43 protein-coding genes and 10 pseudogenes (1 of these 53 only partly in view) are annotated in these 57671 nt (G+C 64.0%); 14 read left to right on the top strand and 39 right to left on the bottom strand.

Going from position 1 to position 57671, the window contains the following annotated elements:
• Positions 1 to 46 precede the first annotated feature (46 nt).
• Positions 47 to 313, bottom strand: a pseudogene (locus tag QE360_RS19105) (IS3 family transposase); the annotation flags it as partial.
• Between the two features lie 154 nt (positions 314 to 467).
• Here QE360_RS19105 and QE360_RS19100 point away from each other — a divergent pair.
• Positions 468 to 1728 (top strand): annotated as a pseudogene (locus tag QE360_RS19100) (IS110 family transposase).
• A 310-nt stretch (positions 1729 to 2038) separates the two neighbouring features.
• Here QE360_RS19100 and QE360_RS19095 read toward each other — a convergent pair.
• Positions 2039 to 2570, bottom strand: a pseudogene (locus QE360_RS19095) (IS481 family transposase); the annotation flags it as partial.
• 131 nt (positions 2571 to 2701) lie between these two features.
• On the opposite strand from QE360_RS19095, the pseudogene QE360_RS19090 reads away from it, so the two are divergent.
• Positions 2702 to 3464, top strand: a pseudogene (locus QE360_RS19090) (IS5 family transposase).
• 9 nt (positions 3465 to 3473) lie between these two features.
• Here the strand turns inward: QE360_RS19090 and QE360_RS19180 are convergent.
• From QE360_RS19180 to QE360_RS19005, 18 genes and pseudogenes are all read right to left on the bottom strand, one after another.
• Positions 3474 to 3695: pseudogene (locus QE360_RS19180) on the bottom strand (3-keto-5-aminohexanoate cleavage protein); the annotation flags it as partial.
• Positions 3696 to 3777: 82 nt separating this feature from the next.
• On the bottom strand, positions 3778 to 4128 hold the full coding sequence (locus QE360_RS19085) for a hypothetical protein (RefSeq protein WP_309704430.1): 351 nt from the start codon (positions 4126 to 4128) through the stop codon (positions 3778 to 3780).
• Positions 4129 to 4198: 70 nt separating this feature from the next.
• A complete protein-coding gene (locus tag QE360_RS19080) occupies positions 4199 to 5152 on the bottom strand; it encodes a GDP-L-fucose synthase (RefSeq protein WP_309704440.1) in 954 nt (317 codons plus the stop codon).
• A 10-nt stretch (positions 5153 to 5162) separates the two neighbouring features.
• A complete protein-coding gene (gmd, locus tag QE360_RS19075; RefSeq protein ID WP_279333266.1) occupies positions 5163 to 6290 on the bottom strand; it encodes a GDP-mannose 4,6-dehydratase in 1128 nt (375 codons plus the stop codon).
• 160 nt (positions 6291 to 6450) lie between these two features.
• On the bottom strand, positions 6451 to 7671 hold the full coding sequence (locus QE360_RS19070) for a hypothetical protein (RefSeq protein ID WP_309704428.1): 1221 nt from the start codon (positions 7669 to 7671) through the stop codon (positions 6451 to 6453).
• Positions 7671 to 9881: a polysaccharide biosynthesis tyrosine autokinase gene (locus tag QE360_RS19065; protein WP_279333270.1), complete on the bottom strand. Its 2211-nt coding sequence runs from the start codon at positions 9879 to 9881 to the stop codon at positions 7671 to 7673. The genes QE360_RS19070 and QE360_RS19065 overlap by 1 nt, the downstream gene beginning before the upstream one ends.
• Before the next feature lie 10 nt (positions 9882 to 9891).
• Entirely contained in the window at positions 9892 to 10602 is a 711-nt protein-coding gene (locus tag QE360_RS19060) for a polysaccharide biosynthesis/export family protein (RefSeq protein ID WP_279333272.1), read from the bottom strand.
• Positions 10603 to 10656: 54 nt separating this feature from the next.
• Complete coding sequence (locus QE360_RS19055) at positions 10657 to 12030, bottom strand: O-antigen ligase (RefSeq protein ID WP_279333274.1); 1374 nt, start codon at positions 12028 to 12030, stop codon at positions 10657 to 10659.
• Positions 12031 to 12065: 35 nt separating this feature from the next.
• Positions 12066 to 13145: a glycosyltransferase gene (locus QE360_RS19050; protein ID WP_279333276.1), complete on the bottom strand. Its 1080-nt coding sequence runs from the start codon at positions 13143 to 13145 to the stop codon at positions 12066 to 12068.
• Positions 13142 to 14281: a glycosyltransferase gene (locus QE360_RS19045; RefSeq protein WP_279333278.1), complete on the bottom strand. Its 1140-nt coding sequence runs from the start codon at positions 14279 to 14281 to the stop codon at positions 13142 to 13144. The genes QE360_RS19050 and QE360_RS19045 overlap by 4 nt, the downstream gene beginning before the upstream one ends.
• Positions 14281 to 15471 (bottom strand): glycosyltransferase, encoded by a 1191-nt coding sequence (locus QE360_RS19040; RefSeq protein WP_279333280.1) that lies wholly within the window; start codon positions 15469 to 15471, stop codon positions 14281 to 14283. The genes QE360_RS19045 and QE360_RS19040 overlap by 1 nt, the downstream gene beginning before the upstream one ends.
• A gap of 3 nt (positions 15472 to 15474) precedes the next feature.
• Positions 15475 to 15942 (bottom strand): DapH/DapD/GlmU-related protein, encoded by a 468-nt coding sequence (locus tag QE360_RS19035; RefSeq protein ID WP_309704424.1) that lies wholly within the window; start codon positions 15940 to 15942, stop codon positions 15475 to 15477.
• A 41-nt stretch (positions 15943 to 15983) separates the two neighbouring features.
• On the bottom strand, positions 15984 to 17327 hold the full coding sequence (locus tag QE360_RS19030; RefSeq protein WP_309704422.1) for a hypothetical protein: 1344 nt from the start codon (positions 17325 to 17327) through the stop codon (positions 15984 to 15986).
• A 5-nt stretch (positions 17328 to 17332) separates the two neighbouring features.
• Positions 17333 to 18304 (bottom strand): hypothetical protein, encoded by a 972-nt coding sequence (locus QE360_RS19025; protein WP_309704420.1) that lies wholly within the window; start codon positions 18302 to 18304, stop codon positions 17333 to 17335.
• A gap of 98 nt (positions 18305 to 18402) precedes the next feature.
• Positions 18403 to 19671 (bottom strand): flippase, encoded by a 1269-nt coding sequence (locus tag QE360_RS19020; RefSeq protein WP_279333288.1) that lies wholly within the window; start codon positions 19669 to 19671, stop codon positions 18403 to 18405.
• Positions 19672 to 19742: 71 nt separating this feature from the next.
• Positions 19743 to 21035, bottom strand: coding sequence for a hypothetical protein (locus QE360_RS19015; protein WP_309704418.1), 1293 nt, complete (start codon positions 21033 to 21035; stop codon positions 19743 to 19745).
• Positions 21032 to 22261 carry a glycosyltransferase family 4 protein gene (locus tag QE360_RS19010; RefSeq protein ID WP_309704415.1) on the bottom strand — a complete coding sequence of 410 codons (1230 nt, stop codon included), beginning with the start codon at positions 22259 to 22261 and terminating at the stop codon, positions 21032 to 21034. Before QE360_RS19010 ends, QE360_RS19015 begins: the two co-directional genes overlap by 4 nt.
• Before the next feature lie 21 nt (positions 22262 to 22282).
• The gene (locus QE360_RS19005) at positions 22283 to 23140 is read right to left on the bottom strand and encodes an NAD(P)-dependent oxidoreductase (protein ID WP_279333293.1); all 858 of its coding nucleotides are present in this window, start codon (positions 23138 to 23140) and stop codon (positions 22283 to 22285) included.
• Positions 23141 to 23237: 97 nt separating this feature from the next.
• Here QE360_RS19005 and QE360_RS19000 point away from each other — a divergent pair, with 97 nt between their 5' ends.
• Positions 23238 to 23798: a sugar transferase gene (locus QE360_RS19000; RefSeq protein ID WP_279333295.1), complete on the top strand. Its 561-nt coding sequence runs from the start codon at positions 23238 to 23240 to the stop codon at positions 23796 to 23798.
• A gap of 48 nt (positions 23799 to 23846) precedes the next feature.
• Positions 23847 to 25808, top strand: coding sequence for a nucleoside-diphosphate sugar epimerase/dehydratase (locus tag QE360_RS18995; protein WP_309704412.1), 1962 nt, complete (start codon positions 23847 to 23849; stop codon positions 25806 to 25808).
• Between the two features lie 154 nt (positions 25809 to 25962).
• On the opposite strand, the gene QE360_RS18990 is transcribed toward QE360_RS18995, so the two are convergent.
• Positions 25963 to 30018: a calcium-binding protein gene (locus QE360_RS18990; protein ID WP_309704410.1), complete on the bottom strand. Its 4056-nt coding sequence runs from the start codon at positions 30016 to 30018 to the stop codon at positions 25963 to 25965.
• A 230-nt stretch (positions 30019 to 30248) separates the two neighbouring features.
• Here QE360_RS18990 and QE360_RS18985 point away from each other — a divergent pair.
• Positions 30249 to 30365, top strand: a pseudogene (locus QE360_RS18985) (transposase); the annotation flags it as partial.
• Positions 30366 to 30378: 13 nt separating this feature from the next.
• Here the strand turns inward: QE360_RS18985 and QE360_RS18980 are convergent.
• From QE360_RS18980 to QE360_RS18960, 5 genes and pseudogenes are all read right to left on the bottom strand, one after another.
• A pseudogene (locus QE360_RS18980) lies at positions 30379 to 31295 on the bottom strand (IS481 family transposase); the annotation flags it as partial.
• A 123-nt stretch (positions 31296 to 31418) separates the two neighbouring features.
• Positions 31419 to 31757 carry a hypothetical protein gene (locus tag QE360_RS18975; protein ID WP_279333301.1) on the bottom strand — a complete coding sequence of 113 codons (339 nt, stop codon included), beginning with the start codon at positions 31755 to 31757 and terminating at the stop codon, positions 31419 to 31421.
• Positions 31754 to 32857 carry an IS5 family transposase gene (locus QE360_RS18970; RefSeq protein ID WP_279333303.1) on the bottom strand — a complete coding sequence of 368 codons (1104 nt, stop codon included), beginning with the start codon at positions 32855 to 32857 and terminating at the stop codon, positions 31754 to 31756. Before QE360_RS18970 ends, QE360_RS18975 begins: the two co-directional genes overlap by 4 nt.
• Positions 32858 to 32927: 70 nt before the next feature.
• On the bottom strand, positions 32928 to 33128 hold the full coding sequence (locus QE360_RS18965) for a hypothetical protein (protein ID WP_309704408.1): 201 nt from the start codon (positions 33126 to 33128) through the stop codon (positions 32928 to 32930).
• A 181-nt stretch (positions 33129 to 33309) separates the two neighbouring features.
• Entirely contained in the window at positions 33310 to 34725 is a 1416-nt protein-coding gene (locus QE360_RS18960) for an ISNCY family transposase (protein ID WP_309704406.1), read from the bottom strand.
• 803 nt (positions 34726 to 35528) lie between these two features.
• On the opposite strand from QE360_RS18960, the gene QE360_RS19175 reads away from it, so the two are divergent.
• Complete coding sequence (locus QE360_RS19175; protein WP_405052696.1) at positions 35529 to 35771, top strand: plasmid mobilization protein; 243 nt, start codon at positions 35529 to 35531, stop codon at positions 35769 to 35771.
• Here QE360_RS19175 and QE360_RS18955 read toward each other — a convergent pair.
• The 3 genes and pseudogenes from QE360_RS18955 to QE360_RS18945 form a co-directional block, all read right to left on the bottom strand.
• Positions 35768 to 36052: pseudogene (locus QE360_RS18955) on the bottom strand (IS3 family transposase); the annotation flags it as partial. The gene QE360_RS19175 and the pseudogene QE360_RS18955 overlap by 4 nt on opposite strands.
• Positions 36051 to 37460: an IS30 family transposase gene (locus tag QE360_RS18950; RefSeq protein ID WP_309698497.1), complete on the bottom strand. Its 1410-nt coding sequence runs from the start codon at positions 37458 to 37460 to the stop codon at positions 36051 to 36053. The pseudogene QE360_RS18955 and the gene QE360_RS18950, both read right to left, overlap by 2 nt.
• A 47-nt stretch (positions 37461 to 37507) precedes the next feature.
• Positions 37508 to 38382: pseudogene (locus QE360_RS18945) on the bottom strand (IS3 family transposase); the annotation flags it as partial.
• A 72-nt stretch (positions 38383 to 38454) separates the two neighbouring features.
• Between QE360_RS18945 and QE360_RS18940 the strand changes: the two are divergent.
• A pseudogene (locus QE360_RS18940) lies at positions 38455 to 38892 on the top strand (integrase core domain-containing protein); the annotation flags it as partial.
• 417 nt (positions 38893 to 39309) lie between these two features.
• On the opposite strand, the gene QE360_RS18935 reads toward QE360_RS18940, so the two are convergent.
• From QE360_RS18935 to QE360_RS18920, 4 genes are all read right to left on the bottom strand, one after another.
• Complete coding sequence (locus QE360_RS18935) at positions 39310 to 39615, bottom strand: hypothetical protein (protein ID WP_309704404.1); 306 nt, start codon at positions 39613 to 39615, stop codon at positions 39310 to 39312.
• A 35-nt stretch (positions 39616 to 39650) separates the two neighbouring features.
• Positions 39651 to 41183 carry a family 43 glycosylhydrolase gene (locus tag QE360_RS18930; protein ID WP_309704402.1) on the bottom strand — a complete coding sequence of 511 codons (1533 nt, stop codon included), beginning with the start codon at positions 41181 to 41183 and terminating at the stop codon, positions 39651 to 39653.
• Between the two features lie 68 nt (positions 41184 to 41251).
• Positions 41252 to 42760, bottom strand: coding sequence for a hypothetical protein (locus QE360_RS18925; RefSeq protein ID WP_309704400.1), 1509 nt, complete (start codon positions 42758 to 42760; stop codon positions 41252 to 41254).
• 331 nt (positions 42761 to 43091) lie between these two features.
• The gene (locus QE360_RS18920) at positions 43092 to 43550 is read right to left on the bottom strand and encodes an RES family NAD+ phosphorylase (protein ID WP_309704438.1); all 459 of its coding nucleotides are present in this window, start codon (positions 43548 to 43550) and stop codon (positions 43092 to 43094) included.
• A gap of 219 nt (positions 43551 to 43769) precedes the next feature.
• On the opposite strand from QE360_RS18920, the gene QE360_RS18915 reads away from it, so the two are divergent.
• A complete protein-coding gene (locus tag QE360_RS18915; protein ID WP_309704398.1) occupies positions 43770 to 43949 on the top strand; it encodes a DUF5808 domain-containing protein in 180 nt (59 codons plus the stop codon).
• Positions 43950 to 44066: 117 nt separating this feature from the next.
• On the opposite strand, the gene QE360_RS18910 is transcribed toward QE360_RS18915, so the two are convergent.
• On the bottom strand, positions 44067 to 44738 hold the full coding sequence (locus QE360_RS18910; RefSeq protein ID WP_309704396.1) for a hypothetical protein: 672 nt from the start codon (positions 44736 to 44738) through the stop codon (positions 44067 to 44069).
• Between the two features lie 279 nt (positions 44739 to 45017).
• Between QE360_RS18910 and QE360_RS18905 the strand changes: the two genes are divergently transcribed.
• Complete coding sequence (locus QE360_RS18905) at positions 45018 to 45557, top strand: TonB family protein (protein WP_309704394.1); 540 nt, start codon at positions 45018 to 45020, stop codon at positions 45555 to 45557.
• Between the two features lie 228 nt (positions 45558 to 45785).
• On the opposite strand, the gene QE360_RS18900 is transcribed toward QE360_RS18905, so the two are convergent.
• The gene (locus QE360_RS18900) at positions 45786 to 46514 is read right to left on the bottom strand and encodes a ZIP family metal transporter (RefSeq protein ID WP_309704392.1); all 729 of its coding nucleotides are present in this window, start codon (positions 46512 to 46514) and stop codon (positions 45786 to 45788) included.
• Between the two features lie 204 nt (positions 46515 to 46718).
• Between QE360_RS18900 and QE360_RS18895 the strand changes: the two genes are divergently transcribed.
• The 5 genes from QE360_RS18895 to QE360_RS18875 all read left to right on the top strand — a co-directional run bounded on the left by QE360_RS18895 (position 46719) and on the right by QE360_RS18875 (position 52045).
• Entirely contained in the window at positions 46719 to 47891 is a 1173-nt protein-coding gene (locus QE360_RS18895) for a glycosyltransferase (RefSeq protein ID WP_309704390.1), read from the top strand.
• Between the two features lie 142 nt (positions 47892 to 48033).
• Positions 48034 to 50607, top strand: a complete 2574-nt coding sequence (locus tag QE360_RS18890; protein WP_309704388.1) for a TonB-dependent receptor domain-containing protein — start codon at positions 48034 to 48036, stop codon at positions 50605 to 50607.
• A gap of 69 nt (positions 50608 to 50676) precedes the next feature.
• Positions 50677 to 50847: a hypothetical protein gene (locus tag QE360_RS18885; RefSeq protein WP_161797748.1), complete on the top strand. Its 171-nt coding sequence runs from the start codon at positions 50677 to 50679 to the stop codon at positions 50845 to 50847.
• 5 nt (positions 50848 to 50852) lie between these two features.
• The gene (locus QE360_RS18880; protein WP_309704385.1) at positions 50853 to 51626 is read left to right on the top strand and encodes a hypothetical protein; all 774 of its coding nucleotides are present in this window, start codon (positions 50853 to 50855) and stop codon (positions 51624 to 51626) included.
• A 122-nt stretch (positions 51627 to 51748) separates the two neighbouring features.
• Positions 51749 to 52045 carry a hypothetical protein gene (locus tag QE360_RS18875; protein ID WP_309704383.1) on the top strand — a complete coding sequence of 99 codons (297 nt, stop codon included), beginning with the start codon at positions 51749 to 51751 and terminating at the stop codon, positions 52043 to 52045.
• A gap of 137 nt (positions 52046 to 52182) precedes the next feature.
• Here the strand turns inward: QE360_RS18875 and QE360_RS18870 are convergent, their stop codons facing one another.
• From QE360_RS18870 to QE360_RS18855, 4 genes are all read right to left on the bottom strand, one after another.
• A complete protein-coding gene (locus tag QE360_RS18870; RefSeq protein ID WP_309704381.1) occupies positions 52183 to 53349 on the bottom strand; it encodes a nucleotide sugar dehydrogenase in 1167 nt (388 codons plus the stop codon).
• A 238-nt stretch (positions 53350 to 53587) separates the two neighbouring features.
• On the bottom strand, positions 53588 to 54604 hold the full coding sequence (locus QE360_RS18865; protein ID WP_309704379.1) for a phytase: 1017 nt from the start codon (positions 54602 to 54604) through the stop codon (positions 53588 to 53590).
• Entirely contained in the window at positions 54601 to 57408 is a 2808-nt protein-coding gene (locus QE360_RS18860; RefSeq protein WP_309704377.1) for a TonB-dependent receptor, read from the bottom strand. The genes QE360_RS18865 and QE360_RS18860 overlap by 4 nt, the downstream gene beginning before the upstream one ends.
• 211 nt (positions 57409 to 57619) lie before the next feature.
• Positions 57620 to 57671, bottom strand: partial view of a glycosyltransferase family 1 protein gene (locus tag QE360_RS18855; RefSeq protein WP_309704374.1) — the end only. 1049 nt of this gene lie beyond the right edge of the window; only the last 52 of its 1101 coding nucleotides appear in the window; the start codon falls outside the window, past its right edge; the stop codon is at positions 57620 to 57622.

Here is a 57671-nt window from a genome sequence, read left to right as displayed (position 1 = left end):
GAGGGCGGGCGACTGGAGATCGATCTGGCGGCCTCCCGATCCAGCTGTTTGGTCCCGGCGATTGATGGTGCGGGTTTGAGATGAACCGGCTTGCGTCATCTATCCATGCTTTGCAGATGGCTTCGTATGGCGTGAGCCCGCGGAGGGTCTTGCGGCGTCGCGCCAAGTTGTAGGCAGCGACGAAGTCTGTGAGGTGCTGCCGCAACTGGTAATGCGCTTTGTAATGGCAGCGGAACGGCAGCTTCTGCGCCCACATCTCCCTGATGTCTTCGGGCGTCCGGCCATCGCCGGTCGGATCGGTGAAGTGCATACCGTAGCACATTGGGAAGCGCTGGAACGGGAGCCACTGTGGCCCTGATGAAGACAAGGCCGCGAAGCGGCTGCAGGCTTCATCAGGGCAAGCCATGGCCGGCCAGCAGGTATCTAAAGTGAGGTTGTCGAGACAACACTTTGGAGGCCGACCGACCATGACCAAGCTCACCTCTACGCCTGCCGGCGCCGTGCTGGTAGCCATCGATATGTCCAAGAACCGGCAGGAGGTCCTCATAGAGCGACCGGAAGGCGGCCGGCGCCGGCGGATGACCGTCATGGCGACCAGGCAGGACTATGACGGCTTTGCCGAGCAACTCGCTGCCATCGGGCGCCCCATCATCGTCGGGTTCGAGGCGACGGGTAATTACCATCGCACGCTGGCGCACCGGCTGCTGACGGCGGGGTTTGAGCTGCGGCTCATCTCATCGGTCGCGCTCGCCCGAACGCGCGAGGCGCTGCACAACGGATGGGACAAGAACGACCCCAAGGACGCACAGGTCATCCTGCATATGCTGCGGATCGGCGCGACGCAGCGTTACGTCGACCCGCTGGTGGCTGGGATCAACGACCTGCAGGAGCTGTCGAAAACCCACGAGACGATCTCCAGGATGAAGACGCAGACCTGGCACCGGATCCTGACCCACTACCTGCCTCTATACTTCCCCGAGATCGCCCGCTTCGCAGGCAATAGCCGGTCCGACTGGTTCCTCGCGCTCATCGAGCGGTTTCCGACACCGGCCATGATCACGGCGCTGGACCGTAAGGCATTCTCGGCTGCGGCATGGCCGCTCATCGGCCGCAAGGTTTCCAAGGCACGCCTCATCAACGACATCTACGAGACGGCGGCCGCCTCGACGGCGCTGCCAGTCCCGGAGGACTCGGCCGCCATCACCATGTTCCGCATGGTCATCGCGCAGGGGCGCAGCCTCATCCACCAGCGTGACGAGATCGAGCGGCTGGCCCATGCGCGGCTCGCCGATGACGTCGACTACCAGCTGCTGCGCAACATTCCGGGCATTGGTCCGATCAACGCGCTGACCATCCTGGCCGAGGCCGGTGATCTGCGGCGTTTCAATCATCATCGTCAGTTCCTGAAGTTCTGCGGTCTCGATCTCGCAACGTGTCAGTCAGGCACGTTCCGTGGCCGCACCAAGCTGTCCAAGTACGGTAACGCGCGCCTACGCCGGACCTTCTGGATGGCTACCCAGGTCGCCGCGCGTCAGCGCGACAACAGCTTCCGCGACAAGCTCGGACGATATGTCGCCGGGCACGCGGACGATGCCGACCGTCGCCGCAAGGCGATGACGGCGCTCACCGCCAAGATGGCGCGCGTGGCTCACGCCGTCGTCAAGACGGGGACAGAGTACCGGCCGTTCCTCGAACGGTCGGATGCCAGGTGGAAGGCCCCCTCTCTAGCCAAGTGCCGTGAGGGCGCTCGTCGAGCGACCCTGTAGATAATGTTCGGGCCTTCCACCTGGGTGCGTATCTCGTTTTAAGGACAGTGAGGACCACGGCCGCCCCGGTGCCGCTGGATCCTGTGATTGCTATGGCAGGGAGCGATCCCGTTGACGGTGGGAGCCATCTGGCTCAGAATGCATGCCGTGCCGATGGTTGTCGGTGCTTGGATATCTGCTGGCAAAAACCCGCCGCTGCTTCCCGATATAGGGCGTTGCCGGTCAGCACGGTGCGCATACGCTATGGCACGGTCGCGGCGAAAGGTATCACAGAAGTCGCCAGCGACGCGCCCAGTGGCCTTCTCGTGCAACTCGCCGAAGGCGAACTTGGAGGTCCGATCGATCGCCACCAGCAGGTAAAGCTTGCCCTGCTCGGTCCGCACCTCTGCCAGATCGACGTGGAAGTAGCCGATCGGTTACGCCTTGAACTTCGCCCGAACCGGCTTGTCGCCATCGATCTCGGGCAACCGGCTGATGCCGTGACGCTGCAGGCAGCGGTGCAGCGAGAACCTCGTCAGATGCGTGATCGTCGCCTGTAGCGCGTAGAGGCAATCATCCAGCGGCAGCAGCGTGTGGCGCCAGAACGCCACGACCGCAGCTTCCTCCTCGATCATCAGCGTCGTGAGCCTGACCTCCTTGGGTCCGGTTCGCAGATCGGCCGTCGAGCTTCGCTTACGCCATTTGGCGACCGGCTTCTGGTTGACGCCGTGGCTTCGCCAGCACCCTTAGGCTCTCTTTGCTATTCTGTATCGCTCGACGGACGACCTCTGTCGTCGTGGCGCTCCCACGTAGAACCTGCCCCATAGCGCTTCCTTCCGCTCGCTCGTGGTTGTTGCATCATCAATCGTGGGGACTAAACAACTAGGCTCCAGGACCTATTAAATAACTTGCGAGAGCGGAGACGGGTTGATTCATTGTCGGTGGAGGTGCCGCCGATGAGTGACCTGTTCTGGCTGACGGACAAGCAGATGCAGCGGATTGAGCCGTATTTTCCGTTGTCGCATGGCGTGCCGCGCGTGGATGACCGGCGGATCGTCAGCGCGGCATCATCTTCGTGATCCGCAACGGCCTGCGCTGGCGGGATGCGCCAGCGGCTTATGGTCCGCCCAAGACGATCTACAACCGGTTTATCCGCTGGAGCCGGATGGGGGTGTTCAACCGCATCTTTGCCGGACTGGCAGCCGAGGGCGGACCACCGGATCAGCTGATGATCGACGCCACGCATCTGAAGGCGCACCGGACGGCAGCCAGCCTGCTCAAAAAGGGGCTCTTTCCCGATGTATCGGGCGCACCAGGGGCGGCCTGAACTCCAAGCTGCACGCCGTCTGCGACGATCGTGGACGCCCGCGTGTCATGCTGCTCACCGAAGGGCAGGTGAGCGACTACAAGGGCGCTGCCCTCATGTTCGACGCGATGCCGCCCGCTCCCATTCTGCTCGCCGATCGCGGCTACGACGCCGACTGGTTCCGCCAAGCGCTCACCGCCCGTGGAACTGTTGCCTGCATCCCGTCACGCAAGGGCCGCAAGGCGCCGATCCCGCATGATGCTGCACTCTACCGCCGTCGTCATAGGATCGAGAACATGTTCGGCCGCCTCAAAGACTGGCGACGCATCCATACCCGCTACGACCGATGTGCTCACGCCTTCATGTCCGCCATCGCACTCCCTGCCACCGTCATCTTCTGGATCAATCAATGAGGCCTGAGCCTAATCAGCGATTACGAGATCGGGCAGTACATTCCATTCCCGAACCATCGCCAGCCGTCGCGAGGGGGCGGAAACGATGCTCGCCGATGTTGTCAGCGATCTGAGTATGTCGGGGCGGCGCATAGGGATCGCTTCAACAACGGTATCACATTCCGCAGGGTTCACGGTTTGCCGCCCTACTGCATCATAAGCGTGGACATGCACGGGTCGCACGCCTGCCCTGACCGCCGCCTGACGGACTTCGAGACATCATGGCTGCGCGTCGGTGCTTCAGGCCCTTCCCATTGCCAGCCCGTTCAAGCCATCATCGACGCGATCGTCCGGCACCGGCCGCCTGCTCGCTCGCGACCGCAAACGGCGAAGTCGCATTGGCCTGCGGGGAATAATAGCGATCGATGCGGTTGCGGATGCGCGACTGCACCCGGTTTTGAATACGCCTGTTGATCCGGCCCATGGGTTCTATGCCGGTGTCCACCGCCACCTGTTCACGGCTTTGGCGTTGTCCGGCCTGCCCGACCGCCGACCGCGCCGTTTCCCCCTGGCCGGTCATGGGCAGCGGAGACGCCGAACGCATCGGCGCCTCCTGCTCCTGTCCGCGATCCTGGCGATTCTGGGCCGTGACGGGCAAGGCGGACAGCAGGAGAGCAAGCGGCATGATCCAACGCATGGTCCGGATCATAGAGCGTTTACCGCCATCCGCCTAGCCTATCGACACGCCGAGCGGTTCAACGGCCGGCCGTCGCCACATGCGCCAGAAACCATTGATAGGTTTCGCGAACCCCATCGGCCAGCGCGACCGAAGGCTTCCATCCCATGGCTTCGAGACGGCTCGAATCCATCAGCTTGCGCATCGTGCCATCGGGCTTGGTGGTATCGAACACGATCTCTCCGGCAAAGCCGGTTACCTGCGCGACCAACCGTGCGAGGTCGGCAATGGTCACATCCTCGCCATAGCCGACATTGATGTGACTCAACATCGGTTCTGTATTGGCACGGTAGCGTTCCACGGGCAGTTCGAATACGAACAGCGACGCTTCCGCCATATCATCGACATGCAGGAATTCGCGCCGCGGCGTACCCGTGCCCCAGATCGTGACCTTGTCGGCCCGTGCCTCGACGGCTTCGTGAAACCGACGGATCAATGCCGGCATCACATGACTGTTCTCGGGGTGGAAATTGTCGCCGGGACCATAGAGATTGGTCGGCATGACGCTGCGGAAATCGGTGCCGTGCTGTCGGTTATAGCTTTCGCACAGCTTGATCCCGGCGATCTTGGCGACCGCATAGGGCTCGTTCGTCGGCTCGAGAACGCCCGCCAGCAGGGCATCCTCGCGCATCGGTTGTGCGACGGCGCGCGGATAAATGCATGACGAACCCAGAAACAGCAGCCGGCGGACGCCGCTTGCGAATGCCTGGTGAATGACATTGCACTCGATCATCAGGTTTTCGTAAATGAAATCGGCTGGATAGGTGTTGTTGGCATAGATGCCACCGACCTTGGCCGCCGCCAATACGACCCCGTCCAGCGCCTCGGTCGCGAAGAAATCGCGGACCGCGTGCTGGTTCGTCAGGTCGAGTTCGGCACGGTTGCGGGTCACCACTTCAGCCCCGCGCTCGGTCAGCTTGCGTGCAATGGCACCACCGACCATGCCACGGTGACCGGCTACGAAAATCCGCATCTGTACTTCCTCAGGACTCGAGCGATACGGGCAGCTGGTAACCATGCTGCTTGAGCAGGGCATGCCGCTTTGCGGCCTTCAGATCCTCGGCCACCATCTCGGCGCACATGTCCTGCACGCTGGTTTCCGGCACCCAGCCCAGCTTTTCCTTGGCGCGGGTCGGATCGCCCAGCAGCGTGTCGACCTCGGCCGGACGGAAATATCGCGGATCGATCCGCACGATGACGTCGCCCGCCTTGACCGCCGGAGCATCGTCGCCCTCGACCGCCTCGACGATGCCGACTTCCGCTTCACCTTCGCCTTCGAAGCGAAGCGTGATGCCGAGATGCTGGGCCGACCAGGTGATGAACTCGCGCACCGAATATTGCACGCCTGTCGCGATGACGAAGTCTTCGGCGGTTTCCTGCTGAAGCATCAGCCACTGCATGTGAACATAGTCACGGGCATGGCCCCAGTCGCGCAGCGAATCGATGTTGCCCATGTACAGGCAGGATTCGAGGCCCTGCGCGATATTGGCGAGGCCGCGCGTGATCTTGCGGGTCACGAACGTCTCACCGCGTCGCGGGCTCTCGTGGTTGAACAGCACGCCGTTGCAGGCATACATGCCATATGCCTCACGATAATTGACCGTGATCCAGTACGCATACAGCTTGGCGACGGCGTAAGGCGAACGTGGATAGAATGGCGTCGTTTCGCGCTGGGGAATTTCCTGGACCAGGCCATAAAGTTCCGACGTCGACGCCTGATAGAAGCGCGTCTTCTTTTCGAGCCCGAGGAAGCGGATCGCCTCCAATAGGCGAAGCGTGCCCAGACCGTCGACATCGGCGGTATATTCCGGCGCCTCGAAACTGACCGCGACGTGGCTCTGCGCGCCGAGGTTATAGACCTCGTCAGGCTGAATTTCCTGGATGATGCGCGTTAGATTGGACGTGTCGGACAGGTCGCCATAATGCAGCTTCAGGTCGGGCGACGCCGCATGGGGATCCTGATAGATGTGGTCGATACGCTGGGTATTGAACAGCGACGCGCGCCGCTTGATGCCATGAACCTCATAGCCCTTTTCCAACAGCAGCTCGGCCAGATACGAACCGTCCTGGCCCGTGATGCCGGTGATGAGTGCGACCTTCTTCCCGCTCAACGTTCTTCCCTTCGTATCTCGTGCGATCAGAGGCGCTTTCCTCGATCGGTCTCTCATCAAGGATGGCAACATATCATTCGCCCATCCCGCTCGAATAGCGGCAGCGATGCGATTAGCAACAATGGCGTGATCGGTCACATGACCGCGACATTGCCGCTTCCTATGGACGGCGCAAGAGCTGTACCTCGGAAACCTGTCCCGAAACATCGCTCGACTGGTTGCCTGCCTGTACCGTCAGCTCGAGATATTGGGCCGGACAGGTGGCGGGAATGTCGACGCGACCTTCAAAGCGGCCTTCAGCGACCGATCCGGGCAGGGGGACGCGGGCAAGCTCGGCTCCGCGGATGCAACGCACGACCCAATATCCCCGCGCGCCCGACGCAGGATCGATGCCTGTGGCGCGTCCCGACAGGGTGTAGGTTCCGGGCGGCAGAACCTGCGCTTGTTGCAGCACCACGCCGCCCGCCATGGGTGAGACGACATATTCAAAATCGCCAGGCTGCAATGTCGCGGTCACGCCCGCATCGTCGAGTACCGGCTTCCAGTCGAACAGGGATATCGATGTCCGAGCGGCGGTGAAGTGCGGGTCACGCGATTGCTGCCGGTTGGCGCCCGTCATTGCGGCATAATGCGCCCAGGCCAGATCATATTGCTGCTGATGGCTCAAGGCATCGATGACCATCGTATCGGCCGAGAGGGGCACCGCGACGTGTGCGCGGCGGGCCTTGCTCAACAGAGCGGCAGTGGCGACCGGATCGCCGTCCAGTGCCGCCTGGTTTAGGAAATCTTGCCCCCAGGGCGGCCGCTTCGCCAACAAGGCGAGCAACCCATCGGCGACTTTATCGTCGGCGATCGCTGCATTAAGGACCGGGTACAACAACGCGGGCGCAAAGCGCGATGTTCGGAGCGCGATGTCGTAGTTTTTCAGCACCCCCGGAATGTCGTTCCGGCTGACGGCATCCTCGATCGCCCATAATTGCGAGCGAAGATCGCGACGAGACAGCCGATTGGCATAGGCAAAGATCCGACGGGCCGCGCCGGTATCTCCGCGGAGCTGGGCGTTGATACCCAGCGTGGCAACAGCCGCCACCGCCGTCGGATCCTGAACCAGGGCCTGTCGGGCGATCCGGTCGGAACGCGCACGCGTTGCCTTGTCCACCTCCGCGCCGGAAAGCGCTTCCGACAATAAAGCCCCGATCCGTCCGTCATGCGACGAGAGCGAATAGGCCAGTTCGGGGCTGCTGCTCCGCAGCGTATAGCCCAGCGAATGCGTGACCGCCGCCCAGCCCAGGAAAAGCGCGCCGACGGCAATGCCACCCCGAATGCCCCAGTTGACAGGCGTCCGACGGGGCGCGGTACGATGGATCGGACGCATTTTCATCAGCTTGCGGCGTGATCTTCCTGGTTACGGCCATAGCCATAGCCATAGTCATAGCCACGGCCGTAATCCGCCTTGCTCGCCTCGAACTTCGTCAGAATGCCGCCGATGACATGAACGTTCGCGGTGGCCAGGCGACCAAGCGCGGTGCGGACCATGCTGGAACGGATACCGTGCGATTCCACCGCATAGACCGTGCCCTCGACACGGCTTGCGATCAGGGGCGCATCGGCCAAGCCCATTACCGGCGGAGAGTCGATGACGACGTGATCATATATCTCAAGCAGTCGTTCGAGTAGCATAGGCAATCGGTTGCCCGTCAGCAGTTCGGCCGCGTTGGGCGGGATCGGCCCGGCGGTCATCACATCGAACCCCAGTTCCGGCATCGGGAAAAGGAGCGGTGCGACGTCGTCCTGGCCGGCCAGGAAATTGCTCAACCCACGATCGTGACTGATGTTGGCGAGTTGGTGCACAGACGGCGAGCGCATGTCGCCGTCGACCAGTACCACCTTCTTGTGCGCGCGCGTGAGCATGGTTGCCAGCGCCAGCGCACTGGTCGATTTGCCTTCAGCAGGGCGGGTCGAGGTGATCGCCAGCGAGCGCGGCACGCCATGCTCGGTGGTAAAGGCCAGATTGGTCTGAATGGCCAGATAGGCATCGACCAATTCCGACTTGCGGTCGAGCAACGCCTCCTTGGGAGCAGTGTCGATCTTCGGCACCGAACCCAAGAGCGGCAGGTTGAGCCGCCGTTCCACTTCGGCCGGATCGGCGATCGCTTCGTCGATCTGCTCCAGCGCGAAGGCAAGCGCGGACCCTAGCCCCAGGCCGATCAGCATGGACAGCAGGAGGTTGAGCATCAGGCGAGGGCTGGAGGGATATTGCGGGATTTCCGCCGGATCGACGACGGAGACGTTGTTGATGCCGACCCCGCCGGCGACGCCGATTTCCTTGAACCGCTGCAGCAGCCCATCGTAGAGAGCGCGGTTGGTATCCACTTCCTGCTGATAGATATTGTATTGAATGCTGCGGCGACGCACATCCAGGAAGCTGGACTTGAGGCTTTCGACGCGCGAGCGAAGCGCATTTTCACGCTCCAGCGCCTGGCGATATTCGGCCTGAACCGAACCCGACACGCGGCCTTCTTCCCGCGCGATCGAACGGTCGAGCTGGTTGATCTGCGACTGAAGGGCACGGGCCTGCGGATAGCCCGGCTCGAACTGCACCATCAGGCGCTGATATTCCGCCGCCAGTTCCGCGCGACGCTGGCGCAGGTTGCTGATCGTCTGGTCGCGGAGCGCCTCGCTCGAGGTTCCTGATGCCCCACCGGCCTGGGACCGCGCCTGGGCGGCGATACGGTCGGCCGTTGCCTGTGACAGGGCACTGGTCAGAGCGGCCAGCTCGTCGGCCACGAGCGAGCGTTCCGACGTCGTGCCGTTGGCGGTCGTCTGCCCGGGCAGGTTGATGATGCGCTGGGCCGAGGCGTAGCCCACCAGCTGGCGCTGGGACTCGTCGAGGCGCTCCTTGGCCTGCGCGAGTTCACGCTGGAGCAGGTTGCGGCCATAGGATGTCGCCTGAACCTTGCGCTCCAGGTTCATCTGGATGAACGCATCGCTCCATGCATTGGCGACGCGCGCCGAAAAGGCCGGATCGGGGCTGATGAAACTGATCTGGACCAGGCGAGACAAGCGGGTCGGATTGATATTCAGGTTGCGACGCAACACCTCACCCGCCACGCGCAACCGCGTCGCACGGCCAGCGACCGCATAGCGGCCATTGACCTGCTGGAAATCCGGGCTTTTCTTGGCAGCGCCGAAACGCTCGAAGAAGGCGGGATCGTCGACCAGTCGCAACTGGGTCGCAACCCGTTCCGACAGCGACCGGGATTGGAGCAGACCATATTGGGTCTGATAAAATTCCTGGTCCGCCAGGCTCGTTTCGCGTTCGACACCCTGGAAATTGGTGACCTGATTGGACTCGCGCGAAATCTCGATGGTCGCCGTCGCCGTGTATTTCGGCGTCATCAGCAGCGTCGCGATCAAGCCCAGCAGGAGCGAGGCGACTGTCAGCCCGATGATCACGAAGCGCCAGCGATAGGCGATACGCAGAAGCTGACGCAGCAGGTGCATATTCTCACCGCCGGCGACATCCCGCATCTTGGGATCGGGAACGCCGGCCGGCGCGGTGCCACGCGGGTTGGTTATAACCAGATTCATCAAACGGCCCTTACTGCAGGACGGCGATCAGCGGCGCTGCGAGCAGCGGCGAGAGAGAGACAAAGTCGCGGAACAGACGACGTTGAGGCGAATCCCCAACGATGATGACATCGTTGGCATAAACGGGGGGATCGTCATAAGCACCGCGACGGATCGCGGCGATATTGTACAACCCCGCCATGCGGCGCGTACCGACGGTGCGCAGGATGACGACGTCTTCCTGGCGTGCAAACTCGTTAAGCCCCTTGGCCGACGCCACCACGCGCATCAAAGTCATCTGGTTGGTGACGGGGTACAGGCCGGGTTCCGAGACCTGTCCATCGATGGTCACCACCTGGCTGACCGAATTCTTGATGTTCACCGTCACCTGGGGATTGCGGACATACCGTCCACGCAGCGCGGCCTCGATCGCCGCGGCGACCTCGGCCGCGGTCTTGCCGCGAACGTCGATCGTGCCAGCCAGTGGCATCGCGATGCGCCCGCTGGCGTCGACCTGCATCTCGCGACCCAGATCGGGGATGCCAAAGACATCGACCTCGATCGTATCGAGCGGGCCGATCAGGGCCGGGCGGTCGGCAGCGGTCAGATCGCTGCGATCGGGTGGGGGCAGGATGCCGCTGCCTTCGACGACGGTCAATTGCCCATTGGAATGAATGGGTTCGGGAGCGCCACAACCGGTAAGCAGGATCGCGCAGCTAAGGGCGATGAAGGTCTTGCGCATACGCGATGAATTCCGCGAATTGATGGGAAATTAGCCGGGCTATAGATGTTCACTCTATCGGGGTAAAGCTGAACGCTGCACCGAACTTCCCCAATGAAGCCACAACGCCGCCAATATGATGATCATCATCATGATGGGCGTCCGGGATGGATAGTCGAACGCGCTGGCGACCCACATCAGCAGCAGGAGCCCAGACCCAAGCCTTCCGAGCAGAACGGCTTCATCGCGCGAACGACGCCACACCCGGACGCTGGCCCAGAGCCACCATCCAAAGGCCATCAGCAAGACAATCAACGCACCGACCCCACCGTCCAGCAACACCTCGAGCCAATCGTCATGGGCATGGTTAAAATAGGTGAGGCGCAGCAACGCCATCGGTTCATGGATGCGAAAGATCGGATCGAAACCGCCAAAGCCGCTGCCGACCGGGAAATATGTGCCGATCATCGACAGCACGGTCGGCAACCCGCGCACACGCATGTCGCTGCCCGCATCGACGGCAAAGATCCGATTGATCGCCACTGCCCGATCGGCTGCGACGCTGAGGAAGATGATGCCGGTGACAGCCGTGACGATCAGAACGATCAGAACGGGATAAAGCCAGCGCGGTCCGCGCCGGACGACCGCATGGAGATCGCGCCGTACCAGCGCCAATGCCCCGACAAGGGCTATTCCCGCGAGCAACAGGCCCCCGCGCGAACCGCTGGCCAGGATCGCCAGCAGGAACAGCAGCATCAAGGCACCGGCGATCGGCAGTTTCCAGCGCATGGCGCGTTCGGAACGTACCGCCCATACTGGTGCGATCATGCATCCCATCGCCAAGAAAAGGGCAAAGTGGTTGCGATTGGCGAAATTGCCGCTGGGCTGGCCGATCGTTTCGTTGACCAGCGGGTTGTCCAATCCCGTGCCGGAAAATTGCAGGACGGCGACAGGCGCCATGGCAACGACCATGACCAGTAGGGCATCGGGCAGATAGCGACGATCGCGTTCGTCCAGCATCAGGGCGAGGACTAGAACGACGCCTGGCACCAGCAAGGCATAAAGGGCATTCCAGGTCGCGCCCGGCACCATCGTCAACGGTCGCCAGGGCTGCGGGGCACCGGTGATCGCCGAGGCATCGAGGAGCAGGCCACGGCCGGGCAGCGAAGTCCAGATCGCCGGGGGCAATGGTATGAGTTGCAGCGCGACCAGCGCCACGATCGCCGCGAACAGCAAGACGACCGGACGCCCCTGGCGCCAGGCGGGAGCGGGCCCGAAGAGAACCGCCATGACCAGCGCCAGGGTCGCGACGCTGCGCACGACCACCTGACCCAAGACGTCGGGCCGAGACGCCCCTCCGGCCAGCCATAGCGTCGCCAGCATCAGGCACATTAGCGCGAAGATCGGATCGATCTGCAACCGGCGGCTTGTCGAACGGGATTTTTGCATGCTGGTCGTGTTCCTAGGCCGCGCGTCGAACCGGATCAATCCGCGAACAGGGCGAGCATCCGTCGCGCCACTTCGTCCCAATCGCGTGGGATCGCAGCGAGCTGGGTCGTCCAGTCTGGACGCCACGACGCGTCCAGACGCGCACGCAGCGTCTGGATCGCGGCCACCAATGCACCAGGATCGTTGGGATCGAAATAGATGGCGCCGTCGCCGCACAGCGCGTGCGCATAGGGGAGATCGGCGGCCAGAACCGGCAATCCCAGGAACATCGCCTCCACCAGCGGCAGACCATAGCTTTCCTGAAGCGAAGGAAACACGAGTGCATCGCAAGCGCGGTAGCGTGCGATCATCGCGTCGGGACCAAGTGTTCCGTGACGGACGATACGGGGATCGTTGCCGACCGCCGTGGCGTCGTCGGCGATGGTTAGGTCCAGCGAGGCAACGTCGCGGCAATCGGCCAGGGCCTGGCCCAGCAACGGGTGATTCTTATGGGGATAGGGCGATGCCGGAAAGAACAGCCGCAGCGGCGCCCCCGCCGCGCGCGCCGGTGGGGGGGCGGGGGGCGTTGCCAACAGCCATGCCGGTGCGGGCTGCGCGATGATCGTGATCCGGCCGGCCAGTTCGGGATAGGTGGTGAGCAATCCGTCGGCCATCGTCGTCGTCTGCACGACGACCTGGTCGATCCGCGCAAGATTGGCACGGAACAGGGCGCGACTGATCGCCGACTTCAGATTGGTGATCGTCGAGGCGCTGCGGCTGCCGGCCAGCAGGAACGGCGTCTGCACGAACACGACCTGTCGCCGTGTACCGTGACGATAGGGCAGGTCGCCGAGCACCAGCAGGTCGCCGCCTCGGGCGATCCGTCGCCCGGTGGTCATGCATTCGACCACGCGCGACAGGGCATTGGGCAGGCGGCGCGCATAGTGATGGACGCGGACCGCGCTGGAACCCGTCGGCGCGTCGGCCGCGTCGCCGCGCGCAGGAAGCCAGACGGTGTCGAGCGAGGGCGTACCCACCCTTTGCAATGCGGGAAGCAGCGAGCACAGCAGTTGGGTCGCACCCAGACCCTGGATGTTGGTCGCCGCGACCGTGACCGAACGGGATATGGGGCTCATGCCGTGTACCAAGGGGCTGGGGGAGGGGCGGTGCCGGCGTGCGTGGCCGCGATGCAATCGCGCATATAGGCCCCCGCCACGATCGGTTGCAGCAAGTCGGCGAGCGGGGAGGTGCGGTCACGCCAGCCCTGCAAGCGGGCCGGATCCGCCGCGATCTTCGCAATCGAACGGGCCAGCGCTCCCGCATCTCCGGGCGGGAACGTGTCACCGCAGCCATTCTGCGCGACCATGGCGGCAGCGCCCACCATGTCCGATGCAAGAACTGGTACGCCTGCGCCGATCGCTTCGTTCACGACTACGGCCCAACCATCATACAGGCTGGGCACCACGAGCAGGTCGTGCCCAGCGAGCGCTGCTCCCACCGCACCGAAGGGCAGACGACCGCCATATCGCACCCGTTCTCCCTCAAGAGCCGTGCCTGCCGCCGGAGCACCGCCGTATAGCGTCAGCGTTGCCCCGCATGCGACCAGTTCGGGTCTGTCGAACGCAGCAACAAGGGAATCGACGCCTTTGCGCTCGATGAACGACCCGAGATAGGCGACCTTCAATCCGCCGCTCGCCATGGGCCGAGCTTGTGGGGCAGGATCCAGTGGTACAAAATAGCCGAACGGAAAGATCCGATCCGTCGCGATGCCCATGCGTCTATATTGCCGGACGCCCGCCGGGGAAATTGCAAACACGCCGCTCAGCCGCCCACGCAGCAACTGACCATAGAGTCCATAAAGGCGAGGCCGCAGGAAGGTCTTGACCCGTTCCTTCCACCGCGGCGCATCGGCTAGATATCCCGTCGCGACCGGGGAATAGGGCTCGGAAATGAGATAGGTTTCGAGCTTGTGCCACAATGCCAGTCCAAGCGCGACATTTTGGCGCGAACGCTCGAACGGGCTCCCGAAGATGTGGATGCTGTCGCGTTCTTCCCGCAGGATGGCCCGAATACGGGCCTGCCAGTCATGATCGGGCAGGATCTCGACCGGCACGACCGATGCGGCATCGGTCGTCCATCCCTGATCGCGGCGAACCGCGATATCGGGTGCGCAGGCGATGACGCGCAAGGAAGCCTGTGCCGCATCGGCCAGGCCCCGCAGCGTATGCGACTGGTGGGCGGTCAGCACGGGTTGCCAGCAGCAGATACGCATTATGCCGTCCCGCCGTAGAGGAAAGTGCTCAGCGTTCGCCCGACGGCATGATAGGAAAGATTCTCGGTCACGCGCCGTTGCCCTGCCATGGCCAGTTGAAGGACGGCCGCACGATCGGTCGCGGCCCGGCGGATGCAGGCCACCAGTTCGACGGGATCGGTGGTTTCCAGATACCAGGCCGCATCACCGAACACCGCTTTCACATCGCTGATGTCGGTGGCGATAAGCGCCAGTCCGTTTTCGGCGATCTCGACCGTCTTGGACGGAAATGTCGTTTCGGACACGCCACCGCCAACCGGCTTCAGCGACAGTCCGACATGCGCACGACCCAGCAACGCGGCATAGCCTGCGGCATCCAGCCGTCCATGGATCCGGACATCGGGACATGTGCCGTCTTCGAAACGGCGTAACGCGTCGATACCGGGGCCCGCTCCGGCGATCTCAAAGCGTAGCTGATCGAACACTGGATCGCGCAGTGCGCGCATCTGTTCCAGCGCCGCCTCGAACTGCGTCTGTCCGGTGTCCTGATTGATAAACCCGGCCAGCATGACGCACAGCGGCCCGTCCGCAAAACGTTCGGGGCGGATTGCCATGGGCTCGGGTACCGCACCGTAGCAGGTCTGGACCGGCCGAATGGGCGTTCCCTGCGCCAGGCGCGCGGTGGCCAGGATCGCGCCATGGGTCGCATGGCGCGCAAATGCCGCCGAGGCATCGGTCCCACGCCGCGAATAGGCGGCCTCGCTGGCCGAAAGCGGGCCATCCTCGATGTCGACCGATATGGCGGCGCGACGCAGCGTCAGCGCGTGCAACGCTGGCAGGTAAAGCGACATCTGATTGTAGAAGAGATGGCGCACCCCGCGCGAGCGATGCGCCACCCGCCAGGCGAACCAGGCGAGCCACAACGCACTGAGCAGCTGGGACGCGACGGGGACGTCCCACAATGGCCCGTAAACCACGGGTACACCATCGACCCGCGTTATGCCGCCGCGATGGAACCGGCCACCACGACCGGGACCGCGCGCCATGCTGACCACGATCGCGCGCACGCCCGCGGTCCTTAGCGCCCGGGCCATGGCGAGGATCTTGCGCGTCGCGGCCGGGCTGTCGGTGACGATCCTGCGCCGAACCCGCACGGCCTCGGGCAGGGCATTGGAATAGAAGAACAGGATACGTCGATCGCGGCGGTCCATCACTTATCCTTCCAGCACGCGCTTGACTTGAGCTGGAACACCCGCGGCAAGAACATTGGGGGGGAGGGGCCCGACGACGACCGCGCCCGCAGCAACGATGGTCCCCGCACCGATGGTTGCCCCACCCAGCATGGTGCAGCGGGCCCCGATCCAGCAGCCATCGCCGATCGTTATCGGCAACGCCTTTTCCGTGCCTGCCCGACGCGAGGCGGGGCCCAGGTCGTGGCTGCCGGTGACGAAGCTGACCTCATGACCGATGTCGCACCGCTCGCCGATCACGATCGGCGCAGCGGGATGCGAATAGAACACACCACGGGGACTGATCCAGCTTCCCCGACCTATCCTCACGCTTCCGCGCCCGTAGAACCAGCCATCGCCGCACACCCGCGCATCATCGGCCAGATCAATTCCCGCCGCGCGCAGCACCGCAAGGCGAATCCCGAACAGCCGGGTGGGCGGCAGCAGCCGCAAAAGGAACTGGACAAGATGAAGAAACATGGACGCCTCCGCCGTCAGCCCTGCGCGCCCGCCGTCTTGTTGCGCAGCGCATAGGCGAAGGCCAGCAGCGCGATCATCAACAGGAACTGGCCGGTATCGGAAAAGAACGGCAAAAACGGGATGAAGGCGGCGCTGATGATCATCAGGACATTCATCATGACGAAGGCGAAGTTTCCGCCAGCGCGTGTAATGCGCCAAATATATTGGCTGCTGAAGCCCTGTATGAACATCACCACGATGCAGCCGGTATAGCCGAAGTCCATGATGAAGCTGGACAGTGCCGTCGTCCAGCCAAATCCGATCACGCCGGCGCTCTGGATATAAAGCCGTTTGAGGTCGAGCGCGGCCGCGACGCTATGGCCGAAAATGGGCTCCAGCTGTCGCAGGAGAAAGGGGAAGGAGAAGATGCCATAGAAATGGCGGCCGAAATCGACCCGCATCGAGATGGCGAATAGCGGCGCGGTATGGGTGACGTACAGAATGAATTCGACGATCGTCGATTTCAGGAACGGAACATAGTCGAGCGCGGCGTCCAGTTTCGGAGACAGGTTGGCGTTGAACAAGCGGTACAAGGTAGCGTTGCGATCGCCCGCGCTGCCATCGCTGGAACGATTGAGCGTAATGAACAGCATGTAGAAGGCCCCGGCGCTCCCGATCGCCAGGCGGGTCGACAGACTCGACGCATTGCCCAAGCCGGCCGCGCGGCGACGGGAAGTGCGTGTCGCCTCCAGCGCAAGGCAGAAAAGAATGAGCTGGAGCACGGCATTGCGCCCGGCAAGCGACAACATGTTCAGAAAGATGCCGGATGCCATCGACATGTATAGCGCCGCGCGCCACGGCCCCATCTCGCTGCGGAAATAAATGCCCAGCCCAAGACACAGGAAGCACGCCCATGTGGTGACCGCCGCGATCCGCGCCCAGACCGTGGCCCCGGTCATGTCGATAACGTCGGCGCGCACCGCCGCTAGGTTGGACAGGTCGAGACCGCTGGTCACGATGTTCAGGGCGGTCATGATGATCGATATGGCCGCAATGGGCAGGCACCACGTACCGATCCGCCGCCAGCGAGCATAATCCGCCGCGAAATCGATCTGGACCAGACTTGCCGCACGCGGTTCTGCATAGCGATTGGGGCGTAGGTGGACCATGGCCGCACCGATGAGAAACGCACCGATCGAAGCCGCGATCACGAACAGATAATCATTTCCGGTGAAAACCAGATAGTCGTAGCTGACCATCCCGAAGGCGGTCGGAGCAAGGCACACCAGCCATGCGATCAGCAGCGAACGCACCGGCCCGCCCCAGCTCCACAAGAGAGCCAGCAGAGCGCCCAGGACGATGACCAGCAGCAGCAACACAGCCTTCAGCTCCGCTTTGCGATCATGGCGCGCAACATCTTGACCGAAGCGACCAGGGCATTGCCCAGGATCGGTATCCGCCTCGCCCGCGCGGCACCCTCCGATGCGGCGCTCAGCGAATAGCGGATGCGGCCATGCGCGCGTTCGGCCGCGGGATAGGTGCGGACATCGTCATTGTGACGCAGCGGGAATGTCAGCGTGCCCGAAGGCGTCCGGACGGCTGGGTTCAGCCGGTCATAGCCCGATGTGTGCGTGGCATCGCCGTCGAAGCCGATATTGGTGATCTGCGACACCCTCGGCACGATGCTCAACCATCCACGCTGCCAACAGGTCAGCATCCACTGGAAATCCCAGCAATCCGCCAGCCGCCCGTCATAGGTGACATCGAAAAGATGAGTCCAATAGTCGATAAACGCAGGGGTGGCACCGGGCAGGCGGGCCAGCTCGCCCCGATCGCGCCACGCCGGCCAGTCCACCATGTCGAGATCGACCTGCGACCATGCGCGGCGCCAGGTCGCCCAGCCCCAAATATCGGCATATTTGGAAAACCAGTAATCCCGGTCGGGTACGGGCGACGGCACGAATGCCGAACCGCAGATCTGCGCCACCCGTTCGTCATCGCGGAACCGCTCGAGCAGCTCATCGCAATATTGAAAGAAGCTTTCCGCAGGCAGGCAGTCGTCTTCGAGGATGATGCCTTCGCTTTCGTGCGAGAAGAACCAGTCGATGGCGCTGGCCGGTCCTTCGCGACATCCCACATTCCGTTCGCGGAACAGCGTCTTGACCTCGCATCCCCAGTCGATCGTCGCGGCCAGCGCCCGTACGGCGGCAATGTTGGCGACGTCGTCGGCACGCCCGGCGCGCGGTCCGTCGGAGGCGATATAGATCCTGGACGGACGGGCGCCTCGCAGTGCCTCGATCACCCGCTTCGTGGGTTCCGGGCGGTTGAAGGTTATCAGCAGTATCGCGCTTCGCATCAAGACGGCCTTCATCAGTCATGTCCGGCAAGGGGCCGCTGCCCCCGTGCCACAAGCGTTCTCGGTTCGCCAACCGCCTAGCGCCCGCTCCTCTTGGGTCAGCGCAGAATGAATGCCTTCGCCTGCAACAGGAACAAGGACCGGGTACGCCCGAACACCGCATTCAGCAATACGGCAGATACCGCCTGACTTGCCACTAGCGACATCGATGCCCCGACCAGGCCATAGCGCGGTATGAGCAGCAGGTTGAAGACGATCCCGACAATGGCTCCTGCCACGGCCTGATACAGGCCATAGCGAATATGGCCGGTATTGATGAACCACGGGTTCGCGCCGACCCCCATCGCCACGAATACCCCCGCCCACACCTGGATCGACAACGGTAGCGCAGCGGCGGCATAGGCCGGTCCGAAGAGGATATTCAGAATGAAACCCGAGAAGAGCGAGATGAAGAGCGCCGCAGGGACTGACATCAGGATCAACAGCCGCAGCAGGCGGCCGAGACTGCGTTCATATTGTTCCAGCGAGACCTGATATTGCTGGGTCAGGCTGGGCATCGCGGCCGCGATGATCGACACGGGCACGAAATACCAGAGTTCCGAAATCCGCGTCGCCACCGAATAGACGCCGAGATCGCGATCACCCAACAGGGATGCGATCGCGAATTGATCGACACGCATATAGATGCCGATGGTCAGCAGCCGCAGGGCGAGCGGAAAGCTTTCGCGCAGCAGGAAGCGCGACTCGTCCCGGTCCCATGCGCCAAGATCGAGTTCCAGGTCGTAACGCCGCCCCTGGAACCAGGCCAGCGTATACACGAACGCGATTTCCAGCGAGAAAAGTGCCGCAAAGGTTATGACGTCGAAATCCAGCATGACCGCCGCGACGCGGATCAGCCCGAAAACGCCGGTGCTGATCATCCGCATGGTCGAGATCGCACCGACCCGATTGAGCGACTGAAAGCGGCTTTCGACCGTGTCAAATGCCTGGGGAATGAAGGACAGGCCGTATGCAATCACCACGAGGAGCGTCGTGGAATCGCTGCCTCGCAGAATGAAGGCGAGGAGCGTCATCACGACCAGCGACACGATCGCCAGAAGCATTCGCAATCGCAAGGCCGTGGCGAGCACCACGGCGGGTGAACGCTCGGCCTTGGCGAATTCGCGCACCAGGATATCGGGCAAGCCGAAGGTCGCAAGCGGCATCACCATCGTCAGCAGCATCTGGCCAAGACTGAGCAGACCGAACCGGTCCGGTCCCAGGTGGCGGGCAATAAGAATGCCGACAACGAAACTGATGCCCAGCCTGAACACGCGGTCGGAGACCAGCCACCCGGCGTTGACTGCAACGATACGACGCCTGCTCAAGGGTATGCTCCATGCTTGCGTAGCGGGTCGTACCGCACGCCGGAAATTGTGGTTCGACAGGACGACATCGTTCAGGGGGTGCCCGGATTTGTGACGAAACGCGCGATGGTTCTCCGCGCGGCCGTTATCCGGGAATCGGCTGCATAGCCGGTAATATCGACCGCGCCGACATCGTCCCCGAGCCGGAAATCGATCGCCGCCTGGGACAGGCCGAATGTCTCGAACCGGATATCGTGGACATTCCAGGGCACAGACGGGACCGCCCAGGTCGATGCCATCAACACGGGTTGCCGGTTGCCGCTTCGATCATAGCCGAGCAGCGTCGTGCCATCGCCGACGACATAGTTGCCCCCGAAAGAATTGATCGAACGGAAATAGGACACATTGGCGGGCGCATCGAGGAAGTGGACGATGTTGTCGCGCCCGAAAACCTCAAAATGCGGTGCATTCCAGGTGACGGGGCCGTTGAAGACGGTGCCGTCGGGCCGATAGGTTGCCAGCCGCGACCCGTTCGCCTCGCCCGTGATGACCGTGCAGCCTTGCATCACATAGGCGGCCGATCCGGCGAACAGCAGCGGGGCCGCCATGGGGAAGGGGGCGTAGAATTCACAGTCCGCCATGACATTGTCGGTATTGGAACTGGCGACCGGGCGAAGCGTCGCGCGGGTGCGCACCGGAACGGCTTGAGGCCGGTTGGACGTCGCAAAGCAGCAATGGCGCGATGCCGTGTTGACATTCTCGAAGCGCGACATCGTCCAGGACGTACTTTCCGCCGCGATCGAGACGACCGAGGCGACGCGGTAATTGCCGCTGATCAGGACGTCGAAGAAGCGATTGCCGTTACAGTTTGGGCTGGCCTCGGTACGGCACAGATAGATGGCGGCCTGCGATTCATGGTCGGCCGACAGGAATTGGATCGACTGGACCATCATGTTGTTGCGTCCAGCGGCATTCAGCAGGACCGCCCCTGGTCCCGCCGGACGGATCGACGTGGCAAAGCGACCCTCACCGACGATCGAGAGCGCCTTGGAAAATTGCGCGGGATCACTGTTCGTCGCATCGATTTCGCTGACGGGATAGGCGCCACGCGGAAAGAACAGCGTCCCCCCGCTCGGTTGTGCCAGCACGGCGCGGACCGCGGCATTGATATACGGCGCCAGATCTTCGCCGCAGCGCTCGGCACGGATCGCGGCGTGGAGTCGTTCGGGAATAAAGTCCAGCACCGACGTCGCACTGGCGGCGAGCAGTTCCAACCAGGGACGGGACGCAGCCTTGCCGGACGTCCCGGGACCAGTCGCGGTCGAGGCCGAGACCGATCCGGCAAGCAGCCCGCCCAGTATCTGTCGCCGAACGAGTTCGCTCATGCGCCGGCCTGCGGGTCGGACAGGAGCGCGCGATATTGCGCGACGATGCGCGGCAAGGTGTATCGGGGTTCGAGCGCGCGACGCGCGTCCAAACCGCGGGCCGCTGCCTCGGCACGTCCATCCGGTCCGGCCAGGCGGCGGATCAGTGCCTCGAGGCCATCGGCATCGCCCGACGCAAGCTGCCACCCCGCGTCGTTCTCGACCACGGTGCGCGACAGTTCGGCATCGGCGTCGGCGATCGCGACGATCGGCACGCCAGCGGCCATCACATTGTACATGCGGCTCGGCACCGATACCCCGTTCATCGCGGGCTTGAACGCGATGACCGTCGCATCGGAACAGGCAAGCATCGCATTCAACCGTTCGCGCGGTTGCCGCGGCAGATAGCGCAGGTTCGCGCCCCCGCGCGCCGCGACCGTCCCCGCCTGCCCGCCATAGCCGACGAAAAGGAACACGACATGCGACAGGTCCTCGACACGCCGCGCGACGTCCAGAAGCAGTTCGACATCGTGGGTTCGACCAATATTGCCCGAAAACTGAATGACGAAGCGGTCAACCAGCCCATGTTCGATCGCAAAGGGATTCTCGGCGCGGGCGATGGGACGGATTTCGTCGACGTCGCCCCAATTTGGGATGATGGTCGTCGCCGCGCGACCATGGCCCGCAGCGACCTTGCGATCGATCAGCGACTGCATGTCGCGTCCGAGGACCACGATCCGGTCGAACCAGCCCAGCGTGCGATTAAAGAATGCCCCCGCGATGCGCCACGCGGTCCCGCTGGGCTTCATCATGCCCGTAGCCGCCAGCACTTCGGGATAGACGTCATGCACCAGCAGATAGCTGCGAACGCCGCGCAGCCGGGCGATCAACGCCAAGATGGGCGGCAAGGTAGGCGGGTTGGTGACGATCAGCATCCGGTCGCCGCGTCGTAACCGCACAAGGGCGAAGACGGAGGCGGCAACCGCCAGCGTCAACGCATTGACGGCCCGCAGTATGAGCCGATCCTTATTGAAATGGGTGGCGCGCATCCGGTGGATGACCGTCCCATGCCGCTCTTCGGTACGGACGACGGCGATGCCCCGTTCGCTATAGCTCGGCTTGCCGCAGATGACCTGCACATCGAACACATCGGCCAGGCCTTCGGCAATCTCGGTCAGGAAATAGCCAGTCGATGTCTGTTCGGGATAGTAGAGTTCGGACACGACCCACAGGCGTGGCTTAGGCATCGGCTCGCTCGCATCATTCGGTCAGAGGGGGGCGATCGCCGCAATATCACGATATAATCGCGACGACAGGCCATAGCGTATGGCGGCATTGTCCCTATCCGCCAACGCGCTGTCGGCGAAGAGGCGGCTGCCGATACCAGGGGCAAGGCGTTCGACCAGCCTGGTCACGGCCTGTCCGAGCGGCAGGCGGCGAAGTCCGGGGCGCACCTGAACGACGCCGGAATAGGTGAACGGGGACGGATCCGCCGCAAGCACCACATGGGTCTCCGGCGCGTCGATAAGCTGGAGCACCACCTGCGCCGAGAGGTCGACACCGATCATGGCGCGTCGCACATCGGCCGCTGGAACCGGCAAAATACCCAGGCGCGACCACAGGCCGATCAATTGTTCGAGCTTCCCTCGCGTCCGCCCGCCATAAACCAAGGGGAGGCGCAGAAGCGTCACGTCGAAATCGGGCGTCGCGAGATCGCGGAGTGCGCGATCCGCGGCGAGCTTGGACCGGCCATAATCCCCGGTCGGCCGCTCGGCGGTCGTCCGATCGATCGTCCGCGCCCCCCCATAGACCGAAAAAGAGGAAATATGGATCATGTGCCGCACACCGGCATCTCTTGCGGCGCGGGCGATCGCGAGCGGGGTGGTGACATTGACCTGCTCAAGGGTCGCCGCATCACCCTCGCTGGTGCCGACGCAGTTGACGACACATCGCCGGCCCGCAAAGCATGTCGGCGGGACATCGGCATAATCGGCAACAAGGATATCGTCGTCGCGACCTGTGGGCCTACGCGTGACGCATGCAGCCCGGTCACCCAGATGATCGGCAAGAAGGGCGGCAATCCGGCTGCCGCCACCAATCACCAAGATTTCCGCATTCGGCCTCATCCTCGCCGCTATAGGCGGACATTGGCGTAATAACAGCCCTTTCCCTGAACTGCGCGACCGAATATTGCGCGATGGGGATTAGGGGGCAGGAGCCATCGTGAAACGGACCATCGATCTAATTTTGGCAATCATGACGGCGATTGTTTTGATGCCGATCGCCTTGGTAATCGCGATTGCAGTCCGCTGGACGTCCGCTGGTCCGGCTCTCTACTGGTCCGATCGTGTCGGCCGGGACGGACGCATCTTCCGCATGCCCAAGTTTCGGACCATGCGTGTCGGTACGCCGGCGCTGGCCACCCATCTGATGAAGGACGCCCGTGCGGCTCTGACCCCGATTGGCGGTTTCCTACGCCGGACAAGCCTGGACGAAATCCCGCAACTGTGGAGCGTGCTTCGTGGAGACATGAGCTTTGTCGGGCCGCGTCCCGCCTTGTTCAATCAGGACGACCTGATCTCTTTGCGCGAGGAGGCCGGTGTCAACGCGCTGCGCCCCGGGATTACCGGATGGGCGCAGATCAACGGACGCGATGAACTGCCTATCCCGGTCAAGGTCGCCTATGACCGCGAATATCTGGAGCGGCACTCTCTGGTGATGGACATGACCATAATCCTGAAGACGGCCGCAAGGCTTCTGGGTGATAAAAGCGTTACACATTGATCGTTCAGGTGGAAATCGAACGAAGCTATATGTATTTGTTAGGATAATGTGACCGTGGCTGTATCGGTTTCCGAGCGTATTCTTGCCTTGCCGCGCCCCGCCAAGAAGCTAATCGTGCTGGCCGGTGACGCATTGCTCTGCGCCGCAAGTGTTCATATCGCTTATTATCTGCGGACGAACGAGTGGGCCCCGCTTTTCGGTCCCACGGCCTACGCGGTCGTCACCGCCATCTTGCTCGCCCTGCCGATCTTCATCGTCCTTGGGCTGTATCGTGCTATTTTCCGTTATACGGGCAATGCCGCGATGCTGACGATCACGAAAGCGGTGGCGATTTATTCGATCCCTTATTTCCTGATCTATACCTATATCGGCATTCCGGGCGTGCCACGAACGCTTGGGTTGTTGCAGCCGATCGTCTTGCTGTTGTTGGTCGTGGGATTTCGTGCGACCGCCGGTGGATGGCTGGGGTACAGCTATCGCAGCGGCGACGCCGGCCGAAGCATGGCCAAGAACATGCCGCGCGTGTTGATCTACGGCGCCGGTTTTTCGGGCAGACAGGTCGCATCGGCTCTTCAGCTCAGCGGCCAGGTCCATGTCCTCGGCTTTGTGGACGACGATCGTTCATTGTGGAAGGCGACCATCAACGGCCAGAGGGTCTATTCGCCGACCGAAATCGATCTCCTGCGTGATCGCAAGGGGGCGACCGACGTCCTGCTGGCCATCAACAAGGCAAGCCGTGCCCGCCGGAACGAGATCATCACCCAACTGAAACGGTCCGGCATGCACGTCCGCGCCGTTCCCGGCGTCGATCAGCTGGCAACCGGCAGCGTATCCTTCAGCGACCTCAAGGAGCTCGAGATCGAGGACCTGCTCGGTCGCGCTCCGATCCCGCCAGATCAGGGGCTTCTACAGCGGAACATCACCGGCAAGGTCGTGTTGGTGACGGGCGCTGGCGGGTCGATTGGCAGCGAGATCTGCCGACAGATCGCACGCCTGTCGCCGGAAATTCTTCTTATCGTCGATTCCAGCGAATATAATCTCTACGCGATCCACCAGGAATTGCTCCGCAGCATGGCTGCGGGCACGGCAAACGTCCATCACCTGGTTCCGTTGCTGGCGACCGTGCGCGATTACCGCAGGATCGATGAGATCATCGCGACGTGGCGGCCCTATACCATCTATCACGCTGCGGCTTATAAGCATGTGCCGCTGGTCGAGCATAATATTCTCGAAGGGCTTGCCAACAATGTTCTCGGCACGCTGAATGTCGCCACCGCGGCACGCGTGCATGGTGTCGCGAGCTTCGTTCTCATCAGCACGGACAAGGCGGTTCGGCCGACCAATGTGATGGGCGCGACGAAGCGACTTGCCGAAATCATCATCCAGGCGCTCCATGCCGATGGGACGGCCGGACAATTTTGCATGGTACGGTTCGGCAATGTCCTGGGATCGAGCGGGTCGGTTGTTCCACTGTTCCGCAGTCAGATTGCCGCGGGCGGACCCATCACGATTACCGATCCCGAGATTACACGCTATTTCATGACTATTCCCGAAGCCGCGCAGCTTGTGATCCAGGCCGGTGCGATGGCGCAGGGGGGCGATGTGTTCGTGCTCGATATGGGCGATCCAGTGCGGATCGTCGACCTTGCCCGTTCGATGATCGAGCTGTCCGGGCTGCGTGTCCGAGAGGAAGGGTCGGTCGATGGCGATATCGCCATCGAGTATGTCGGGCTGCGGCCGGGTGAAAAACTGTATGAGGAGTTGTTGATCGGCAACAGCCCCAGTCCTTCGGGGCATGCGCGCATCCTGCGTGCAAACGAACCCTTTATCGACTGGAACATATTGCGCGACGCAGTCGCGGAGCTTCAGCAGATGATCGAATGTGGAGACTCGGAGGCTGCACGCGAATTGCTACTGAAACTGGTCGTGGAGTTCAGCCCTACCAGTCCGCTCGTCGATTTCGTCACCCTTCGCCAGGAAGAGAACAAGGCCGGATTGCCCCCCTGTTGAGCGCCATGGCGAAAGTTGACCTTGCGACGGCCGACGCCGAACTCGCCATTCGCCGGTTCGGCGGTTGTCCCAGATGGCCGGATGCCGACCGGAAGATGGGCAGCTTTGTTTGCCGCGATCCAGACTGATCGAAACCAGTCTGGATCGCATTCGATCAAATCACAAAGAAATCATTGGCGGATAGTGTCGAATTGCCGTCGAAGATCGCGAACTGATATGCCGACCCCGATCCACTCCCATCGGCGTCGAACAAAAGTGCCCCTGTGGCAGGATTATAGATAATCCGATCGTCGGCATCGGACGCCGACGTCCCGACGGCAAAAGCGGACGCTGAAAGCGTGCCGACGTTCAATCCTTCGAAAATCTTGCGATCCAGTGCGACGCGGTCTTGACCGGATGTGAAGCCATAGATCGTATCGATATTGGAACGCCCGAGCGCGGTATCGAAAAGATAGGTGTCATTGCCTGATCCGCCGATAAGACCATCATTGCCGGCCCCGCCGACCAAGGTATCGTCGCCGTCAAAGCCCACCAGGACATCGTTGCCGGCCCCGCCGTTTAGGATGTTGGCACCGTTGTTGCCCCAGATTTCATTGGCAGAGTCGCTGCCGGTCAGCGCGATCGCTGCAGTTCCGCCGATCCATCCGGTGGTGAGCAGTTCGACGTCCGCATCGGCGTTCAGCTTATAGTCGAAGCCGGCAGCAACGGTATCATAACCTTCACCCGCCCGCTCAACCACCGTATCGCCCGCATCATCGACATATATGGTGTCATTGCCCAGGCCGCCGATCGCGACATCGGCGCCCTCGCCACCGAATATCGCGTCGTTGCCGGCCCCGCCGATCAGCGTGTCGCTGCCACCGAAGCCGAACAGGGCATCGTCGCCATCGTCCCCGCTCAGGACGTTGGACCCGTTATTGCCCCATATCTGATTGGCGAGTTCATTGCCGGTCAGGTTGATGGCGGCCGTGCCGTCGATCCAGCCGGTCGTGAGCAGTTCCACCGAGGCGCCCGCGTTCAGGATATAGCTGACGCTCGCCGCGACCGTGTCATAGCCCTGGCCGACGCTTTCATAGACGGTGTCACCCGCATCGACGAAATAGGTGTCATTGCCCGTTCCGCCGATAAGACCATCATTGCCGGCCCCGCCGACCAGGGTGTCGTCGCCGTCAAAGCCCAGCAGGACATCGTTGCCGGCTCCACCGTTCAGGATGTTGGCACCATTGTTGCCCCAGATTTCATTGGCAGAGTCGCTGCCGGTCAGCGCGATCGCTGCAGTTCCGCCGATCCATCCGGTGGTGAGCAGTTCGACGTCCGCATCGGCGTTCAGCTTATAGTCGAAGCCGGCAGCAACGGTATCATAACCTTCACCCGCCCGCTCAACCACCGTATCGCCCGCATCATCGACATATATGGTGTCATTGCCCAGGCCGCCGATCGCGACATCGGCGCCCTCGCCACCGAATATCGCGTCGTTGCCGGCCCCGCCGATCAGCGTGTCGCTGCCACCGAAGCCGAACAGGGCATCGTCGCCATCGTCCCCGCTCAGGACGTTGGACCCGTTATTGCCCCATATCTGATTGGCGAGTTCATTGCCGGTCAGGTTGATGGCGGCCGTGCCGTCGATCCAGCCGGTCGTGAGCAGTTCCACCGAGGCGCCCGCGTTCAGGATATAGCTGACGCTCGCCGCGACCGTGTCATAGCCCTGGCCGACGCTTTCATAGACGGTGTCACCCGCATCGACGAAATAGGTGTCATTGCCCGTTCCGCCGATAAGACCATCATTGCCGGCCCCGCCGACCAAGGTGTCGTCGCCGTCAAAGCCATAAATGCTGTCGCTGCCGTCTGTCCCGGTCAACCTATCGCTATTCGACGTTCCTAAAAATGCGACGCCAAGCGCTGCGAAGCCCTCGAAATTGGCGGCGACGAGCTGCGATGCCGTGACATTCTCGAGCACGGCGAGGGTGGCGTAGTTCGCCCCGCTGGTCGTCCCGTTGCGATCGATCTGGAGCAGCGTGTCCGCGCCCGACTGCACCAGGCGTGCATAGCCGCTGCTGCCGAAGGGGTTGCTGCTGCCGTCCCAGCCGGCCAGCGTCGTGTTGAGATAGCTTGCCCAGTCTAAACTGTCGCCCGCCGCGCCGGCCGCGAAGTCGGTGATCCTGAGCAGCCCCGACGTGGCATAGGTCAGGCTGGATTCCAGCGTGACCACGTCGCGTCCGCTGCCCAGCGTCAGCCGGATGCCATCCGACTGGATGGTCAGCAACCGAATGCTATCATCGCCATCACCAAGATCGGCGGTCAGCGTGCCCGACCGGTAATTCTGATAGACGAGCTGGTCGTTGCCGGTCCCGCCCTCGATCCGCAGATTCTCGGTCGTGCCGTTGTCGCTGCGGCTGATGAAGATATAATCGGCACCGGCCCCGCCGCGCAGCGTGTCCGAGCCCCCGGCATCGTTGATCCGGTCATCGCCGTCGCCACCGTCGATCACATCGTCGCCGGTCCCGCCCTCGATCGCGTCATTGCCCGCACCGGCATCGATCGTGTCGTTGCCGGCCTTGCCGTCGATCGTGTCATTGCCGCCCAGACCGTAAATCGTGTCGGCGCCGCCAGTGCCTGTCAGCGTATCCGCATTCGCGGTTCCGGTCAGGGTCTGGCCCTGCAGAGGGCTGCCGTCCGGCGCGAAGCCCCCGAAATTGGCGGCGACGAGCTGCGATGCCGTGACATTCTCGAGCACGGCGAGGGTGGCGTAGTTCGCCCCGCTGGTCGTCCCGTTGCGATCGATCTGGAGCAGCGTGTCCGCGCCCGACTGCACCAGGCGTGCATAGCCGCTGCTGCCGAAGGGGTTGCTGCTGCCGTCCCAGCCGGCCAGCGTCGTGTTGAGATAGCTTGCCCAGTCTAAACTGTCGCCCGCCGCGCCGGCCGCGAAGTCGGTGATCCTGAGCAGCCCCGACGTGGCATAGGTCAGGCTGGATTCCAGCGTGACCACGTCGCGTCCGCTGCCCAGCGTCAGCCGGATGCCATCCGACTGGATGGTCAGCAACCGAATGCTATCATCGCCATCACCAAGATCGGCGGTCAGCGTGCCCGACCGGTAATTCTGATAGACGAGCTGGTCGTTGCCGGTCCCGCCCTCGATCCGCAGATTCTCGGTCGTGCCGTTGTCGCTGCGGCTGATGAAGATATAATCGGCACCGGCCCCGCCGCGCAGCGTGTCCGAGCCCCCGGCATCGTTGATCCGGTCATCGCCGTCGCCACCGTCGATCACATCGTCGCCGGTCCCGCCCTCGATCGCGTCATTGCCCGCACCGGCATCGATCGTGTCGTTGCCGGCCTTGCCGTCGATCGTGTCATTGCCGCCCAGACCGTAAATCGTGTCGGCGCCGCCAGTGCCTGTCAGCGTATCCGCATTCGCGGTTCCGGTCAGGGTCTGGCCCTGCAGAGGGCTGCCGTCCGGCGCGAAGCCCCCGAAATTGGCGGCGACGAGCTGCGATGCCGTGACATTCTCGAGCACGGCGAGGGTGGCGTAGTTCGCCCCGCTGGTCGTCCCGTTGCGATCGATCTGGAGCAGCGTGTCCGCGCCCGACTGCACCAGGCGTGCATAGCCGCTGCTGCCGAAGGGGTTGCTGCTGCCGTCCCAGCCGGCCAGCGTCGTGTTGAGATAGCTTGCCCAGTCTAAACTGTCGCCCGCCGCGCCGGCCGCGAAGTCGGTGATCCTGAGCAGCCCCGACGTGGCATAGGTCAGGCTGGATTCCAGCGTGACCACGTCGCGTCCGCTGCCCAGCGTCAGCCGGATGCCATCCGACTGGATGGTCAGCAACCGAATGCTATCATCGCCATCACCAAGATCGGCGGTCAGCGTGCCCGACCGGTAATTCTGATAGACGAGCTGGTCGTTGCCGGTCCCGCCCTCGATCCGCAGATTCTCGGTCGTGCCGTTGTCGCTGCGGCTGATGAAGATATAATCGGCACCGGCCCCGCCGCGCAGCGTGTCCGAGCCCCCGGCATCGTTGATCCGGTCATCGCCGTCGCCACCGTCGATCACATCGTCGCCGGTCCCGCCCTCGATCGCGTCATTGCCCGCACCGGCATCGATCGTGTCGTTGCCGGCCTTGCCATCGATCGTGTCATTGCCGCCCAGACCGTAAATCGTGTCGGCATCAGAAGAACCGTCCAGGATATCTGCGCCAGCTGTCCCGCTCAGTATCGGCATACCAGTCCTCAACATATTTTGCTGCCCCGGCAGAATGCAAGGCTATGGCCATATAGTTCATACTTGTTTTGGAACGGCAATATCTTATCAGTCCTATGAGTTGCCCCCTTCTGAGTGGTCCATCGACTATGGCAGTCTGGATCGAGGTGACCTGAGCCCTCCGGACTGGTCCATTCTTTGTGAGAAATTCCCGGTTAGGGTTGGTAGATGCCGGACGAGGGAATCCGCCGATGAAGAAGTCGAGGTTCAGCGAGCAGCAGATAGCGTTCATCCTCAAGCAGGCCGAGGATGGAACAACCATCGAGGAGGTTTGCCGGAAGGCCGGCATATCAATCCAGGCCTACTATCGATGACGTAGGTGTTCAGTCCCGGCACCTGGTGGATCGGGTTGACGATGAACCGATCTGGCTCTGACGTCCAGATCTTGGCAATGTGTTCGTAGGGTGTGAGACCGCTGAGGGTCTTGAGTCGACGGGCAAAGTTGTACGCGGCCATGAAGTCGGCGAGGTGTGTCCGCGGTTGGTCGTGGCTCTCGTAATGGAAGCGTTTGACGGTCGCTCCCTTGATGGTCCGGTTCATCCGCTCGACCTGACCGTTCATCCACGGGTGGTTGGGTTTCGTGAGCCGGTGCTCGATGTCGTTTGCTTCGCAGATCATGTCGAAACGCATCTGACGCGACCAGGCGGTGTTCCGGTTGCGGGGCTGATCGGCGAACTGGATGCCATTGTCGGTCAAGATGGTGTGGATGCGGTAGGGGACGGCTGTCAGCAGGTGCTCGAGGAACTCCCGTGCCGTCCGGCGATCAGCTTTGTCGACCAGTTGTGTGACCACGAATTTGCTCGTGCGGTCTATGCCGACGAACAGGTAGAGCTTGCCTTCGGCGGTCTGTACCTCGGCGATATCGATGTAGAAGAAGCCTGTCGGGTAGCGCTTGAAGCGCTGCTGCTTTGGCTTGTCACCCTCGATGTCCGGCAGGTGGGAGATGCCGCGCCGCTGGAGGCAACGGTGCAGCGCATAGAGGCAGTCGTCGAGCGGCAGCAACGTGTGGCGTCGAAACGCCACAACCATTGCCTCCTCCGCCTCGCTCAGTGTCATTGAATGAGGGGCCTTCGGCCGGTCTTCATATCCTCGACCGTCGCACGCTTGCGCCACTTCGCGACCATCTTCGGGTTGATCCCCAGCTCACGGCACAACGTCGAGAGCGAAGCTTGTGATCGCTGTATTGCTGCTCGGACGGCGTGCGTGGTCGTGGCGGACCCATGACGTACCTGTCCCATACGGCTTCCTTCCATCCCAACGAAAGGATCGCACCATCAAACCGTGGGATCAAACACCTAAGCCGCCACCCTGAACGCCATCTGCTACGAACATCAGGTCCAGTTCGGGTTCGCCATCGAGGGTTAGCAGGCTGCTGAAAAATGCCATGGCTCGGCGATGGAGGTGGTTTGGTCGCCATTGTCGTAGGCGATCTCGCCTTCGAGGCTGCCGTCCTCGCACAGGTCAGCCCAGCCGTTGCCCTGGATCTGGTCACCTTCGTCGCTGCCGTTCCAGTCGAACTCGATGCCGCTGGTGGTGAAGCCGGCGTTCACCGCCGCGGTGAGCGCGCCGCAGGCCATCTCGCCGGTGCCGTCTGGATCGATGCGAAGAAAGGCAGGCCCGCACAGGTCGAGATGCTCTCGCGGCCATGCCGCGGCCTCGACGATCCGCCATCTGCCAGCCAGCGCGGCTGTGACGGTCATGATCCCGTCTCCAGCAGCCGGGGCAGCCGGATGAGATTGTATGCCGCAACGCTGAGCGTGAAGGCGAAGCGGACCCGCGCCAGTCCGCGAAAGCGTGTCTTTCCCTGTCCGGCAGCGGACTTTACCCAGCCGAACACCTCCTCGATCCGTTTGCGGATGCGCTGACTGGCGGCGTAGCCGGCGTGCCGGGTGGTGCGCCCGTCGATCGCCGAGCGCCGGCCGCTGGTGTTCTGCGCGACGTGCGGTGTCACGCACCGGTCGCGCAGGTCCGACACGAACTCTCGCGTGTCATAGGCCCGGTCCGCGCCCAGCGTGATGCGTTGCCCTTCGGGCCGGGCAAGGTCATCGACCATCGCCACCGCGGTCAGCCGCTCGGCGAACCCTGCCGCGCGCGTGGCTTCGGTGTCGACCACCAGTCCGTGCCGGTTCTCCATCAGCACATGGCCCATGTAGCACAGCCTGGCACCCGTGCCCGCGCTCTTGCGGTACAGCCGGGCGTCGGGATCGGTGAGCGAGGCGTGCGTATCGTTGCTGCGCTTCGTTCCCCGGAAATCAACCTCGGCGTTGCGCCCGCCCGGACCGTCGCCAGATGGGCCTTCGTCACCGGCATCCTCCTTCGGACGGAAGCTCTTCATGCTGCACCATGCCTCGATCAGCGTGCCGTCGACCGAGAAATGGTCGCTCGACAGCAGCCGCCGGATCTGCGGCAGGGCCAGGATCGAGGACAGGAAGCGAGCCGCGATCTCACCATCCAGCAGTCGTTCGCGGTTCTTCGAGAAGGTGGAGGCATCCCATACGCGGTCATCCACGCCCAGCCCCACGAACCAGCGGAACGACAGATCGAAGTCCAGCCGCTCCATCATCTGCCGTTCCGAGCGGATGCCGTGGAAAAACTGCAACAACAGCGCGCGCAGCAGCTTCTCCGGGGCGATCGACGGTCGCCCGATCCGCGCGTACGCCGCTTCCAGATCAGAGCCGATGCCCGCAAGGCCCGCGTTCACCACCTCGCGGATCTTCCGCAACGGGTGACCCGCCGGCATCCGCCGCTCCAGATCGACGTACGAGAACAATTCTCCCGACCGCGCATCCCCGCCCCGCATCCACTCGCCCTCATCGCCTCATCGCCTCATCCGCGATGAATCATCTCCAGCCGTCCAAGCCAAGCCTTTTTCAGCAGCCTGTTAGACTGTAAAATCCGCACAAGGTGCCGTCGCGTTCAGCGATATAGAAAACATCTCGCTCGATCTGCGAGGGTGTAACCACATATCCGTCCAGAATACTTGCATACTTGCTGCAATAAGCGGCCGAACCATGCATCATATTGGTAAGTGTTTCCGCATCATCGGGCACGGCAGGGCGGATCGTAATCACGGCTGCTACTTATCACCGAGTCGCCGTCCCAACAATTGAACGCGATGCGAGCACGGCTACGTTCTCGATTGGGAAGGTCGGCTGAAAACAGACGAGCTAAGCGAGCGGTGGAGCGCGCCTCAGCGGCCGGCTTTGCCGAAACTGCCCGGCCGACATGGGAAAACGGGAAAGCTGGAAACGCCTATCTGACGTGCTCGCCCAGACCGCGCGCGATCAGTTCATCGTTCGACAGCCGCAGCTCGCGCTTCAGCTTTGGGGTGCATAACCGGCGCCTGTCCAACTTCGCGGCATCCGGTTGTAGGGAAGGGGCGAAGATCGTGAAGGATCCGGAGCTGCGCGCCGGCTCGTTATTGTTCCGCTTCCGGTGGTGCGGCCTCACCTCCTGCATGGCCTGCGCCATGGCGAGCGCGGCCCTCAGGCGCTTGCTGTCGACGATCTCGGCCTGGTTCACCTGCCGCATCTTGTCGAAGACCGCGTAGGGGAGGGCGCGGTGGTTGTGCCGCACCTCGACACGACCGTCGGTATATCCGCAGATCTGGACGCGCTTGCCGGCGAGCGATCGGGCCGCAGGCGTCGGGTCGAGAATGAAGATCGCCTTGTTGAAATGGATCGGCAGCGATTTGGTGACCGTTCGCTCCTCGCGCCAGACCATTTCGGCATCGACGGCGTCACGCGGGGCGAGGGGGCGATGCGTATCGAGGGTGACCCGGGGAGGGCGGGCAAACCGCTTATTGTGCCGTGCCGGGTACGTTGGGAGGAAGGCGTTGGCGTGTTTGATTGACGAGGCACCTTCAAGCCGCATCGCCTTGACCAGTCGATCTTGCAACATCCCGTTGGCACGCTCGACGCGGCCCTTCGCCTGCGGCGAGTTAGCGCAGATGATCCCGATATCGAGCCTGTCGAACGCGCGGCCGAGATGGGTCATCCCGTCGCCATCGGCCGTGGCGTTGTTGTTGCGGAAGGCGCTGTGCTTTTTCGAATAGAATGCGACCGGCTTGCCGCGCCGCTTCAGATACGCCGTCATCGCGCGCATGTACGAGAAGGTGCTTTCGGTCTCCGCCATCTCGAGGTGCATCAATTCGCTGGTCGCATCGTCGATGTAGACCCGAAGGGTGCAGCGCGGACCGCGTCCCTCGAACCAGTCATGGTCCGAGCCGTCGACCTGGACGAGTTCGCCACGTCGGTCGCGGCCATGTCGCATTTGATGGAGTTGGGCGCGCTTTGCCCGCTTGGCGGTCCACACACCTGCTTCCATCATCATGGGGCGGAGCGCCATCATGATGATGGAGATGCCGTGCCGCTCGGCAAGATACTCTGCCGCCAGCGTCGGACCGAAATCGGCGTAGCGCTCCCGGACGATGGTGATGACGCGCTCGCGGAAGGCATCGCTGAACCGTCGGTTGCTCGGTCGTCCGCGCTTGCGTGAGATCATACCGGAGGGACCTTCGTCGCGCAGTCGCGCGAGCAGTTTGAACACTTGGCTGCGTTCGAGGCCGAGCACCGCCATGGCATCCATCACGCGCAACTCACCGCGCTGTACCCGCATCAGCGTGTCGAACCGCGATATCTCGCCTGCGCTCATCGTCATCACCGTCATTGTGCGGCTGCCTCCAAAAATGGAGGTGACGATGACACCCGAAGCCTGCCGGCGAGGTTACCGTCTCGCTTCTAAATTGCAGAAGGGACTCATTTCCAAGTTGCATTTACAACAGCTATAGATCCTATGGTATGATAATATTTGTTATGTTAAAATTAAACGGCTTTTTGGCTTAGAATTTCAGTCGTGTTTTGAACGCATATGACGCCGTTGTCGCCGCCGAGATGGTCGTGAAAAAATCGCTCGTTGCGGGATAGCCCTCGCTTAGAAATGTGCGGATACGATCGGGGTGTTTCACAAATACACTCCCTTCGAACGCCGCGCCTCAGTTTTGTAGATGACGGTGCAGTCACAGGTGATCTCTACAGACGTCTCCCGGCGGCAGGGCGTCAACATACGCCGTTATGCGATTATCTGCGATTATCTGCGATTATCTGCGATTATCTGCGATTATCTGCGATTATCTGCGATTATCTGCGATTATCTGCGATTATCTGCGATTATCTGCGATTATCTGCGATTATCTGCGATTATCTGCGATTATCTGCGATTATCTGCGATTATCTGCGATTATCTGCGATTATCTGCGATTATCTGCGATTATCTTCTAAGCGGGCGCAATTCTGCGCCATCTTCGCATATCGTCGCATACGTGGAGATAGCAAGATAGGTGTTGTAGCCATACACGCTCACGCGCGTACGCCTACAACACGATCCTTACTCGCCTGCGGCTCGACGTCATTTTGCTCTGCGAGGCGGACGGACGCTGCCGCGTTTGACAGGGTGCATGGAGTTTTTGGGGGATGGCATCAGGCACCAAAACTGGGCGAGCAACCAGGCCGAGAGGTCCACGTATCGATGTGTGGGTGACGGAGGGCGAACTAGCCGAATTGGCGGACCGCGCCGATCAGGTAGGCATGTCCCGCTCTGCCTATCTTCGAACAGTTGGCCTCAATCATAAGATCAGGTCAGTGTACGACCTTCAGGCCGTCAGGGACATGGGGAAGGTCAATGAGCTGCTGCCGGTTTCGCGGACACGAGGTTAAGCTACCTGCGCTTGCCGCTCGAAGTCCATGGGGCTGAGATAGCCCAGCGTCGAGTGGCGGCGCGTCGGATTGTAGAAGCGCTCGATGTAATCGAACACATCGGCCTTAGCGTGATTGCGCGAGCGGTAGGTTTTGCGCCCGATCCGCTCGGTCTTCAGCGATGAGAAGAAGCTCTCCATGGCGGCATTGTCCCAGACGTTGCCCGACCGGCTCATCGAGCAGGTCACACCATTGTCAGTCATCAGCCGCTGGAACTTCTCACTCGTATATTGGGCGGATTCAACCGGTCGTCGCAACGCCGTAATGTTTGATCTTTGCGAGGCATTGGTCAAGCGCCTCGGCCGGTGTTCTCCAGCCAAGCGTCTTGCGTGGTCGATCATTGAGGGTCGCTGCAACCGCCGCGAGCGTATCGGCGCTATGTGCACTGAGGTCGGTGCCCTTGGGGAAGTACTGGCGCAGTAACCCGTTGGTGTTCTCATTGGTGCCGCGTTGCCAGGGGCTTTGGGGGTCACAGAAATAGACCTGCACGCCTGCATCGATCTTGAGACGGGCGTGCTGCGCCATCTCCGCGCCCTGATCCCAGGTGAGCGAGCGGCGCAACTCCCTGGGCAAGGTGGTGATGGTACGGGTAATGGCATCCCGCACGGCCTCGGCGCCATGCCCAGCCAGCGCCGGTCCGTTTTTGATACGCGGCTTGGCGTCGTGACCATCCATACGGGGCAGATGGAGCAGCATCGTGAAACGCGTCGACCGTTCGACCAGCGTCCCGATCGCCGAGCTGCCGACCCCGAGGATGAGGTCGCCTTCCCAATGGCCCGGCACCGCACGGTCATCGGCTTCGGCGGGCCGTTCGCTGATCATGATCTCCGGCGTCACGAAGCCCTTGCCGCGCTGACCAACCCGCGCCCGTGGCACGCGGAGAGCCCGGCCGCTGCGCAGGCATGCGGTGAGGTCACGGCGCAGGGCGCCGCGGGCTTGCACGAACAGCGCCTGGTAGATGGCTTCGTGGCTGATGCGCATGCTGTCGTCGTCCGGAAAGTCGATGGGCAGACGACCGGCAATCTGCTCCGGGCTCCATGCCGTTGACCAGCGCCGGTTCTGGCGCCGTCCATGTCGCCGCCCTTTCCATGATGCCACCGTCGGGCCGATGACAGACGGGCCACCGGGTCTGGCAACGACGCCGCTCAACCGATCTTCCACCCAGCGCCTCAGCCCTTCATTGGCTGCAAGCTTGGCGACCTTGGGACGGCGTGCCGCCCGCTCGGCATGCCACTGGGCCGTCGTCGCACGATAGTCGAAATTGCCGCTGCGCGTCGCGGCATTGCGCCGGATCTCGCGCGAGATGGTCGAGGCAGCACGGCCGAGCCGGCGGGCTATCTCACAGACGCCATGCCCTTGAACCAGCAACAGCGCGATCTCCTCGCGTTCCGCCAGCGACAGGTATCTGCCCGATAAGGGCTTCGCCGATGGCCTGAACGCTGCCGGTGGCATCCCGCCTGCCTCCCGAAACCAGCGGCTGCCAACCGGTTGTGACGCTCCTGCCTTCACCGCTGCCGCCTCGCTGCTCATCCCGGCAGCTACATACCGCCAGAACAGTTCACGCTCTTCCCGATTGGCGACTGGCGGCCGTCCCGGAGACCGCAACTGTGACCGTGTGCACCGGTCCGAACGCCGCTTCTTTATATCCATCGTCCGCCTCCATTTTCGAAGCGTTGCGACGACCGGTTGAATCCGCCTTGGCTGCCCTGGTCTGAATGGTGCAGCAGGGCATCCGGCTTTCCGCGCCGCCAGATCGCCATCATCAGTGCGTCGGTGACGAGCTGCGCGGTCATGCTGTCGTTCATCGACCATCCGACCACACGCCTGGAGAACAGGTCGATGACGACAGCGACGTAGAGCCATCCTTCGGCGGTCCAGATGTAGGTGAAGTCGGCGATCCACCTCTGGTTCGGCGCCTCGGCCGTGAACTGGCGGTCGAGGATGTTGTCGGCGATGACGGACCGCAGACCATCGTCTTTGGGCAAGCCACGACGTCGCGGACGCGCCCTCAGGCCCTGCACACGCATCAGCCGTTCGATGCGATGCAGGCCACATGAGAGGCCTTCGGCCAGAAGGTCGTGCCAGACGCGGCGTGCACCGTACGTGCGATAGCTGGAGATGAAGCTGGCGCGGATCCAGGCGCCGAACTCCTCGTCGCTGCGGGCGCGCGCACTGGGTGCCCGAACCAGCCAGGCGTGAAAGCCGCTGCGCGAAACTCCGAGCGCTTCGCAGATCCACGATACCGGCCAGATCCCTCGGTGCTTCGCTACGAACTCGAACCTCATATCGAGTCCCTGGCGAAGTAGGCCGCCGCTTTTTTTAGGATGTCGCGCTCCGCCTTCATCCGGGCCAACTCCCGGCGCAGCCGCTCAATCTCCTGCTGCTCGGGCTTCATCACCCCGTGACCGGGAAACGCCGATCCCGGGTCCGCTGCCTGCTCACGCACCCACTTGCGCAGCACGTTCTCGTGCAGGTCCAGATCGCGGGCGGCTTGCGATACCGACACCCCGCGCTCCCGAACCAGCTTCACCGCCTCCAGCTTGAACTCACGACTGAACTTCCGTCGTTGCATGCACACCCTCCGGTCTCAAAAACACCTTATCTCGGTGTCCACGAAACCGGCAGCAGCTCAGACAGGCGCACAGCGTGGGAGTTCCTCGAACACCTGCTGAAGGCCGTGCCTTATCGCATCCACACGATCCTAACCGACAATGGCATTCAGTTCGCCGAGCAGCCGCGCAACCGCAACACCGCCTGGTCCCGCCAAATGCGCTTCGACATGATCTGCGAGGCCAACGACATCGAGCACCGGCTCACCAAACCGAACCATCCTTGGACCAACGGACAGGTCGAGAGGATGAACCGCACCATCAAGGAAGCGACCGTCAAACGCTTCCACTACGAGAGCCTCGACCAGCTCCGAACACACCTCGCCGACTTCATGGCCGCCTACAACTTCGCCCGCCGGCTCAAGACGCTCAACGGGCTTACGCCTTACGAATACATCGCCAAGATCTGGACGTCAGAGCCAGACCGGTTCATCGTCGACCCGATCCACCAGATGCCGGGACTGAACACCTAATTTGCTCTGTGCACGCGGAGCGAACAGGAGCGGCGGTGTGTAGCGCCGGAAGTCGAAGATACGCTGCGCGAGGTGATCGCGCCCAAGCCTGACCTGGCCAAAGCCTATTCGGTCACCTTCGGCAACGCTACGCTGGAAGGTCGTGCTCCATGGGGTGGTGTAGCTGAGGAGTGGTCATCGAAGATTTTCGGATCGGTTCGGGTTGCGACATCTAACCAACGGAGACCCTGATGACCGACGATACGATGAGCGTTTAAGCGCTTTTGCGAAAGAGCGCGGACGCAGATTTCCTGCGCAAGATGATAGGCTTTGCCGCACAGCGTTGGATGGAGCTAGAGGTCGGCGGGCAAACTGGCGCTGGCTGATAGGCCGCTGGGTGGAGGCAAAGGCGGGAAGCGATGCCTGCTCACGGAAAGGCTATTTCGGCTTCATCAAAGGCGGTGTCGCAGACTTTGGCGACGGTGCAAGCTTTCGCTGGACGATATAGGGCCGCCGGGTCAGCTTGATTGGTGCGAGCGGCAGTTGGTCGCTTGATGTTACAGACGCTGACACCACCACCATGTCCGCGCTCTTCACCGATGGCGAGACACAGGACTTCCGGCGTTGCGCGCCCAGCGAGATCCAGGCAGCCGTCCAGCCCGATCCCGCGCCAGACACGATGCCGTCCGTCGAAACGCCGAGCGGCGACACGCCCATGCCCGGCGGGGTTTGACGGTCGAGCAAACGATCGACGCTTTCGAGCCCCTATTGGCGCGGTATCAGGGCTTACATGGCGGGGGCATGGCCTCCGGTCTTGCCGGTGGAATTCCTGCATCCGACGCCAAGGCTTCCCATTCCTCCACCGCCAGCCCCGCATGGCGGTCCCCCGTCCCGGACGCGTCCATCACCGCGCGCAGGCAGCGGGTGGTGACGGGGGCGAAGCGCACCTCCTGGAATCGCTCCACCCCGGTCGGATAGGTCCCCGCGATCCGCCGCCAGCCCCCCTGCCCCCAATATTCCAGATGCCAGGCGGCGGGCGGGGCGACGCCTTCGTCCGAACCTGCGGGATGGTCGGCGAAGAAGCGGATGCGCGCGCCGTTCAGCGTCACCGGCCGGGGCCAGCGATATTCGATCCAGGCGCTCGCCGGATTCTGCTTCGTCCAGTTGCCCCACATATCGGGCGGCAGCGGGTTCGTGCGCACCACCCCGTCGTTCAGCGCGGCGATCCAGTATTGCACCGGGCCGGGCGCGTTGGAGGCGGTGGCCCAGGCGCTTAGGCCCCGGTTGCGCGTCGGCGGGGGCGGCGGGGCGGGCGCCCTGCTCGGCTTTACGGGGCGGATCGCGGGGGGCGAGACGCTGTCGTCCCACGCCATCGGATCGAGCGCGACCGAGCGGCGGAAATGCCCCCCGCCCTTCGCATCCGCGGTGTGATAGGCCAGATACCAGCGTCCCTTGAACGGGACGGCCCCCGCATGCGAGGTGGTCGACGACACCGGGGGCAGCACCACCCCGCGATAGGTCCAGGGCCCCATCGGGCTCGGCGCCGAGGCATAGGCCTGGCACGCATGATAGAGCGTCGGCGTACAGGCGCTGCCCGGCCCGGTCGTGTTGGCGGCGTAGAGCAGATAATAGGTGCCGCGCCGCTTCATGATCCAGGGCGCCTCGAAGAAGCCGGTCGCGCCGGTCACGACCTGCTCGGGGCCCTTGGGGGTGACCATGTCCGCCGCCAGCTCCATCGCGCGCAGCCGCCCGAACGTGCCCCAATAGATATAGACGCGGCCGTCATCGTCGATCAGCACGGTCGGGTCGATATTCTGGATATCGTTGGCCACCGGCACCGTTTGCGAGATGATCGGGCCCGAGGGGTGCGCGTCGCGCCATGGCCCGGTCGGGCGGTCGGCCACCGCCACGCCGATCGCGAACCGGTCCTTCGCCCCGCCGTCCCGCTGGAGCACCGGCGCATAGAGATAGAAGCGCCCGTCCCGCCCCTTCACGATCTGCCCGGCATAGGCGCGGCCCCGCTCGGCCCAGGCGAAGACGCGCTCGGGCCGGGCAATGGCGGGATAGTGCCGCCACACGCCGCTGGCGGGGTCTTTCGTGGAGAGAAGCTGCCACTCGTTCATGATGAAGTCGTTGACGCCGCTGGGCGCCTCGTCGCGCCCCGCCAGGATCCACAGCGTGTCGCCATCGACCAGCGGCGCGGGGTCGGTGGAATAGTAACGCCCATCGGCCAGGATCGGATTCCCCCGGCTGTGGATGGTCTCGGAAGCGAGCTGGGCGGCGAGGAGGATCAGCGGGATCATGGCGGGCATAGTGACCGAGCCCGTCGCGTCTGTCGATATAGTATACGGTTTATCCGCCCCGAGAGGGGGAGAAACGGCTATCGATCCAGCAACGCCGCACCCGGACACCCCGCCGCCCCCGCGCCCGCGCCCGGCCGATAGACCAGCCGCACCCGGCTCGGCCCGGTGGGGATGCAGGCGGCCAGGTGATAGTCGCGCGCCAGCACCTCGCGCAGCACCGCGCGGGTCGCCGGGTTGCCGAAGGCGAAGCGCGGATAATCGTCGACGATCGCGCCGGGCCGCGCGGCCAGGATGCGGCGGACCTCGGCGACGGGATCGACGCCGATCGCGGCCGCGCTCGCCTCGTCCCGGGTGGCGAGATGCCCCGGAAAGACCCATTTCGACGGCAGGCAGCTATGCGTCAGCAGGTAAAGCGCGGGATAGCCGTCATAGACATAGAGACAGCCGCGCGCCGGGGTCGCGGCATTGGCGACGGCCCGCGCCTCGGCCGCGCCGCCCTTGGTCCGCTCGCTGAGGTGCAGCACGATCTGCCCCGCCGCGCCGATCGCGAGCAGGAAGGCCGCGATCCCGGCGCGGCGCCAGCGGGCCAGCGCGGGCGCGGCGACCAGCACGCCGGGCAGGACGATGGGCAGCGCATAATGCGGGCTGCCGAACCGGCCATAGAGCAGGACCGCCGCGCCCGCGACCGCCAGCCAGACGAGCAGCAGGCGAAAGCCCTCGCGCCGCTCCGCCGGGACATGGCGCCAGGGCCGGCCGAAACCGATCGCCAGCGCCAGCGGCGACAGGATGCCGACACAGGCGGCCAGCCCCTCCAGCTCGTCGGCCAGCGGCCGCGCCGCCTGTCCGCCGAGCGAGACGATATTGGCGAAGAGCCAGGCCTGCCCCTGCCCCATCGCGGCATAGCCGCCCAAGGCGACCAGCGTCGGCAGCAGCGCCAGCGCGACCCAGACCAAGGCCATCCCCGCCAGCCGCCCCAGCGGCACCGCCCCGCGCCAGCCCCGCCAGAGCAGGATGCAGCCGAACGCAAACCCCTCGGGCAGCACCGAATATTTGATCTGGAGCGCCAGCCCCACCGCCGCCATCGCCACCGCGCCGCAGGGAAACAGCCGCCCCCGCCCCTCGACCGCGCGCAGCACCGCGCTCGCGGCGACCAGCATCGGCGCATTGTAGAAGACGGGCGACTGCCCCCCTTCCCCCTCCATCAGGTTCAGCCAGAGGATATAGAGGATCGCCGCCACGACCGCCGCCCCCGGCCCCGCAAAGCCCCGCGACACGCGCTGGATACCGAAGGCGGTGGCGATGACGAAGCCGGTCGCGACCAGCTTATAGGCAAGGAACCCGTCCCCCCCGAGCCACCGCGCCCCCGCATAGAGGAGGAACAGCCCGATCGGCTTGCGGTCGAAGATATCGACATAGGGCATCGCGCCATGGAGCATCCGGTCGCCGACCAGCAGATAATATTGCTCGTCGAACCCGATCACCGGATTCCCGAACGTCCGCGCCCGCACCACCAGCGCGACCAGCGTCAGCAGCAGCAGGACCAAAGCCTGCCCCCGCCACCCGCTTTGCCCCTGTCCCTTGCTCATGAGACGCGCGGGTGGGTCGCTTTGCGGGCAAAGGCAAGGATAAAGAGGGCCATGTCGAACGGCCCCGCCCCCGTTTGACGAAGGGAACGGCATCGATCAGCATCGCGCCATGTCATCCCTCCTCTCGCGATTGAGTCGCGCAGCGATGCGCAAGCCACGGTGGCGAACACCATGGAATATCGCCGCAATGGGACTGGCCTGGCTGTTGAGCCGGTTGGCAGGCTTGAGCCGATGGCCTCTCAACCGCCATGACTGTCTGGTCGCCGCTGCCTTTCTGAGCGCGGGCCTGGCGGTGGATATAGGGGGTTTGCGGTCCGAGAGGCGGTGAGCGTCAGCCTGCGATGTATCGTTCCAACATCGGAGGTCGATGCAGACACTCCGAGAAGCGGAAAGGTCGGGTGGATAGAGGGGCTATGTCGGCAGCGTCGGCGTGCAGCGGGTTCATCAAGATTATGTCGGCTTCCGGCAGGACGGCGGACTGGACGGCAATGGCGAGCGACCGCCGCTGCTTTGCCCAGGCGTCGACGAAAGCGACCTTTGCCTCGCTGCTCAATGCGTGGGGAACCCGCTCGACATCACAATCGATGGTCGTCCAACCCAAAACGAAATCGTCGTCGGAGAATGCCGGGGTGGCCTGGACATAGCGCAGTGCCACCAAGACCGCTAATCCCGGCTCACTTGCGAAGTTGACCAATGGGACGCCGGGCGATGAATAGCGCCCACCCGATTTCGCCGCACCCGCCCCATCGAGGGCGACATATTGTGGTCGCGTAAGCCGCCATAGTTTCATTCCACCGCGTTTATCAGGCACGGAGCGGTTGCCTCAATACACCAGCCTTGCCGATCGGAAACGACGAGCGAGACGCTGTGGGCGCTTCCGGAATTGATCGGGAAAGGAGAATGCATGCGGCTTCTCCAAACCCGCGGCGGATAGGGAAATGAGAACTATCGACGCACCGTGATCGTCTGCGATATATGGAACATCCGGTATCGAGACGGGGGTTGCACGGTGAGCAAGGGGTACGATCTACTCGGGCTTTATCATGATGCCGACGATCCCCGCGTAATTGTTCCAAAGCGCGTCAAGGCGCTTGGCTGGACGATCAATGTCGGCCATCAAAGGGGCCGACTGGCTCTTGCCGGTGTCGGCGTGGCGATCCTGATAGCTGCCGCCTTGCAGTATGGATGAAAGCACCTGCCGGGCAGGATTTAATTCCTATCGGGATCGAATTTCAGGAATGACCGAGTTGGGTGGGAAGTGGACCGGCAGCTTGTTGCCAAAGCCATATGAACGCTTCCCTTAGATTCATGGAACCTTCCGCTCCCAATCTTTCCGCTGCCCCTCCTGTGCGGCTAGTGGTGGAACGCCGGATGCTTGACGCACGGAGTCCGAGAGCAGGTCTCGCCGATATGGCTCCTGCGTCCACTTCTGTCCTGGCGGGCGCAGAAACTGAGTACCGTAAATCTGTGGCTGGCCGATGCGTTGAAGATAGCGGTCAAGCGTCGCGGCAGCGATCCAAGTGGCTTCTCGTTTTCCTCGCGCGACTGCGACGACAGCCAAGGCATGAGCCTTTAGACAGTCCTCGGCTTCATCACCGTGTTGAAAGACATAGGCAGCGTGGTAGAAATCATCGGCGCTGCTCAGTTTGCCAGCGTCGAGCAACGCCTGCGTCTGCGCACGTCGCGCTTTATCGGCTGGCAAAAGCACCTTCCAATCAATTGCCGCAGGATGATCCCGTGCCGCCTGGTCAGCGGCGAAGATGGCCGTCATCTCCTGATTGTTCGTGAGGGCGACCTTTTGTCCTGCACCAATGTGCTGAGCCGCCAATGGTGGCGAACTGATCAGTAACAGTGCCGCGATGAAAAAGCGCATTGTGATCCGCCAGCTTGTTCTTGCTTTCGCACTGATGACGGAATGGTCGCATTTGTGGAAGAATAATCTGACCGCGAACGGCAACGATTGGGCGTTAGCGTACACCTGTTATCCAGATGGCGATGTCAGCTTTCAATAAAGGCCGGAACCGAAACGGCTCACCCTGGAGGTATAACGGCGTTGAAAGCTTAGACGGCGATCTCCTCGCGTTGGCATTTGCCAAGATAAACGGCATAACTCCTTTCCATGCTCGTATCGGGCGTGATCGAGGTGAAGACGATGGCATGGTTTCGAGCGGCTTCGATTATCACGGCGACTGTTCCTGCGCTCCTAGGAGGCATACAAGCGGGTGGGACTTCAAGCGCGTCAGCGGCTCCGCCTCAGATGATCGGCAGTCCGATCAGCTTCGAGGACTACCCACAACGAGCTTTGCAAAACAAAGAAGAGGGCTATGTGTCGGTCGAGGTTAGCGTCTCGGCGGATGGTGCCCCCTTGTCCTGCGAGGTTACCGAAAGTGCCGGGCACTCGGCGCTTGACGAGGTGACTTGCAGACGGCTGATGAAGGCGCGTTTCGAACCGGCGCGCGGCCCGGATGGCGTCGCAATTTCCGGCATTTTCCATACCGCTGTGGGCTGGAGCATGCCATCCCCAGGCGTGGTGCCGGACAACCGCGTGTTTGTACCGCTCGCGGCTTTGCCGAAGGGCTACGTGCAGGCGACCTCGACCTTTTTGTCGTTCGATGCCACTGGCTCTCTGGCCACCTGTGAGATTAGGGCGTCCAGCGGGAGTAAAGCATTTGACGAGATAGCCTGCGATCTTTTGCGCAAGCAGATGAAGATAACTCCACCTCACGCCCTCAAGAATGCGCCAGCAGCAGGATACCGCTACATCCCCGTCGCGGCTCTCCCGACCTCAAAGCGGTGAGCGCGAAGTTTAGAGGCGCGACGAATGCCCGCAGTTGGCCGCTTCCAGCCATTCTCGTTTGGGGATGGCCGCGCGGGAGGGCGTTGCTCGATGGGCCTGAGCACGCCTGCCTCCGCCGCTGGCGTCTCGCAATCCGGTCCCAATGGCTCTTTCCCGAAATGATGCCGGATCGACGGGCAACGGGGCGCCGCTGCCATCGCCCCCCAATCGCAACGATGACGCGCAAATTCAGTCCACGACCGCGATCAGCGCCATCAGCGCGAAGCCGAACCAGGGCATGACCCAGCGCGCCCTGCCGGATGTCGGGGCGCGGGCGCGATGGCGTTGCAGGCCGAAATGCAGGAAGGTGCCCGCGCCCAGCGCCAGGATCGTCGGCTTGGCCAGGGGCCAGGCCTGTTCCTGCCGTATCGCCACCGCCCCCAGCGCGACGCCCAGCGGCAGAGCGGCGATGAACATGTTCTGCATCGTCAGGGCCCTGCGGCGGGAGAGCGGGCTTTCGGTGAGCACCTGCGCCAGCGAGAACGACGACGCCCCCTTGTGCGCGATCAGCGCGAGGAACAGCGCCAGGACCGCGGCTTCGCGCGACGTGGCGCCCAGGGCCGCCCCGGCCAGGAAGCTGTGCGCCGCCAGCGCGATGGCGGCCGCAAGCGCGGGGACGGCGGAGCGGCCGCTGCCCAAGGCCAGATGCTCGAGCAGGGCAAGGCCCAGGATCGTCGCGCCGCAGATGACGAAGGGCCAGGGATAGCCGGTGCCATAAGCGGCATAGCCCTGCGCCGCGTCCGGCAGCATGTGGATCAGGCCCGCGCCCAGGAAGATACCGGCGGCCAGCGCGTCGCCCGTCGCGGCGATCGGCGACCCGTGCAACGGGCGGCTCGTGCGGAACCAGGGTATCGCCGCGACCACCGCCACGACGACCAATGTCCCGGTCAGCAGGATCAGGAGAAGCTCCCGGTTCACGCTGTCACGCCTCCCATCGCCCGTGCCCATCATGGATCGATGGCGATGTGATGGTGTATCATTGGGGTTCGGTCAACACGGCTCGCGTCCGACCGCCGCCCCCTCATAACGAATACGTCACGACAGGGTATCGTTTTTGCCGTCAGTCATGCTATCGGCCGGAAATATGGGCGGGCTTTCGGTGGATCCTCTGCGGCGATCGGGGTGGACGGCGTTTTGCGCGTCCTGACCTTCCTTCACAGTTTCGAGCCGGGCGGGGTCGAGCGGATTGCGTTGCGGCTCGTCCGGCGCTGGCGCGACAGCGGGATCGATGCGCCGCTGTTCCTGGGGCGGACCGATGGCGCGATGGCGGGGGATGTCGGGGCGGGGCTGGACTTCGTCACGCCCCGGCGCCGCTGGCCGGGCATCGCGCATTGGGAGACGATCTGGATGGTCGCCACCCTGCCGCGCGCGGTGCGGGCGATGCGGCCCGACATGCTGTTCTGCGCGGGCAACACCTATGCCTTTGTCGCGGTGATGCTGAAGCTGATCCTGGGGCGGAACTGCCCGCCGATCGTCGCCAAGATCAGCAACAATCTGGACCGCACCGACGCGTCCTGGTTCTACCGATTCTTCTATCGCATCTGGCTGCGCATCCAGGGGCTGGCGATCGACCATTTCGTCGGCATGGAAAAGCCGATGCGCGCCGAGATCGTGCAATGCGTCGGCGTGTCGCCCGCCCGCGTCGCGATCATCCCCGACCCGGCGCTGTCCGAGGCGCAGATCATGGCGCTTCGGACGCCGGTGGCCGCGCGGCCGCCTGTGGCGGGGCGGCGCTTCGTCACCATCGCGCGGCTCGCGCCGCAGAAGAATCTCGCGCTGATGCTGCGCGGCTTCGCGGCGGGCAGCGATCCCGCCGACACGCTGACCCTGTTCGGCGAGGGGCCCGAGCGGCCCGCGCTGGAGGCGCTGGCGGCCACGCTCGGCGTCGCGGACCGGGTCGATTTTCGCGGCTATGTCACCGATCCGGCGGGGCGGCTGGGGGAATATGACATGCTGTTGCTGTCCTCCGACTATGAAGGCGTGCCCGCGGTGATCCTGGAGGGGCTGGCCGCCAATATCGGCATCATCGCCACCGATTGCAGCCGGTCGATGGCCGCGCTGTTGCAGCAGGGGATGCTCGGCACGCTGGTGCCGGTCGGCGACGCGGCGGGCTTTGCCGCGGCGATCGCGCGGGCCCGGCCGGGGGCGCAGGACGCGCACCGCACGCTGCACCAGGCGCGGCGCTTTGCCATCGAACAGGGCGCGGACCATTATCTGCGCGTGATGCACAGCGTCCTGCGGCGTCGCGCCGCGCCCGCCCCGCTCTGCGGCGAACCGGTCCTGCCGCTCCTGTAAGTGGCTTCGATCAGGGTTTAATTCCGGATCGGGCAGAAGACCTCGGCGAGTAAGTCAACCCTCCCGGAAAATTCGCCTTAATTGTGACATCATCGCCACAGTATGAAGGGCCCATCACGTCGGCGATGGGAGTGGCTGGACGATGTTGTACAAGGGGAGCGCGCGGCTTGGGTGCCGCGCGGGATGGTCGACGATCGCGCTGGCCTGGGGCCTGGCGACACCGCTTCAGGCGCAGACCGCGCCACCCCCCGCCACCACCGACATCCCCCCGCCCGAAGTCACCGTCACCGGCAAGCGCATCCCCGGCTCGGTCGTCGGCGCGGTCGAGCCGGTCGCGGTCCTCGATGCGCAGGCGCTCGACGCGCTGGGGGTGAGCAGCCTGAGCGACCTGTTGAAGAAGGTGAAGGCGCTGGCCAGCTCGTCGGGCGGGGGCGATCCGGTCATGCTGCTCAACGGGCGGCGCGTGTCGGGCTTTTCCGAATTCCAGTCGCTGCCCTATGAGGCGATCGAGAAGGTCGAGGTGCTGCCCGAGCAGGAGGCGGCGCGCTTCGGCTATCCGCCCAATGTCCGGGTGATGAACTTCATCACCAAGAAGAAATTCCGCGCGGTCACCGTCCATCTGCTGCCCGGCATCACCCCCGAGGGCGGGGGCGGCACCAAATACACCGAAGTCACCTCGGCCCGGATCGACGGACCGCGCCGCCTGACCTTCAACGTGTCGCATCTGCGCCAGGACCCGGTGCTCCAGAGCCAGCGCGCCATCGTCCCCGATCCCGAGACGCTCTATGCGACGACCGGCAATGTGACGGGCGTCAACGGCGCCAGCCTGGACCCCCGGCTCGATGCGCTGGCGGGGCGGGCGGTGACGATGGCGGGGGTGCCGGTCGATCCCGCCGCGCGGGGGTCGCTGGCCGCCTATGCGAACAGCCCGGCCGGGGTCACCGACCTGGGCCCCTATCGCACGCTCCAGCCGCTGAGCGACACCATCCATAGCGAGGCCAGCCTGGCCGCGCCGCTCGGCAAGACCATGTCGGGCTCGCTGATCCTGTCGATGGAGGCGGTCCAGACCAGGGGGCTCAACGGGCTGGCCCCCGCGCTGCTGCGCGTGCCGGGCGGGGCGGGGGATTTCCCCTTTGCCAACGACACGCTCCTCTATCGCTATCTGCCCGGCAGCGTGCTGCACCAGCGGACGACCAGCATGGCGCTGCATGGCGGGGGCACGCTGACCGGCGATGTCCGGCGCTGGAGCTGGGCGATCACCGGCAATTACGACCGGATGGTGTCGCGCGGCACCTCGGAGACGGGGGTACCGCTGGGCGCGCTCCAGGCGTCGATCGATGCCGGGGGCGATCCGATGGCGGCGATCGATCCCGCCCTCGCCACCGAGCGCAAACTCAACCGCAGCCGCGCGGTGTCGGACACGCTGGGGGTCAAGGCGACCGCCAACGGCCCGGTCGCCCGCCTGCCCGCGGGCGAGGCGATGCTGACCGTCACCACCGACTATGCGCGGGTCGACAGCGATGCGCGCACCAATCTGGCGCTGCCCGCCGACGGCATCGGGCGCACCACGCGCGGGGCCAGCGTCAATGCCAGCGTGCCGCTCGCCTCGGCGCGCGAGGGCTCGCTGGGCTTTCTGGGCGAATTGCAGCTCAGCGGCATGGCGGGCGTGTCGCAGGTGTCGGGCTTCGGGCGGCTCGGCACCTCCAATCTGGGGCTGAACTGGACGCCGTTCCGCCCCGTGCAACTCAACGCCTCGGTCAATGTCGCACAGGCCGCGCCCGCCGTGACCCAGCTGGTCGCGCCGGTCGTGGCGACGCCCAACACGCCCTTTTTCGATTTCGTCACCGGGCGCAGCACGCTGGTCACCACGATCATGGGCGGCAATCCGAACCTGGCCCCCGAAAAGCGGCGGGTGACGACGCTGGGCCTGGCGGTGCAGCCGATCAAGGACAAGGAGATCCGGCTCAGCCTGGATTATCTCGACACGCGGATCGACAACCAGGCCGCCTCGCTGGGCGGCGCGACCCCGGCGTTCCAGCGCGTCTTTCCCGACCTGTTCGCGCGCGACGCGCTGGGCGCGCTGACCCGCGTCGACCTGCGCCCGGTCAATCTGGCGTTCGAGCGCGAGCGCAAGCTGCGCCTGACCTTCGACGTGCAGACCCAGCTGGGCAAGAGCCCCCCGCCCCCCGCCGCGCCCCCCGCCCCGGATGCGGCCAAGACCGCGCCCCCGCCGCGCCCGCGCAAGCAGCCCGGTTTCCTGATGGTGTCGGCGACGACCAGTTACCGGCTGGAGGACCGGCTGACCCTGCGCGACGGCGGGCCGGTGCTCGACCTGCTCGACGGGGCGACGCTGAACGGCACGGGCGGGCGGCCGCGCTGGGATGTCGAGCTGAACGCCCATGTCTCGAAGGGGGTCGCCAATCTGGGCGTGTTCGGCCGCATCCAGGGCCCGACCCGCATCCGCAGCGACATCGCCGCCTCGGACCTGCATTTCTCGGGGCGGACCTGGCTGGTCCTCTACAGCTTCATCAAGGTCGAGAGGATCGTCGACAAGCCCTGGGCCAAGGGGCTGAACGTCAGCATGGCGGTCGAGAATCTGCTCAACGACCGGATCAACGTCACCGACCGCGACGGCCAGACCCCCAACCGCTTCCAGCCCGCCTATCTCGACCCGATCGGCCGCTCAATCCGGATCGGGGTGCGGAAATTGTTCTGATGGGGGCGATGTACGCGTCGAGTGGACGTCGGTCGAACGAACCTCTACATCTGGCGTTGGAGGATCGATATGCGCGTGAACACCAGCACTTCGATGCGGCTGGCCCGCCGGGTCAAGAACCGCTTCGGCACATGGCAGGCCGTGCGCCAAGCGTCGCGCATCGAGAATGGCGTCTATGTCGTGCGCTCCGCTGGGACCGAAAGAGATGAGAAGGACGGGTCAGGCACCTTGACGGCCTGAATGCCGTGGCATTCAGCTATTCTCTCTTCCTCGTACTTTTGCTGATATTTCCGGGGCTTTGCTTCTGGGCGGGCTGGAGGGCCGGTGAGCGTACCGATTTTCTGAGCCCCTCTCCCGATCGACCCAATTCGACGGTGACGCTGTTCATCGTCGTTTTCGGGACGATCGCCGGACATTTGCTCGGAACGGGCGCCTTCGCCGCGCAGTCAGCCTGGTGTCGCTGGACCGCTCGATGCTTCGATGTCGGTTTCGATCCGAACGTCTATCGGGCCTTGCTGGGCGGCGCTTCGGGTGCTCGCAGCGCATCCGACTTCGCGCTCGAGGCCAGGCTCCTGGCCATGCTGCTCATCGGCCTGGCGACGGGAACCTTGGCGCAGTGGATGGCCCAGCGCGAGGCCGTCACCGACAAAACCGATCCGATCGCGTTCGGCTGGCTCAACCCGGTCGTTCAAGCCGTCAAGCGCGGCGACTCGTTCGTCGTCGCCTATGTCCTGACCAAAACCGGCCATGACGGCTTTATCGTGGCCTATGAAGGCACGGTGCAGCAGCTGGCGCTTGACGAGGACCAGTCCATCAAGCTGGTCGTCCTTAACGACGTCGACCGTTTTCTGGTCAAGATTTCCGAAACCGGGGTGGACCGCGTCGACAGCAGTTCGAGCCCGATCACGCAGTTGCAGATGACCGCCGCAGAAATAGCCAATATCGCGCTGGAGGTCGTTCAAGCCCCGCCTGGCGATGTCGCCGCAGTCGCCCGCGAGGTGGCGACGGAGCGCGCCTGAGGCGTGCCCGCGTCTCCAACCCGACATTCCTGAACGCCAGAGAACAACCCCGTTCAGCCTCGCGAAGCACGGCCCGTGATACGTCCGTGCCATGCCCGGTGATGGGCATGGAGGGACCAGTCATGAAGGTGACGCGTATCATTGTCGCCGGCCTCGCGATCGCAACGCTGGGCTTCAGTGCAAATGCCAGTGCGCAGGAATGGGGACCGCCCCCGCCTCCGCCGCCTCCCGGCTGGGGTCCCCCGCCGCCCCCACCCCCGCCCCCTCCGCCGCCTCCGCCCCCGCATTGGGGTGGCTATGACGGGGGCTATGGCTGGCGCGATGCGGGCTATGGCTACCGGCCCTATCGGCCGTATCGCCCCTATCATCGCTGCTGGACCGAATATCGCGGCTGGGAGCGGGTGCGCATCTGCCGGTGACCTGCCCTCATTCCTCCCCTGCAAGGGGAGGGGGACCATGCGCAGCATGGTGGAGGGGTGTCCCGCTCGCGAGAGGGTGACACCCCTCCGTCAGGCCTTCGGCCTGCCACCTCCCCTTGCAGGGGAGGAAAAGTCCTTCAGTCCGAGCCGAAGATGTCCCGCGTGAACAGCTTGTCCGCGACATCGGCCAGGTCGGGGTCGTTGCGATTGGCGATGATGACGTCGCAATCGGCCTTGAACGCGGCCAGGTCGCGGACCACCCGCGAGCCGAAGAACGCGTCTTCGTGCAGGGACGGTTCGTAGACCACGACCTCGATCCCCTTGGCCTTGATCCGCTTCATGATCCCCTGGATCGAGGATTGGCGGAAATTGTCCGACCCCGCCTTCATCGTCAGGCGGAAGATGCCGACGCGGCCGGGCTTCCTGGCGATGATCTGGTCGGCCAGGAAATCCTTGCGGGTGCGGTTGGCGTCGACGATCGCGCGGATCAGGTTCTGCGGCACGCTGGTATAATTGGCCAGCAGCTGCTTGGTGTCCTTGGGCAGGCAATAGCCGCCATAGCCGAAGCTGGGATTGTTGTAATGCGTGCCGATGCGCGGGTCGAGGCCGACGCCCTCGATGATCTGGCGCGTGTCCATGTCGCCCGCGATCGCATAGCTGTCGAGCTCGTTGAAGAAGGCGACGCGCATCGCGAGATAGGTGTTGGCGAACAGCTTGATCGCCTCGGCCTCGCGGGTGCCGGTGAACAGGACCGGGATGTCGGCCTTCTCGGCGCCCTGGACCAGCAGCTCGGCGAAGATCCGCGCGCGGTCCGACTGTTCGCCGACGATGATCCGCGACGGGTGGAGATTGTCGTGCAGCGCGCGCCCCTCGCGCAGGAATTCGGGGCTGAAGATGACCTGATCGGTGCTCAGCCGCGCGCGGACATCGTCGACGAAGCCGACCGGGATGGTCGACTTGACCACCACGGTCGCTTGCGGCGCATGGGTCTTGGCCAGGGTGATGACCGCCTCGACCGAGCTGGTGTTGAAGCTGTTGGTGTCGATGTCGTAATTGGTCGGCGTCGCAACGATGACGTAATCGGCGCCCGCCAGCGCCTCGGCCGCGTCGGTCGTGGCGGACAGGGCCAGGTCGCGGCCGGTCAGGAAGTCCTGCAACTCGGCATCGATGATCGGCGAGGTCCGCGCATTCACCATCGCGACCCGCTCGGCCGAGATGTCGACCGCGACGACCCGGTTGTGCTGGGCCAGCAGCACGGCGTTGGACAGTCCGACATAGCCCAGGCCGAAAACGGCAATCTTCATTTCAACATCCCCAGACGGGGCGGGCCATCGGTCCGTCCGTCAGCTTGCGTTGCACCTTGTCCCGCGTGCCATGCATGACCGGTCCCGCAATCGCAAATGCCGTGGCGAAGGAATGGGGCCCCCTTTCCTCCCCTGCAAGGGGAGGTGGCAGGCCGGAGGCCTGACGGAGGGGTGTCACCGCTCGCGAGAATGGGCGCGATCACGACCGGGGACACCCCTCCACCATGCTACGCCCTCCCTACAACCCCAGCGCCTTCCGCACCTTATCCCAGCCGACATATTTGAAATTCTGGGTATCGGGCGCATTGTCGCCGTCCTGCGCGACGAACAGGCCCCTGGGGTAAGCGGGGCCGAAATCGCCCAGCGCCAGCTCGATCCCGTCGGTGTCGCTGGTCCCGTCGATCGCCCCTCCGCCGATGCGGAAGCGCCCCGCATAGATCACGCCGGGCAGGCGATAGAGCGTATAGGCGTTGTCGCCCTGGCTGGAGACGACCAGATAGCCGCCCTTCGCGCCCCGGGGCGCCAGCGCCAGCCCCTCGGCATCGGCGACGAGGGTGCGGCCGTCGACCCGCGCGATCGGGGTGGCGGTGCCGGGCGCGGCGGGATCGGCCGCGAAGCGCCACAGCCCGACATCCTCCTCCGCCACATAGAGCAGCCCGGTCCGGTCATCGACCACGCACCCCTCGGCCTGGCTGCCCAGCTTCATGCTGCGCACGGTCTCGACGCGCGGGGCCGCGCCGGACAGGTCGATGCGGACCTGGTCGATCCGCCCGTCCTTCAGCACGACAAAGCCGAACAGCGCCTTGTCGCTGGCGCGGGTCCACAGGCACATGCCGTACGCCTCGCCCGCGCCCACCGGATAGCGGCCCATCGGCACCAGCCGACGCGCCCCGGTGTCGAGGGTGAACAGCGCGACATGCGCCTGCGCCTTGTCCGCGCGGTCGCTGGCCGCGACGATCACCCGCCCCCCCGTCTCGCGCAGATCGACATTGTTCAGCCGCGCGGCCGGGGTGAAGGACAGCCGCCTGCCCGCCAGGTCATAGACATGGATGCCCGCCTGCTTGTCGGTGCCGATGACCAGGCTCGCGGCCGGATTGGCGGCGTTGCGCCAGATGGCGGGATCGTCGGCCGCATCGGAGGTGCTGTCGACCGGATCGGTCTCGGCGCTGGCCGCCACGGTCGGCGCGGCGATCGGCGTCGCGGCGGGCACGCCGGCGCACCCGGCGAGCAGCAGCGCCGTCAGCGCCGCCCTCACAGCTTCACCCGCACGCCACCGAACACGGTGTAGCCGAACTTCTCATATTCATAGGTCCGGTAACGCTGCCCGAAATAGCGGACGCCCGGCGTGTTGGTCAGGTTCTTGCCCTCGGCGAACAGGTTGATGCCGCGCGCCAGCTGCACGCTGCCCGTCACGTCGAGCTGGCCGCGCCCTTCCCAATACAGATCCAGCGCGGGATTGTCGGCGTTGATCTCGTCCAGATAGTCGCTGCGCTTGGTATAGGCGACGCGCAAATTCACCGGCCCGCGCTCATAGAAGACGCTGGCATTCCACATATGCGTCGACTGGCCCGGCAGCGCGAAGCGGCTGCGCCCGGCATAGGTCCCGTCGAAGCGTGCGCTCCCCTTGGTATAGGTGTAATTGGCGAACACGCCCAACCCGCCCAGCACGCCGGGCAGGAAGCTCAGCTGCTGCTGCCAGTTCAGCTCGACGCCGTACAGCTCGCCACGCCGCGCATTGACCGGACGGCTGAGGATCGCGCCGCCCACGCCGTTATACGCCCCCGTGCTGGTCAGCGTGTAGCGATAGTCGGACAGGTCCTTGTAGAAGCCGTTGACCGAGATCACCCCCAGCGGCCGGATGTAATATTCCAGGCCCGCATCGACATTGTTCGACAAGGTCGGCTTCAGGTCGGGATTGCCGAACTCGACCCGCACCGTATTGCCCTCGGTCGTCTCCAGCACGTGCGGGGCGATCTGCGGGAAATTGGGGCGGTTGATCGCGCGGCTGAGGGCGGTGCGCAGGATCAGGTTGGGGGTGAAGGCCTGGCGCAGCGTCAGGTTGGGGAAGACATCGGCATAGCCGTTATGCCCCCGCGCGGTCGTCACCGCCCCGGTCCGCGAGACGCTGGGCGCGCTGCTCTCGAAATCGGTGGTCTCGACGCGAAGCCCCGCGATCAGGGTCGTGCCGTCCTTCACATATTTCGCCATGCCGAACAGGCCGAGGATCTTCTCCTCGGCGGTATAGTCGGCGGTCAGCGATTGCGGCAGGCGACGCTCCGAGGCCGCCTTGGTCGCGTCGAAATAGGCATCGACCAGCCCGGTGTCGAAGCGCTGCCCCAGATCATAGCCGAAATTGCGCGACTCCTGGTCGGACAACAGCCCCGCCAGGCTCCGGCTCGGCGCGGCGGACGAGCGGCGATCGCGGAACCGCTCCTCGTCGGCATTGATATGCCGCGCGCGATATTTGCCCCCGGTCGAGAAGGTCACGAGATCGCCGACCGGCAAGTCGGAGCGGACGGCGACGGTAAACTCGTCATTCTTCGTCGTGTTCGACCGATAGGCATTTTCGCGGAAGCTATAGGTGCCGAGCTGGAGATGCTCCTTCGAGGTGAACAGCGAATAGCCGGGCAGGTCGGAATCGTTGAAATCATAGGACAAGGTCGGCCGCAACGACGATCGGAACAGCAGTTCGTCGCGACGCGGATAGGTCTGCGAGCTCTCGCTATACGCCACGTCCGCGCGGATCGTGCCCTCGCCCAGCCGCTGCTCGATTCCGGCGGTCGCCGACCAGATCTCGTTCACCTGTTTGCGGTGGCGGACCTGCTTTTCGATGCGGGTGTTACGGTAGGTCGCGGCGCGGTCGGACGATCCCGACAGGAGCGTGCCCTCGCTCCACAATATGCCGACACGGTCGCGATATTCGTCGTCCTCGAACCGGGCATAGGTGCCGCGCACCCAGCCATGGGTCAGGTCCGAGGGGCGCCATTCGAACGCGCCGGTGCCCGCGATACGCTGGCGCTTGGTGTCGTAATCCTTGAACAGCGTCTCGGTGACGCGCAAGCCGGCGGGCGTCTGGCTCCAGGTGTTCTCGACATTGTCGGGCCGGCGATGGGTCATCGAATAGCTGCCCGAGAGCAGCAGGCCGAACTGGCGATCGGGACCGAAGGTGTCGCTGACCGCGGCCGATCCGCGATAGTCGCTACCCTTGCCATATTGGTTGTAGCTGGCGCCCGCCATGCCGGTCAGCGCAAAGCCCTTGCGGTCGAAGGGCGAGCGGGTGGTGATGTTGACCGCGCCCGCGATCGAATCCGCATCCTGATAGGGGAGCAGCGACTTCGTCACTTCGAGGTTCGCGACGATGTCCGAGGGCAGCGTGTCGAGGTCGACGGCGCGCGTCGTCGGGTCGACCGAGGGGATCTGGATGCCGTCGACCGAAACGGCGGACCATTCGCTCGGCGCGCCGCGCACATTGATATAGCGGCCCTCGCCCTGGTCGCGCTCGATCCCGACGCCGGGCGCGCGCTGGAGCGCCTCGGCGATGTTGGGATCGGGGAAGCGGCCGATCGCGTCCGACGAGATGATGGTGACGGTGTTGTCGGCGGTCCGCTGCTGGTTGAGCGCGCGCGCGGTATTGTCGAGCAGCGAGGCGCCGGTGACGACGACCTCATGGTCCGGGCCAGCGGCGGGCGGCATGGTCAGCACCACCGGGCGACCGCGATCGGCCGCAGGCACGACATGGGTCACCGACGCGCGGCCGAGATAGTCGATGCGCAGCGTGACGTCGCCCGCCTCGTCGGGGGTGACGATGCTGAACGCGCCCTGGAGATTGGTGGTCGCCTGCGCCTCGGTCCCCTCGACGGTGACGCGCGCGCCGGGCAGCGCGACGCCGGTCACGTCATAGAGCCGCCCCGACAGGATCGGCCCCGACACGGGCACCCCCGCCGGCGCCCCCGCCGGCATTTCCCCCGAAGCCTTGGCCAGAACGGGCGAGGCGGCAAAGCCCAATGCGATGAGCGAGGCCCCCGCGAAACCGCGGATGCCGAAACGGATGGCGTGCATGATGCTTCCCCTGGGCGCTTGGTCGTGCCGACACCCCCCGGCGCCGGTCGTTCCCGCCCCCGTGGCGGGGGTTTGTTACGAAGCGATGTGAAAGGGATGACGATTGGGTGACGCGGGCGTCACGCAATCGATTCATGCGCGGTCGCCGCACCGCCCGCCCTGGCGGTGGGTATATTCATCATCTAAGCGGTATAAGGTGAATGCGGTCGGTTCAGTTATTATGCGTCAGAAATGTTCTGGACGTAGCTATCAAATCCTGAAGC

It is taken from the genome of Sphingomonas sp. SORGH_AS_0789, assembly GCF_031453055.1.
In the GTDB taxonomy this organism is placed as follows: Bacteria; Pseudomonadota; Alphaproteobacteria; order Sphingomonadales; family Sphingomonadaceae; genus Sphingomonas.
The sequence above is the reverse complement of the archived record's forward strand: the minus strand, read 5'-3'. Positions and strand labels throughout refer to the sequence as shown.

Bases quoted from the DNA above. Each gene is read 5' to 3' on its own strand.
- QE360_RS19085 (WP_309704430.1), bottom strand. From the start codon at position 4,128: ATGCCGCTTGCTCTCCTGCTGTCCGCCTTGCCCGTCACGGCCCAGAAT.
- QE360_RS19080 (WP_309704440.1), bottom strand. From the start codon at position 5,152: ATGCGGATTTTCGTAGCCGGTCACCGTGGCATGGTCGGTGGTGCCATT.
- QE360_RS19070 (WP_309704428.1), bottom strand. From the start codon at position 7,671: ATGAAAATGCGTCCGATCCATCGTACCGCGCCCCGTCGGACGCCTGTC.
- QE360_RS19065 (WP_279333270.1), bottom strand. From the start codon at position 9,881: ATGAATCTGGTTATAACCAACCCGCGTGGCACCGCGCCGGCCGGCGTT.
- QE360_RS19060 (WP_279333272.1), bottom strand. From the start codon at position 10,602: ATGCGCAAGACCTTCATCGCCCTTAGCTGCGCGATCCTGCTTACCGGT.
- QE360_RS19055 (WP_279333274.1), bottom strand. From the start codon at position 12,030: ATGCAAAAATCCCGTTCGACAAGCCGCCGGTTGCAGATCGATCCGATC.
- QE360_RS19050 (WP_279333276.1), bottom strand. From the start codon at position 13,145: ATGAGCCCCATATCCCGTTCGGTCACGGTCGCGGCGACCAACATCCAG.
- QE360_RS19045 (WP_279333278.1), bottom strand. From the start codon at position 14,281: ATGCGTATCTGCTGCTGGCAACCCGTGCTGACCGCCCACCAGTCGCAT.
- QE360_RS19040 (WP_279333280.1), bottom strand. From the start codon at position 15,471: ATGGACCGCCGCGATCGACGTATCCTGTTCTTCTATTCCAATGCCCTG.
- QE360_RS19025 (WP_309704420.1), bottom strand. From the start codon at position 18,304: ATGCGAAGCGCGATACTGCTGATAACCTTCAACCGCCCGGAACCCACG.
- QE360_RS19015 (WP_309704418.1), bottom strand. From the start codon at position 21,035: ATGAGCGAACTCGTTCGGCGACAGATACTGGGCGGGCTGCTTGCCGGA.
- QE360_RS19010 (WP_309704415.1), bottom strand. From the start codon at position 22,261: ATGCCTAAGCCACGCCTGTGGGTCGTGTCCGAACTCTACTATCCCGAA.
- QE360_RS19005 (WP_279333293.1), bottom strand. From the start codon at position 23,140: ATGAGGCCGAATGCGGAAATCTTGGTGATTGGTGGCGGCAGCCGGATT.
- QE360_RS18990 (WP_309704410.1), bottom strand. From the start codon at position 30,018: ATGCCGATACTGAGCGGGACAGCTGGCGCAGATATCCTGGACGGTTCT.
- QE360_RS18975 (WP_279333301.1), bottom strand. From the start codon at position 31,757: ATGACCGTCACAGCCGCGCTGGCTGGCAGATGGCGGATCGTCGAGGCC.
- QE360_RS18970 (WP_279333303.1), bottom strand. From the start codon at position 32,857: ATGCGGGGCGGGGATGCGCGGTCGGGAGAATTGTTCTCGTACGTCGAT.
- QE360_RS18960 (WP_309704406.1), bottom strand. From the start codon at position 34,725: ATGACGGTGATGACGATGAGCGCAGGCGAGATATCGCGGTTCGACACG.
- QE360_RS19175 (WP_405052696.1), top strand. From the start codon at position 35,529: ATGGCATCAGGCACCAAAACTGGGCGAGCAACCAGGCCGAGAGGTCCA.
- QE360_RS18950 (WP_309698497.1), bottom strand. From the start codon at position 37,460: ATGGATATAAAGAAGCGGCGTTCGGACCGGTGCACACGGTCACAGTTG.
- QE360_RS18930 (WP_309704402.1), bottom strand. From the start codon at position 41,183: ATGCCCGCCATGATCCCGCTGATCCTCCTCGCCGCCCAGCTCGCTTCC.
- QE360_RS18925 (WP_309704400.1), bottom strand. From the start codon at position 42,760: ATGAGCAAGGGACAGGGGCAAAGCGGGTGGCGGGGGCAGGCTTTGGTC.
- QE360_RS18920 (WP_309704438.1), bottom strand. From the start codon at position 43,550: ATGAAACTATGGCGGCTTACGCGACCACAATATGTCGCCCTCGATGGG.
- QE360_RS18905 (WP_309704394.1), top strand. From the start codon at position 45,018: ATGATCGGCAGTCCGATCAGCTTCGAGGACTACCCACAACGAGCTTTG.
- QE360_RS18890 (WP_309704388.1), top strand. From the start codon at position 48,034: ATGTTGTACAAGGGGAGCGCGCGGCTTGGGTGCCGCGCGGGATGGTCG.
- QE360_RS18885 (WP_161797748.1), top strand. From the start codon at position 50,677: ATGCGCGTGAACACCAGCACTTCGATGCGGCTGGCCCGCCGGGTCAAG.
- QE360_RS18875 (WP_309704383.1), top strand. From the start codon at position 51,749: ATGAAGGTGACGCGTATCATTGTCGCCGGCCTCGCGATCGCAACGCTG.
- QE360_RS18870 (WP_309704381.1), bottom strand. From the start codon at position 53,349: ATGAAGATTGCCGTTTTCGGCCTGGGCTATGTCGGACTGTCCAACGCC.
- QE360_RS18860 (WP_309704377.1), bottom strand. From the start codon at position 57,408: ATGCACGCCATCCGTTTCGGCATCCGCGGTTTCGCGGGGGCCTCGCTC.